Source organism: Paraburkholderia sp. RL18-101-BIB-B (assembly GCF_046026985.1).
In the GTDB taxonomy this organism is placed as follows: Bacteria; Pseudomonadota; Gammaproteobacteria; order Burkholderiales; family Burkholderiaceae; genus Paraburkholderia.
The window spans coordinates 1-57671 of sequence record NZ_JARESV010000039.1 but is presented as its reverse complement, the minus strand read 5'-3'; the positions used below and the strand labels follow the sequence as shown (position 1 = coordinate 57671).

Genomic DNA, 57671 nt, shown 5'->3' with positions numbered 1-57671 from the left:
CTGTCGGCCTAAAAAGCGCATTTGCCCAGTTGCGAAACCCCAGCATGTTTCCCGGACGGATTGCCGACCGCCTGCTTACCCCGCTGCAATGTCTCATGGCGCACGAGTTCACGCGGTGGTTCATTTTCAATTGAAAGCTCGCCTCAGCAAGGAGAATGACAATGAACACGGTCACGACCAAAGACGGCATTCAGATCTTCTACAAGGACTGGGGAACAGGGCAGCCCATCGTTTTTTCACACGGATGGCCACTGAGCGCCGACGATTGGGATGCCCAGATGATGTTCTTCCTGAACCTCGGTTTCCGTGTCATCGCGCATGACCGTCGCGGTCACGGGCGGTCAACGCAGACGGCCGACGGTCATGATATGGATCACTACGCCGATGATCTCGCGGCCGTTACCGAGCATCTTGACCTTAAAAATGCAGTCCACGTGGGCCACTCGACGGGGGGCGGTGAGGTCGTCCGCTATCTCGCGCGTCATGGCGAGGGTCGAGTAACCAAGGCGGTGCTGATCAGTGCTGTGCCACCGCTGATGGTGAAGACCGCTAACAACCCGGAAGGTCTTCCCAAGGAGGTTTTTGATGGATTTCAGGCGCAGGTCGCCAACAACCGCTCACAGTTTTACCGTGATGTTGCTGCCGGGCCGTTCTACGGTTATAACCGGCCAGGGGCCAAGCCGTCCGAAGGCGTGATCCTGAACTGGTGGCGTCAGGGAATGGAGGGCGGAGCCAAGGCGCACTACGACGGGATCGTGGCCTTTTCCCAGACCGATTTCACCGAAGACCTGAAGAAGATCACAGTCCCGACGTTAGTGATGCACGGCGATGATGACCAAATCGTACCCTATGCCGACTCTGGGCCGTTGAGCGCGAAATTGCTGCCGAACGGCACCTTGAAAACCTATAAAGGCTTCCCGCACGGCATGCCTACGACGCAAGCCGATACGATCAATGCGGATCTTTTGGCGTTCATCAATTCCTGAATCGTCAGGCATCCTGGTGCACTTGGAGCGAGCAAACGACTGATCTACCGTAAGCGGCCATTGCCTTCATTCAGCTCGGCCGTCCGTTAGGGGGCGGCTACGGCCGATCGCTCGTAGGGCAGAGGTCGGCCCATGAAGCGACGTTCATCTAGACCGTCACCTGGACATTCGTGCGACTGCTCCGCTTTCTGAGCGGCCGTTTCGATCACAACGACGCGTGTCGCGTCGATGAACCTGGCTTCGATAAAATCACTCGCTCGGGCGGCGCCACCACCGACATGCTCCCAGCGCCGCGCCGCAACGGGTGGTTCATAGATGTTTGAGCACACTGCTCGCCAGCGTGCGCAGTTCGTCGAACTGCGTAACGAGTTCGAGGCACAGAATAAACGCCAGCATCGCTGAAGGTCCCGGGAAGCGTTCGATCCATCGCAGCGCCGAAGTCGCGTAGCGCACGCGGATCGCATCTCGCGTCATGACATAGGTAATTCCGATTCCCACAGCGGCGCCCACCAGCAAATCGGTTGGGTAGTGAAAGCCGAGATAGGCGCGCGGAACGCAAATGAACAGCACGGTATAGAGAATCGCCAGCACACCGATGCCGCGCCACACGAGGAAGATGCCGGTTGCGACCGCCATCCATAGCATCGCGTGATCGCTTGGAAAGGAGCTCCAGCTTGTCAGCAGTGCGTCCTTGATATCGCCACCTGCGAAGTGCAGATGCAGTTCGGCGCTATAGACGGGGCGCACTCTGAACGGCAACCAGTGAGTCAGCAGTCTTCCGACGAACAGCGCCACGAGGCCACTGAGAAGCGTCGCGAGAACCATTTCTCGCCGCCATTCGCGGCGCTCGTCCTGCTGAAACCACATCCACCACAGCATGGGAATGAGTACGAGGCCTTTGAAGGTGTAAAGGTCGGCGATGCCTTCTATGGATCGGGTCGCGAAATGACCGAAGTGTATGTTGGACAGATATGTTTCGATAGAGGAATCGAAGCTATTCATTATTTTGTAAGAAACTTGAGCTAGTCGCATCGAGGTTAGCATAGCCCAACGAATGCGCTGCATTTTTGGTGCTTACTTTCATTGACAACTTTCCCTGCGCAATTTCATCGCCAACTTTCACCGACGGCTTACTGCGCGAGTTTCCTCTTCGGGCGGCGTATGCCGACGAACACCGCGTCGGCCACGTCCATCGGAAAATCTCGGGTAGCTATGGCGACACCTGCTCGATACTCGTCGATCAGCGCGTCGATAGCCGCAGCGGAAATGCCGGCCGCTGTCCTTGGGTGACCCAATCGAGCTTCGACCGAGAATCCGCCAACGATCTCATTCCTCGAATGTCCGCTGCACTCCGAGACGCGCCGCACAGTTCGCCGGATGATGACAGTCTGTACCGGGTCATATTGGAACGTCGAGATAGAGCTGACATGCCGGGGTTAATGCCTGGACACCGACGACAGCTTGCAAAGAACGTCGCATGCCATGACCAAACCGAGCAAACCGTGCCGGTCAGTCGGTCGAAGCGCCGAAGCAGCGGCCGCACGAACGCGCCTTGCCCACTCGCAGGCGCCCGGCGCTCACTGTTGCCTCACCACCGCAGTCGCACCGGCAAACCCACAAACCATCGCCAGCGTACCGATCGGTCGTCAGCTGGCCAAACACCTCACCGCCCCGCAGCGCAGGTGAGCCTGGGCGGGACCGCCACACACGACGCTGCTCACGGCAGCCACAATCACGCGTTCTGCCGCCTTCTACCGCCTCCAACTCGGCAGTCACGTGGCCGCCGCAACGACAGCTCCAGAGCCACACATCGGCGCCGCGATATTGAAGCGCGACAAGGTAGCCGAAGGTGCGACCAGCGACATCGCGACGAGGCGGAAAAGGCCATTCAGGCGGCAAGGGGAGACGGATACGCTGATTCACAAAAGGTAAATGGGATTCGGCATCCTACTCTCAAGGCATAAGTGCTGCCCGTCGCTTCGCGGGCGTGGCTCAGGAAGGGGACAGAGTGGCCACGTAGAATCGATGAATCGGCACCTCGTTATAAGCGACGTATGCTCTCCGCACGTACCAAACGGAGAACGTCTTGGTATTCGCATTGCGATCTGTATCTTCGCCGTTTTACGGCATTTTTACGTGCCGAGGAATTCCTGACAATATAAAGTCAACCCGTTCAAGTTTTCTGTGTGCGACGCAATTACGGTGCGACATTATCCACAAGTGGTCCGTCAGCCTGACGCCTCGCAAGCGTGCGCCGACCAAGCCTTGGCTCACGCACTGTTTTTCTGTCAAATAACATGCGCGGATATCTCTGATCATGATGTGGTACGAAACTTAAAGGGAGTATTCATATCGTGAGAATTGAAGCACCAGCGAGCAATATGCCAGCGATCGACGATGGCCACGACCGGCAAACGGCATCAGCGTCAAAAGCGCTAAGCGGCTCGCAACCTCCAGCTTCCCCCGAGATGACGGGCCCATTGTCCGGTCTCAGGTCAGTCAAGGACCCCGGGCCGGCAGCGCGAGCTTCATCGTCCGTCCGGTGGGGTACGTCACCGTCAACAGCCGGAGGTCGAACGTTTTCGACGAGCGATTCGATCCCGTTGCAGCGGATGCCGCAACTGGGTCCGCAAGCACCCGCCAGCGCTGCATCTCACACGACGTCCGCGGACCCCGCCGGTAGCGGCGCCCAATCGTCTGGCATGGCGGCTTCTAAAGAAGGGAACGCACCTATAGCCTCTCGATATGCTGGAGGTATCGCGGGAGCACTCGAGTTAGGGGGCGCCATCGCTGCCGGCGTCGCGACAATCCCGAAACGCGAGGTGATAAGTACCGCCGCGTCTGGTGCTCTTTGGGCGGGCGGTGCAGCGGCGGGTATAGTCGGCAACACGGCCAGCCTGGTAGCGGGTATCGGCACGCAAAGCCAGCTATCAGTCGGTAGCCTAGCGGCCAGAATTGCATCTCACGCAGGGCAAATGATATCCGGCGTTGCCAATCTGGGTGCTGGCGTATCGGATGCGACAACGGCAAGTCGCCATGTCGTAGCCAAAGTCGCGGGCGGCTTTTCCGGTGGCGCATGGGGACTGAGTGCAGGGCTCAACATGGCCCAAGCCGGAACGGAGCTTTGGAACGGCTACAGCCACGCCTCCGCTTTAAAGTTCGCAAGTGGGGGATTCAATCTTGGCGCGGCCATAGCGGATACGGTTGCGGTATTCGATGCCACGGCATCGGTAGCTCCTAAGGTGGCTTCCGCACTATGGGCCGCGGGCGCCGCTGCGCAAGTGGGGGCTGCAATTGCGGAAAGGCCCGCGGAAAAGCCTGAGGATGTTGAGTCTGGGACGCAGGTGAGCCAATGACCGTTTAACGCGCGAAACCCTCCCGTATTGCCACATTGCGATAGACGCGGCAAAGCGCGCAAAGCAGCAGGTGCATTTGTATTGCATGGCGATTGGCCGCGACCGCATTATCACACTGACGCATCGTGAAAATGTGCAGGAAGCCAAAGACTTCGCAACTCACAAAATGAACGAAAAACGCTAGTGTCGCCTGCTTTCCGGTGACGCCCCGCGACACGAACTGTCTATGATGCGTTTCAATCCATGGATCCCATGATGGACTGCAACACTGGCTTTTTGCGATGCGGGCCGAAGATCAGGCAGCCAGACTGCGCGCCGGCAGGCTCACGGAACTGGCCGCGACAACGTCGCGGAGGGGCTGGACAGCCTTGCGGGTGCGTTACGGCGTGAATGGCTGAGGCAAACTGATGATTAGAGCCGACGCAGTGCAGATTCAGCAGGCGATGGTCAATCTTTGCGAAACGCCATCGAGGCGATGTCGGCGGGGACGGAGCATCAGAAGTCTCACACGCCGGCCGTATCTGGATCGTGCGCAATGAGATCCGTGGCGTGACGTTCAGCTTCAGCGTTCCGACCGAGCCGTCGGATGGAACGTGAAACCAGTGACCATACTTCACAAGGCCTATCTTTGCGGGCCGCCCATGATGATTGAAGCGGCGATCCGCACTCTCATGCAGGGCCAGTTGTTCGAGCGCGACATCTACACGGAGAAGTTTCTCACCAGCGCGGACCGCGCGGAGGCACTCGCGAAGAGTCCCCTGTTCAAGTCGATTTGAGCGATGCGGCCGGGTGCGGATCCTGATCTTTTACGAGCGCGAAACGAATTCTCTCAAACCCTCACGAGCAACTTGCCGATGTTGCCGCCTTCGAACAAGCTATTCAGCGCAGCAGGCAGTTGTTCGAATCCATCGACAAAAGTCTCCTTGAATACGATCTCACCGCTTTTAACCCAAGGCGCCACTTGCGCCACCATTTCGTCCATACGATTGGTGTAGTCTCTTGCCAGCACGCCCTGGATGGTGGCGCGCTGAAAGAGCATGTGCTGTAGAAATCGTGGTCCCACGTCCGGCGTGTCCAAACCACCGTCGTATTGACTGATCGCTCCGCAAATCACGATGCGGGCTCGGCGCTTGATAAGCGGGATCACGGCATCCGTGATCGGGCCGCCGACGTTGTCGAAATAAACGTCCACCCCTCCTGTGGCCTCGAGCAGCGCGCTCGTCAAGTCTTCGTGCGTCTTGTGTTCCCGATAATCGACCGCGCGATCCAGTTTCAGTTCGTCGAGCAGGAATCGGCACTTGTCTGGACCACCGGCAATGCCGACGACCTTGCAGCCCGTTTTTTTCCCAAACTGTGCAACCAGCGAGCCGACGGCCCCTGCCGCGCCGGAAACAACCAGGGTATCACCAGGGCGCGGCCGGCCGGCTTCCATGAGACCAAACCAGGCGATACGCCCCGGCATGCCGAGCACACCGAGTGCCGTGGAAACGGGCGCGCTTGCCGGATCGAGTTTGGTCAGTTCGCTGTGATGGCACCGTGCATATAACTGCCAACCCGAATAAGTCGACACCCAGTCGCCTTTGGCGAACAGCGGGCTGGCCGACTCGACCACTTCTCCCACTACACCGGAGCGTTGCACGATGCCGAGGGGATGAGGCACGTCATACGTATTGCGCTCGTGCTGCTGAATGCGAATATACGGATCCACGCTGATGTACCGTGCGCGAACGATGACTTCGTTCTCCGCCAACGGTCCCGAAATTTCGCTTTCACGAAGCTCGTAGTGTTCCGATCCAACGCGACTCGTGGGACGTTTTACATAGAACCATTGGCGATTCGAATAGGGTGCGTTCATGGATTGGATTTCCGGTGTGAATTGCGATGCGGTGGGAACGATTCACTTGAGTTGCGCGAAGCCTTTGCGATGTTGGTATGTCGGATTTAACGAGGCAAGACAGCGATCTCTGGCGGCTGGTTTCGTGCAGCGGTATTTTAGTTTTATGGACAGCCACCGTCGAATCATTATTTATTCAGCTTGGCAGTAGTTTTTCTACTGCCTTCTCGCGATCGCTTTGCTGTTGTCGCTGCTTTTAGTTCATATTGGGCCTGCGTGATCAGCCAGTCTCGCATTGCCCGAATAGTCTCCGAGTCGCGCCGGTCATCGGGATAGACGACGTAATAGCCCAGCGAGAGATGCAGCGCGAAATCGAAGAGGCGGCACAGGCGGCCGGCGGCGAGATCCCGTTCCACGAGTTGCTCGCTGGTCAGCGCGATGCCTTGGCCCGATATCGCGGCATCGATTGCAAGGGCGGACTGGCTGAATCGAGGCCCCTTACTCGGATCGACATGTTCTCCTCCGTTCAGCGCTTCGAGAAATTCAGGCCACAGGTCATGTGAATCATGCAGCAAAACGTGACGCTTCAGATCGGACGGCTTCCTCAGTGGTCGTCTCGATTCGGCCAATGAAGGGCTGCAGACGGCATAGATGTCGACCGGAAAGAGCGGATCGGCAGCAAGTCCTTTACCGAAAGGCGGCTTGCCGTGGCGGATTGCAATATCGACTCCATCGCCTTTGAAAGTCGAGAGTTGTTGATCTGCGATCACGCGCACTTCAATTGATGGATAAGCGTCCGTAAATGTTGCCAGCCGTGGGATGAGCCATTTCGACGCAAATGAAGGCGTCGTGCTGACCGTCAAACTCGATGCACGGTGTGTGAGCGCTTCCGTTGCGTTCGCGATGATCGTTAGCGCGCGCTGCACTGATGAGAAGTAGATCGAACCATGGGTAGTTAACGCGAGCCCGCGCGGCAGGCGATCGAACAACTGAAGTCCAAGAACATCTTCGAGATTGCGCACCTGCTGGGCAACTGCGCCTTGAGTTACGCCTATTTCCTCTGCGGCGACACGGAAGTTGAGATGACGCGCGGCGGCTTCGAATGCCCGCAGCGCGTTTAAAGGGGGAAGGCGTGGCACTTTGGTTGGGGACAGCATACGGTGGAAAAACTACAGCCTTGGAGTAAGCAATGATTCGACGCGGTTGGCGCCCGGACGCCCTAAGTTAGCATATCGTGGCGCGCGCAGGGAGCGTGCTCGCTTTACGGCCAGGCCAGGCACCTGCCTCTACCCCTTGAGTTTGCAGGCACTTCGATCAGTCGAACTTGGCCGGGTCCGCCACCCGCACCACTACTTTGCCGAAGTTGCGCCCTTCCAGCATGCCGAGAAATGCCTCCGGGGCCTTCTCGAGACCGTCGACGATATCTTCCTTGCAGCGAATCCGTCCTTCGCCAATACCGTTGGACACGATGCGCAGAAACTCGGGATAGTGTTCGTCGGCAAACTCGTAGTTGATGAAGCCTCGCACCAGAAGGCTTTTTGTCAGTATCTGGCGCATCGTGGCCGCAAGCTGGCCGTTGGCGTTTTCCTGATCGCCGCTGTATTGCGCGATGAGGCCGCAAACTGGCACACGCGCGAAGCGGTTGAGCAGAGGCAGCACCGCTTGCCATATCTTGCCGCCGACGTTCTCGAAGTACGCATCGATTCCATCCGGACAAGCCGCAGCCAGTTGTTCGGCCATGTCGGGCGCGCGATGGTCGATCGCGGCGTCGAAACCGAGTTCGTCCAACACGTAGCGGCACTTCTCAGAACCGCCCGCGATGCCGACTGCTCGCGCCCCGGCTATTCGCGCAAGCTGCCCGACGAGTGAGCCGACCGGACCGCTAGCCGCTGCAACGACGACCGTATCGCCGGGTTTGGGCTTGCCGATCAACATGAGGCCGGCATAAGCGGTGAATCCCGGCATGCCGAGCACGCCGAGCCGAGCCGACGGTGACGAGAGATCGGGGTCGACCTTGCGCAATCCAGTACCGTCGATCACCGCATAGTCGCACCATCCGGTTGGTGCGAGTACGAGTTCACCTGTGCGATAGTCCGGATGTCTGGATTCGATGACCTCGGCCACGGCTTCACCGACCATCTTGTGATCGATTGCGACCGAGGGCGCGTACGACTTGCGCGCATCCATTCGGCCCCGCATGTACGGGTCGAGCGACAGGTACAAAACACGAAGCAGCAGCCCATTCGGCGGCGTGTCCGGCAGCGTGGCTTGCTCAAGACGGAAATTGTCGACGGTTGGCTGTCCATCGGGACGAGAGGCAAGAACGATCTGTTTGAAAGTGTCTATTTTCATGGTGGATATCCGCTTCGTCAGGACGTTGGCCCGTCAGATCAGTACGTTGCTATTGCAATACCGAAGCACAAAGCTTCGCCAGCCGAGCGTCGAGCGAACGGCCTTGAACGTCGATTTGGGCGCTGTGGAACTGGCTGAGTTGGGTCGACGGCTTATCGTACTCGATCGTCGTGCCACCCTGTGCGTTCTCGTAGACCATGATACGCAATGGCGCGTACAGTCCCGCCGCCATATTGACGCTGGTCATTTCAGTCGCGGTGAGAACGTTGCCGGTGAAATACTCAGTACCGTTCCGGCGCTGTCCTTTCAGCACGAGCCAATCTCCATGCAGCCCAATGTAATGAATCACAAGACCATCGTTGCCGGCGGCTTTCTGAAGGGCGACGCGCAATTCGTCGACCTTGTCCTGCTTCAGCAGCGTGCGGATATGATCGTCAAGTCGGCCGAGACGGCTCTCCAGATCCTGTTTGACGGAAGCGTAGGGTTTGCTGGAAGAGACGGTCACGTGATCGATAATCGTCTTTGTTTCCGATACCTCGACGGTCGCCGCCATCGCGGACGCACAGAACATGTTCATGCTGATTGCAGCAACGGCGGCCGTAGACAATGCAACTCGTGAAGCGGCAGTACGTAAGTTAATCACTGTTGTCTCCTTGTTGGACAGGTCGGTAGAGCGCGCTCTCTCGGGTCAGTGTTCCGACGCGGCTTCCGCTCCAAGGCCGCTTAGCATTCGAAGTTGCTGAGCATCGAAGGAAGCGCCGCCGGCGTTCTGACGTGTCGTGACCGATCCGATCCAGCCCGCGATAAAGCCCACCGGAATGCTGAACAGACCGGGATTCGAGAGCCAGAAAGGCGGGGTGGAATCCTTGAAGATGATGCCTTTTGCTCCGATGACGGCCGGCCCCAGCAGCACGAGACCAATCGAGGAAAGGGTGCCGGCGAGCACTGCGGCCACGGCGCCTCGATCCGTAAAACGCCGCCAGTACATCGAGAAGAGAACCACGGGCAAGTTTGCGCTGGCCGCGATGGCGAACGCGAGCCCTACGAGAAACGCGACATTAAACGTCTTGACGAGCAGCGCGAGTCCCATCGCGGCCATACCGAAGACTATTGTTGCGATCTTTGCGATCACGACCTGCCGACGCTCCTTGTCGCCAGACGCCGAAAAGAGTTGGCCGAAGATGTCGTGAGATATGGTCGAGGCCGAGGAAATCATGATGCCCGAGACGACCGCAAGGATCGTCGCGAAGGCAATTGCCGAAACGCAAGCGAGAAGAAGTTCGCCGCCGGCAGAACCCGCACCGCCGCCGAGTGTCGTGGCGAGCAGGGTGATGGCGCTGTTTCCTGAACTGTGTGTGGCGAGAATCGCCGCCGGTCCCACGATCGCGGTGGCGGAAAATCCGAGCACGATCATCATTACCGCAAAAGACGTCATCACAATCAGACCGATTTTCGCGGACTTTCTCGCCGCGACGGCGGACGGCACCGTGTAAAACCTGGTCATGACGTGCGGCAGGCCTGCTGTGCCCAACGCGAGAGCGAGCGTGAGTGACAGCGTATCCAGCGGATCCTTGAAGTAGCCGCCCGGCACAAAGTACTGCGCCGGACGCAGCGATGAGAGGCGTGCCTTATTGAACAGTGCGCCCACGTCGAAGGAAAAATGCGCGAGAGCAAGCAGCACGAGCACCGCGCCGGCAGTCCAGACGAGGACGGCTTTGACGATCTGCACATAAGTCGCGGCCACCATTCCGCCGAACAGCACATACGCGATCATGAGTACGCCGATCAGCACGATCGCGGCGTTGGTGCCGATCGGCAATAGCAGACTGGCCAGTGCGCCGCCGCCAACGAGTTGCGCGAGTAGATAGGCTAACGAAATGATCAGCGAGGAAACCGATGTGGCCGCTCGAACTCCGCGGCTGCGCAAACGCAGTGCGACCACATCGGAGAGGGTGTATTTGCCGCAGTTTCTGACAGGCTCGGCGACGATCAGCATGATCATGATCCATCCGGCGATGAAGCCGACCTGATACACGATGCCGTCGAATCCGAACAGGGAAACGAGTCCCGTCACACCAAGAAACGAGCCGGCGGACATAAAGTCTCCCGCCAGCGCGAGGCCGTTCTGAAACGGCGACAGATTGCGTCCGGCCACGAAAAATCCGGAGGTTCCGCGCGACCGGCGAGCGCTCCATCCGGTCAGAATGAGGCTGAGTCCGATAAATCCTACGAAGGCGATGATTCTGAGCCCGCCATGACTGATCAGATTATTCATGTCGATCACCGTTCGATTGTGCAAACGCGCTGTGAAGCAACTCGGCCGCTTTCGGGTCGTAGACTCGCTCGGCCCACGCGCAGTAGCCCCAGAAGGTAGCGATCGTGAGCGCGAACTGAACGACTACCGCGAGCAGTCCAAGGTTGAGCTCGCCGTAGACGGATAGGGACATCGCGCCAGGAAACTCCAGCACTGCGATCAACAGGCCGAAATAGATTCCCAGTGAGGTGTAAAGCAATGACCATACGAAGCGGTTCCGGAAGTTTGCGAGCGCTCGCGTCTTCTCGACGAGGGACAAGCCGGATGATCTGACTTTCGTCGCGTTTTGCCTCTCGAACTCCGCGTTGATTGATTCCATGGATTGCATGTCGGGTCTCCTCGGTTATGGTGTTCATGACAGACATCTGAAGAGGCTTAATCACTAGAGTTTTGCTGGCAGGACTTCGCCGCGACTCTCTCCAAATCCGATTCGTGCAAAGCCTGCTTTCTCACAGTAGCCGCGCAGGATAATGGCGTCGCCATCCTCCACGTAGCTGCGCTTTTCACCCGTACCCAGCGTGACCGGCTCGCTTGCGTTGCGTGCTAGTTCCATCAGCGCGCCCGCTTCCGATTTCTCCGGGCCTGAGATGGTGCCGCTGCCAAGCAGGTCTCCAGCGCGCAGATTGCAGCCGCCCACGGCGTGATGCGTGACCATCTGTGCGATGCTCCAGTACTGATGCTTGAAACTCGTCAGTGAGAGTCGCGTCGCCGGGAGATTCCCGGCTCTATGGCGAGAAGTCTCCATCCAGACTTCCAGTTGGATATCGACGGCGCCCGTCGTGCTATTCCGGCCGGAGTCCAGATAAGGCAGCGGCTTCCAATCTGTGTCCGGGCGCGGCAGGGGAAGCCTGAACGGCGCCAGTGCCTCCATGGTCACGATCCACGGCGAGATCGTGGTGGCAAAATTCTTTGCCAGAAACGGCCCTAGTGGCTGCATCTCCCATGCCTGAATGTCGCGAGCGGACCAGTCGTTGAGCAGACATAGCCCGAAAACATGGCTGTCGGCCTGATCCAGATCGATAGGCTCGCCGGCCGCATTGCCTTGTCCAATGTAGATGCCGAGTTCGAGCTCGTAGTCCAGCTTGCGCGACGGCGAGAAGATCGGTGCATCTTCGCCCGGAAGTATGATTTGACCCGCCGGGCGTCGGAACCGCTGACCGCTTAGCCCGATGCTCGAAACCCGGCCGTGGTAAGCAATGGGTATCGATTTGAAGTTGGCGCCCACGGCGCTCAGGCCGAGTAGCTTGCTGATGTTGGTCGCGTGATGAATCGAGGTGTAGAAATCCGTGTAATCGCCGATCTGCGCTGGCAGGTTGTATTCCACTTCCGCTAGCGGGACCAGACATGCCTCGATCGCCGCGCGATCGTCCGAAGGGGCGCGCTCATGAAGCGCCGCGAATAGCGCGTGTCGCAATTCGCGCCATGCGGACGGACCCATTGAGAAGAACCCGTTGAGCACGGGCTGCGCGCATGCCCGCGCGGCCTCGCCCGCGATTCCATTCAGACCGGCACGAGACGCCCAGGCGGCGATGTCGATGACCTGATCGCCGATTGCGACCGCGCCCCGAAACGCCTCATCGGAATTCCTTCTGCGGATAACCGAGAATGGCAGGTTCTGGATGGGGAAGTCGCCCGCCGGTGCATTGGCGGACTCGACCCAACTGCGCGCAGCGGGATCATGCGTCTGATTCAGAGTGTGTTGCATGTTCGTCTCGATTCATTCGGGGTAAGGCGCGAGCCGCTCGCGTAATGGCACCTACGTTCAGTCGAACGGGCGCGTGGGGCTGTGCCTGCTGAGAAGGATTCCGCGCTCCTGCAAATCCCGAATGAACGCCGCGCTGAGCTTGCGTTCGGAGAGCACCTCGGCGTTATGCTCGCCCTGGAATGCAGGGCTGCCCGGCTGCGGTAACTCAGACTGGCTGAAATGCCACGGCGCGCCGGGCATGCGTGTCGTGCCGCCTGATCTGTCGTCGACATCGACTAGCGCACCCCATTCCTGCACCCACTCGGAATCGGCGAACTCGTTGACGCTCCGGACCACGCCAATGGCCAATCCCGCTTCGCTGACCTGGGTCTGAAGCTGATCCAGGTCGTTGAAGGTGAGAAGCCACGCGCGCACTTCGGCCAGCAAATCAGCAATGTTTTGCCGCCGCAAAAGCGCCGTGCCGAAGCGGGAGTCGCTCAGCAAATCGTTGCGGCGCATCATCGCGCAGTAACGCGAAAACATTGGCGTGTAGATCGGGCTGCCAGCGATGGTGAGTTGGCGTCCATCGGGCAAATCGAAGATGTGCGAATCTGGCGCCGAGAGAATGATCGGTTCGCCATCCGTATCGATTTCCGACAGTTGTGCGCCCACGCGTTCGTTCACCGATAGCATGGTGGCGGCCATCGAGATGTCGACGTGCTGCCCCTCGCCGGTTCGCGCGCGATGCTGAAGCGCGGCCAGAATGCCGATGACGCCGTGAAGTCCGGTGTACATGTCGGCGTGGCTGCATGCGTCGTTACGGACTTCGGTGAGCGCATCGCCGAAATGGTGCTGGACGATGTCGGTCAGTCCCGACTCGGCTTGCACGGTCGGCGCGAACGCCGGACGGTTGCGCCAGGACGTCGATTGTCCATAGCCACTCAAAGAGGCATAAATCACGGACGGGTTGAAAGCGCGCACCTGCTCATAGCCGAGTCCAAACCGGTTCAGCGTCCCGGGGCGAAAATTCTCGACGATGATGTCCGCGTCCCGGCACATGTCGACCATGATCGAGCGTGCCTCCGGGAAGTTGAGATCGAGGCTCACGTTGCGCTTGCCGGCGTTCTGCTGCACGTAATACAGCGACATGTCGCCGATATGCGGCATGCTCACGCGGCCGATATCGCCGGAAGGCGGCTCGATCTTGGTCACGGTAGCGCCGAGGTCGAGGAGCGTTTTGGTGCAATGCGGTCCGGCCAGCACTCGCGTGAAATCGATCACGCGAATGCCCTGCAGCGGTGCTGACATGATCAATCTCCCTTGAATTCGGCGGTGGCGGGTCCGGTCGAAAAGAACGAAGCGAAACCTCGCTCGCGATCGCCCGTCTTCCAGATCATGTTGTTGAGGTTGATCTGTTCGAGGTCTGCGCTGCGCACGCCGCCGTTGGCAGCGAGATTGGCCTGCTGCTTGATGCCGTGGAGGACTTGGGTCGGGCCTGCCGCCAGTTGCCGGGCGAACGACATGGCGGCGCTCTGGAGTTCGGCTTCGGGCACGACGTGATTGATGATGCCCCAGCGTTCGAATGCTTCCGCCGGGTGCCTCCGTCCGATCAACGCGATTTCCTTGGCCCGCACGACGCCCGCTCGCTGAACGAGTCGTTGCGTGCCGCCAAGCAGCGGAATCAGGCCCACGATGTTCTCGACCTGGCCGAAGTAGGCCGTGTCCGCGGCGACGATCATGTCGCAGGTGAGCGCCAGTTCGAGGCCGCCGCCGAGCGCGGCGCCGTGAACGGCCGCGACTGTCGGAACCGGTGCGTTTTCCAGCACGTCGAGAAACTCGAGGAATTGATCGGCGTTGTGCTGGATCACCGTCTTGCCATCGGTAAATGAGCTCATTTCCGCACCGGCGGAAAAGTGCCGCATGTCGCTTTTGAGCACGATCGCGCGGGCACCTTCGGCGACTATGCTGCGATACGCGGCGAGCAGATCCGCGATCATCGCGTCGTCGATCAGGTTGTGGGGTGGCTTGGCTAGTGAAACGATTCCGACGGCGCCATCCATTTCAATCTTTACTGTGGTCATGGTTCTCTCTGCAAGGTGCGATAGGCGAGGCAAAGGCCACTGGCTTCAAAGCAGCATTTGAGGCGCGGCCTGCGTGTGGGAGGGTCGACGGACGAGTCCGTGACCGGTGCGTCAAACCGATGCCGCGATAGCTCGCATCGACGGAGCGTGTTGCGTCGCCGCATGGACGGGACCGATTGCGCCATCCACGGTTTCAGGATGAGCGCCGATCAGGGTTGTCACTAGTGCCGGAGCAGGGTGGGCTGAGGGCTTCATGGCTTGTCTCCATCTGTTTTTCGGCGTGCGCCGTTGATGGTTACTATCTCAGCGAGCTCATTGAGCGGCAATGTCCAACGCTGCCAATTGCCGTGTCAAACTGTGCCAAACGTGCTCGATGAAGATCGGAAAAATGTGCGAGTATGTCCGCAACTGGAGTGAGACAAATCGTGCGACCACCGAAAATCGTCACGCCATTGCATCCGGACCTCGATGCGCCGACGCAGAGTCTTCTGGGCTTGGCCGCGCTCGCCGCCGAACTGGCCGCGGAGGGCGTTTCCGTCAACAAACTGTTCGCGAATACGGGCGTCCATGCGAACCAGTTGGAGGATTCGCAGGCGAGAATTTCGCATCGTCAACGCCTCGCCATTTATCGAAACGCCCAACGGCTTGCAACAAGAGCCGATGTTGGATTGCTCGCGGGTGCGCGTCAGAGGATCAGTGACTTCGGCATATATGGCTATGCCATGGTCAGCAGTACGACCTTTGGAGACGCCCTGAAATTCAGCGTCGAAAATGTCAGGATGGCCGGCGCGGTTTTGCAGATCCGCTATTCCACCGAGGGCAATACCGGTATTCTGAGCAGTCACGGGCTCGCATCGCTCGGCGACATGTTGCCGTTTGTCGCCGAATTCTGGCGAAGCTCAATGACGGTGTTATTCAGCCGGGTGCTGGAAGCGCCTTTTCCGTCGAAGCGCATGGTCATGGCGTATCCGGCGCCGCCACATTGGCGGAATTACGAGAGGATGTTCGACTGTCCCGTGGAATTCGGCGCCGATACGATGGAGTGGCATTTCGACGTGCATGTACTGGACCGTCCGTGTCCGAATGCGAATCCGATTACCGCGCAAATCTGCCAGCAACTGTGTGATCGTATTCTCGAAGAACGCGATGGCATTCCCGAACTGGCGAGGCAGATCCGCATGGCTTGCCTGAACGCACCGGGCGTGTTCCCATCCGCCGAGAAGATGGCCGCCCAACTCGGCATGTCACTGCGAACCTTGCATCGACGGCTGGCCGACGATAACTACTCGTATCAAACCTTGTTGAACGATGTGCGCCGGTCGCTCGCCATCGAATTTCTCGAGAACACGCGGCTTCCTATCGATCAGGTCGCCGAGCGCATTGGATTCTCGGATGCGGCGAGCTTTCGCCGGTCTTTCAGGAAGTGGACCGGAAATTCACCCAGTCTGTATCGGAAGGGAATGGGCCAGGATGGGTGAGGGGAGCGTTGTCACTTGATGCCGTACGGATTTACCCGAATGCAATAAAGTATTAGTTCGCGGTCTTATTTTCAGTGGCGAGATGTCCGCGGCGGGGCTAACTTTCTGTTATAGCGGACGCAATGCGACATATGCGACTGTCAAAAGCAGAATGGGCTCAGGAGGAAGACAGATGCAGACGACGCTGGGTGTCACGGCGCGTACCGATGCCCGCCACGCCGAAATCGCTCAGCCGGATCTGGAACTGGTCGCCGTGCCGCGCGACGAGTCGTTCAAGATCTGGTCCCACGGGTATCCCTATCGCACGGTGCGCTGGCATTTCCATCCTGAATACGAAATTCAGCTGGTTACGTCGACGACGGGCAAATACTTCGTAGGCGATTACATCGGCAATTTCGCGCCTGGCAATCTCGTGATGGTGGGATCGAATCTGCCGCACAACTGGGTCAGCAATGTGCCGCAGGGCGACCGTGTGGATGAACGCTGTCTTATTCTGCAATTCGATGCAGAGTTCGTTACGCGCGCAATCAAGCTTTTCCCGGAGTTTAAACGCGTCGAGTTGTTACTCGATGCATCGCGTTGGGGTGTACTGTTCACACCGGAAACGGGCGCGGCAGCTGAACCGATCATGCGCGAGATGCTGGGCGCGAAAGGCATGCGGCGCATCACGTTGTTTCTTGCTTTGCTTGACTTGCTCGTGCAAAGCGTCGCGCCGGTGAAACTGGCGAGTGCTGCTTATTGTGCGGACCCGGCGCGCTATGCGCAGGCGCGCATCAATCACGTGCTTTCCTACATTGGCAAGAACCTGTCGCAAGAGTTGCGCGAAACGGAGTTGGCCGAACTTGTGGGACAGAGCGTCAGTGCCTTCTCGCGATACTTCCGTCGGCACACCGGCGTGCCTTTCGTGCATTATGTGAACCGGCTGCGCATTAATCTCGCGTGTCAATTATTGATGTCGGGTGAACTGAACATCACCGATATCTGCTATCAGGTCGGCTTTAATAACCTCTCGAATTTTAACCGCCAGTTCCTTTCCCTTAAGGACATGTCGCCTTCGCGATGGCGCGCCTACCAACAACTTAACGCTGCCAGTGGTGCTGAATCGCCTGATGCCGCAGTTGTGCAAGACCGGCGATGACTACACGATAAATAAAGGCGCAACACTTTCAGCCCGTGGAACGGAGACATCGCGCAGTACATGGGATATGAAACACGACGCGGCAACTTTCCCATAATCGGGCCAACGCAAGTGAGGCAGGTAATGGGCATTGGTCTGGAAGCCGCTAGCAACGACGAAAAACTACAACAAGGAGTTCACTCGCGACGCAGACACGGCAGCAGCTACGCCGGAATTTTTCTAATAATGGAGACATTCGATGACCCGACTTTCGAACCAACTAATCGGCGCTAGCGCCCTGAGCCTGAGCTTGTTGAGCAACACGGCGGCGCTGGCCGCCCCCAGTGGCACGGTCGCCTTTCTGATGCCCGACCAGGCGTCGACCCGCTACGAACAGCATGACTTCCCCGGCTTCAAAGCCGAAATGAGCAAGCTCTGCCCCGACTGCAAGGTCCTCTACCAGAATGCCAATGCCGATGTCTCGACGCAGCAGCAGCAGTTCAACTCGGTGATCGCGCAAGGCGCCAAGGTGATCGTCCTCGACCCGGTCGACTCGACGGCCGCCGCGTCGTTGGTCCACATGGCGCAGGGCCAGGGTATCAAGGTTATCGCTTATGACCGGCCCGTGCCCTCGACGCCGGCCAACTACTACGTTTCGTTCGACAACGAAGGCATCGGCAAGGCCATCGCGCAGTCACTCGTCCAGCACCTGAAGGAAACCGGCGTGCCGACCACCAAGGGCGGCGTGCTCGAAGTCAACGGTTCGCCGACCGACGCGGCCGCCGGACTGATCAAGAAGGGTATCCACGCCGGACTGCAGGGGAGCGGCTACAAGACGCTGGCCGAGTACGACACACCGGACTGGGCGCCCCCGAAGGCCCAGCAGTGGGTCAGCGGGCAGATCACGCGCTTCGGCTCGCAGATTGTCGGTGTCGTGGCCGCTAACGATGGCACGGGCGGCGGGGCTGTCGCGGCCTTCAAGGCAGCCGGCGTCAACCCGGTGCCCCCCGTGACCGGCAACGACGCGACGCTCGCGGGATTGCAGTTGATCATCGCGGGCGACGAGTACAACACAATCCTGAAGCCGAGCGAGATCGTCGCCGCCGCAGCGGCGAAGGTGGCCGTCGGCTTCCTTTCCGGGCAGACGCCGAAGGCTGAAACGACGCTCTTCAATACGCCGTCCCAGCTCTTCAAGCCGGCGGTCATCACGGCGAAGAACCTCAAGGCGGAAGTTGTCGACAAGGGGTTCGCGAGCGGCAAGGACCTGTGTACTGATCGGTATGCCGAAGGATGCAAGAAGCTGGGAATCACTTACTGATCTGGCGCATAGCTGACGCAAATGCGGCACAAACGCCCGACGGACCCGGCTCGTGCCGGGTCCGTCTACTCTCAATGAGGTATCCGTCCCATGACTGACAACTCCACGACACGATCCAGGCGCGGCGAACTGGTGCTGAGCCTGCGCGGCGTCTCGAAGCACTTCGGAGCGGTCTCGGCTTTGACGGACATCGAGCTCGACGTGCATGCCGGCGAAGTGGTCGCCCTGGTGGGCGACAACGGGGCCGGCAAATCGACGCTGGTGAAAGTTCTAGCCGGGGTCCATCAACCCAGCACCGGCACCATTACCTTCGGCGGCAAGGAGGTCACGCTGTCCAATCCGGGCGCGGCGCTCGATCTCGGCATCGCCACAGTGTTCCAGGACCTGGCGTTGTGCGAAAACCTCGACGTCGTCGCGAACATCTACCTCGGGCGCGAGCTGAATCCGCTGCGCCTCGACGAGGTCGCGATGGAGGTGAAGGCCTGGACGCTGCTGAACGAGTTGTCGGCGCGTATTCCGAGCGTGCGCGATGTGGTCGCGTCGCTCTCGGGCGGCCAGCGCCAGACCGTCGCAATTGCGCGCTCGCTGCTGCTGGACCCGAAGCTGATCATGCTCGACGAGCCGACGGCAGCGCTGGGCGTGGCCCAGACCGCCGAGGTGCTGAATCTGATCGAGCGGGTGCGCGACCGCGGTCACGCGGTGATCATGATCAGCCACAACATGGAGGACGTTCGCGCCGTGGCGGACCGGATCGTGGTGCTGCGACTGGGCCGCAACAATGGCGTCTTCTATCCCGACTCCTCGAATCAGGAACTGGTGGCCGCGATCACCGGCGCCACGGAGAACGCCGTGTCGCGTCGCGCCGGCCGACGCCAGGCCGAACAGGGCACCCAGACTAAGGAGCCGTCATGAGCAACGATATTCAAGGCGGCTCGCAGCCTGAACCGCAAGGCGCGCCACAGCCGTCCACGCTGCTCGACCGCAGCGATGTCCGCGTCAAGCACGCCACCGGAGTCGGCGGTACCGTGGCCGCCTTCGTCGAGCGGGTGCGCTCGGGCGATCTGGGATCGCTGCCGGTCGTCGCGGGCCTGATCATCATCTGGACCGTGTTCACCAGCCTGAACCCGGTGTTCCTCTCGGCCGACAACCTGGTCAACCTGCTGTTCGACTGCTCGACGGTCGGCGTGATCTCGCTGGGGATCGTCTGCGTGCTGATGGTGGGGCAGATCGACCTGTCGGTGGGTTCGATGAGCGGCTTTGCCTCGGCCCTCGTCGGAATGCTCTGGGTCAACCACGGCTGGCCGGTGCTGCTGGCCATCGTCGCCGCGGTCGTCGTCGGTGCGGTGGTCGGCGCACTGTACGCGTTTCTGCTCAACCGGCTCGGCATGCCGAGCTTCGTCGCGACGCTGGCCGGGTTGCTCGCGATCCTCGGGATGCAGCTGTATGTGCTAGGTGCTACCGGGTCGATCAACCTCCCCTATGGTTCGACGATGGTGAACCTCGGGCAACTCATCATCATCCCGGCTGTCGTTTCGTACCTCTTTGCGCTGGTGCCCGGTGTCGTGATGCTGGTGATCGGGCTGCGCACGCGTGAGCGCCGCCGTGCATCCAATCTCTCGGCGCCCTCCGTGGGCAGTCTTTGTGTGCGCGCCCTGGCCATCACCGTACTTTTGGAGGCTGTGGTTGCCTACCTCAACCAGGGACGTGGCGTTCCACTGATGTTCGGCATCTTCCTCGGCCTCTCGGTCGCGATGGACTATGCGCTAACAAGGACGCGCTGGGGCCGGTCGATGAACGCGGTCGGCGGTAATCACGAGGCTGCGAGACGGGCAGGCATCAATGTCGGCGCCATCTACACCAGCGCCTTCGTACTGTGCGCCAGTCTCGCCGCACTCGGCGGCGTGCTGACCGCGGCACGGCTCGCCTCGGCCAGTCAGCAGGCCGGCACCGGCGACGTGAACCTGAACGCCATTGCAGCGGCCGTGATCGGCGGCACCAGCCTGTTCGGCGGCCGAGGCAGCGCGTATTCCGCAGTACTGGGCATTATCGTGATCCAGTCTATCGCCAGCGGCCTGACGCTGCTGAACCTGTCGTCCTCGCTGCGCTTCATGATCACCGGCGCGGTGCTGGCGATCGCGGTGATCGTCGACTCGCTTGCCCGGCAGTCCCGCGTCTCGCATGGTCGCGCGTAATTCGAGCAATCAGCAATCATCTTGCACGGGACCGCGGTTGCATGGGACCGGAATAGGCGCTAAAGCGCTAACTCCGGTCGACCGCCATCAAACCGCATGGGACCGGAATAAGCGCTAAAGCGCTAACTACGGTCGACACAGGAGAGCAGTCAATGAGTGAATCCATGAAAGGAAAAGTTGCCGCCATCACGGGCGCGGCATCGGGCATCGGCTTGGAGTGCGCGCGCACCCTGCTCGCGGAAGGCGCAAAGGTCGTTCTGATCGACCGTGCGAAAGACAGGCTCGTGCAACTGTGCGCAGAACTGGGGCCGAACGCACTGCCGCTGGCCGTGGATCTGTTGCAGCCGTCGGAGGTGTCCGCGATGCTGCCGAGAATCCTCGAGCTGGCCGGTGGCCTCGATATCTTCCATGCCAACGCCGGCGCCTACGTCGGCGGCGATGTCGTGGATGGAAATCCGGACGAGTGGGATCGCGTATTGAACCTGAATGTCAATGCCGCGTTCCGATCGGTCCACGCCGTGCTGCCGCACATGGTCGCGCAGAAATCGGGTGACATTATCTTTACCAGTTCCATCGCGGGCATCGTCCCGGTCGTGTGGGAGCCGATCTACACCGCGTCCAAATTTGCGGTGCAGGCCTTTGTCCACACGACCCGGCGCCAGCTCGCCAAGCATGGTGTGCGGGTCGGCGCGGTGGCCCCGGGCCCGGTCGTCACCGCACTGCTCGACGACTGGCCGAAGGCGAAGATGGACGAAGCGCTCGCTTCGGGCAGCCTGATGCAGGCCAGGGAGGTCGCCGATGCGGTGCTCTTCATGCTGACGCGGCCGCGCAACGTGACCATCCGCGATCTCGTGATTCTTCCAAACAACGTCGATCTCTGAAATGCGTGCCAGACGCGGGCGCGGTTGTGTGGCTCGCCGTCAACATGGAACGCCTCCCCCAAAAAGGCAATGAGCAGACAGTGACCAGGCAGCGAGCTATGACCTCAGAAAACTCGACCTCCGGCGCGACAGACAGCACGCGCGATGCGCTCCATGTCATCGGGGTGGATGTGGGCACGGGCAGCGCCCGGGCTGGAATCTTCGACCTTGCCGGTCGCATGGTGGCCTCGGCCAGGCGTGACATCACGCTGTTCCATGCAAGCGGCTCCATCGTCGAACAATCGAGCGGCGAAATCTGGACCGCCGTCTGCGCTTCCGTGAAGGATGCGCTGTCGCAGGCCGCCGTCTCGCCCGATCAGGTCGCCGGCATCGGCTTCGACGCCACCTGCTCGCTCGTCGTGCTGGGCGAGGGCGGCCAGCCCCTGCCCGTGGGCCCTTCCGAGCAAGCCGAGCGCGACATCATCGTCTGGATGGATCACCGCGCCGTGGCACAGGCGGAGCGCATCAATACGACGGGCCACGAGGTGCTGAAGTTTGTCGGCGGCAAGATCTCGCCGGAAATGGAAACACCGAAGCTGCTGTGGCTCCTCGAGAACAGGCCGGGCGTGTTCGAGGCGGCGTGGCAGTTTTTCGACCTGACCGACTTCCTGACCTGGCGCGCGACCGGGGATCTGTCGAGATCCACCTGCACGGTCACCTGCAAATGGACTTATCTGGCGCACGAGCGGCGCTGGGACGAGAGTTACTTTCGGAGCATCGGCCTCGGCGTGCTGGCGGACGAGGCTTTTGCGCGCATCGGCCAGACCGTCGTCGACCCGGGTACGCCGTTGGGCAGCGGACTGACCGAAGACGCCGCCGCGCAGCTCGGCCTGCGAACCGGAACGCCGGTCGCCACGGGCGTGATCGATGCCCATGCCGGGGGGATCGGCACGGTCGGCGCCGACGGCGAGCCCGAGTCCTGCCTCGCCTACGTCTTCGGCACCTCATCGTGCACGATGACCACGACCCGCAGTCCGGTCTTCGTGCCCGGCGTGTGGGGGCCTTATTTTTCGGCGATGGTGCCGGATGCATGGCTCAACGAGGGCGGCCAATCGGTAGCGGGCGCGGCGATCGAACGACTGCTTTCGATGCACCCCGCAGCCCCAGACGTCCGACGTCGCGCAGAGCACGAGGGCCACCCGCTGCCGGTGATGCTTGCCGGTCTCGCGGCGCAGGCGGCGGACAGCCTGTCGGGCGCGGCGTTGCTGGCCAACGGCCTGCATGTCGTCCCGGAGTTCCTGGGAAACCGTGCCCCGCTGGCCGACCCACACGCAAGAGCCGTGATTGCGGGCCTTGGAATGGAGGACGACCTGAACAGTCTGGTCGCCCTCTACATTGCCGGCATTTGCAGTATCGGTTACGGCCTTCGCCAGATCATCGAAGCACAGGCGATGGCCGGCGCACCGATCGAGCGGGTGGTCATCAGCGGTGGCGCGGGGCGACTCGATCTCGTTCGGCAACTGCTCGCCGATGCGACGGGAAAGCCCGTGCTTGCGACGCGGGCGGAAGAACCCGTGCTGCTGGGCGCGGCGATCCTGGGCGGCGTGGCTGGCGGCCTGTTCGACGACGTGCGCTCGGCGATGGCCAGAATGTCGCAGATCGGTAGGATCTACGAGTCGGACACGGGTGACATTGCGGCATTGCACGAGGCGCGGTATCGCGCCTTCAGGCAGTTGCAGACCGTGGCCAGGGAAATTCGCTAGGTCCGACGATCAGCCCGCGTTTGCCAGAGAGATCAATGATTGAATTCATGTCGCCGCTTCCTGATTGATCGTGAGGGTGGCTGTGGATGTCGGCGGACTAAACAGCGAAGATGTCGAAGGGCATCCAGTGTCTGTGTCAGGCGATCCGTCGAGCGGGAAGTTTTCGCTCCATCGCAATCGGCTGTTCTTCGAGAACCGAATGCACAATCGGGAAAAGATCGAGGTCGTGCCGCTGGCAGATCTCGAAAGTATCAACCTGCGCGGAACGTTCGATTTCCCGATCGGACGCATTAGGCATTATTTGCTGCCGGGCGTCGCTGACCTGGATGCGAAGCAACGGCGGTTAGCTTGAACGGCAATAATCTCCATCGGCTCGACACGACTAGAGTTCCGCCCGTCGAGCGCAGGGCAGGCGTCACTCCGGCATGCGAAAACTTCGGCGGAGTGAGCAAAACGGGAAGGGGGCAAAACGGAAAGGGGGCAAACGGCAGACAGGAAGCGCCTGATTTGGTGAGGTATTTTAGCGGGACCGTCTCGCAATCCCGCATCAAGCCAAGATCAACCTGCCGTCGCAAAATGCATTGAAATGAAGGGTGGGCCTGGCAGCGCGCCCGCCGCAAAATTCCGGTCAACTCCCGTTCAGGTCAAAGCGACACGATCTGTCGCAATAGTTCCAGCGCTTTCATTTCGTCAAGACGACCGGTTCGTGCCTTACCTGCGAGCGTCTTGATCAGCGCCTCTGCGATCGGTTCAATACCGATCAGATCGCCAAGACTGGTCACGGGAGCAGAACGGCGCGGCTCCGCGATGACCTCTGTGATGGAAGCCGGCGCGGGCTGCTGGTGGGAGGCGGACGGTGGGAAATCGCTGTCGACAGTTTGCCGGATTGCCAGATCGGAGGCATGCGGAAGTCCCGGATCCTGTTGCTCCACGACTGCCTTCGTAACGACGCTGCCGCTGGGGTGATCCGCCTCGGACGGTTGGGCGTGTCGGTCGCTCGCGGCTTTTGCCTGTCTTGTCGCGGATTTTCTTGCCACCACCGCTTCCGGCCTTTTCGCGGCAGGAAGCTCCTGCTGATCAGGTGCAGATCGACCCGACAGCGGATCAAGCAGAGCCGAGACAGACTCAGGAATGTCTGAGACTGAACGCGGAACGTCCAGCCAGGCAGTCGGCAACCCAAGGCGTTCGGTGAAACGGTTGGCTTCAGCGTCGTCCATGCGCTTCTGTCCATACAGACGATTGTCCAGGTTGGAGGCGCTGATATTCACTACTGCGCTCAGTCGCACCTTCGATCCTTTACGTGAGGTGAGTACGTGCAGGTTGGCGCGACGAATGTTTTGCAGAGCTGCCACGTCGGTCAACGGCAAGGATTGCTGGGCCCCGGACTTCATGGACGCTTTGGCCTTCGCTGATGCCGGTTTCGACGAGGGAGCCGTGGCAGTTCTTGCCGCTGCAGGGTTGCGCTTCGCGACGGCCTGTGGCGAGTCGCCATCGGTTCTCTTTGGCATTTCTGATTTCCTGGGCAAACGGTCAGTGGGGGTAGGGTGGTGATTCGCCAGTACTGCAGGAGCCGGTTCCACTGGCTGCCCGTCCGCCGATTCTGGCTCAGCATTCGCGCGAATAAAGTTGAGCGGCGCCCTCAAGCGACTGATCGTTTCGGATGTGAGCGCAGGATTGGGTTGATCGAAAAACCCGTCGGGTAGACCGAGCGTCGTTTCGATGTGGAAAGCCGTCTCGGGTGTGAATCTCTCTCCGTTGATCAACTCGGCCACGCGCGTCAGGTTGGATTCGAGTCCCAGTGCGATGTTCTCCGCGCCCACCGCGTCGACAAGCCATTTAAACGAACGCGTTTTGAAAATGGACGCCGTCTGGGCTGGGTCTCGCGCGGGCGGCGTTTTTACGTATGGCTTGTTCTGTCGGTGGGATGTCGTATTTGAGGGTTGGCGCGATTGACGCGGACCCTTGCCTCGCGATCCAGGATGTCGCCCATTTGGCTGACTCATAAAGTGGGGCTCTCCGCCGGTGAAATCACTGTCAATGCGGGGATTATAAGGGAGGGGAGACTGTCCTCGGAGTTGTCATCCATCATCCAATGAGCCGTTCTGACGACCCGGATGCTGACTGCCTTGTGCCCGGCGACCTTCATGGCCGATCAGGAACGTGCGGCCGTTGCAGGTCGCTTTGCCGACATTCGCGACCAGGTGTCGGCGAGTGTCAGCTTTCGTTATTGACGAATAAGCCTTCTCGACCCTCAAGTGCTGTTCGTCATCGCGACCGGCAACGGCCGCTTGCAAAAGTCCAACGGCCATTCGCTCGCGCGAGATCGCCTTTCGCTTGTCGGCCGTGGCAAACGTTCGTGGCGAGCGCGCGTTAGACGCCTGCGCTGGTCAACCGTGATGCCCGGTCACGACGATGCGCTATTTCGCCTTGCTGCTTCGATTGCGGGCGAGGGAGCCGATAGCACAGGCCTCCGGTTGCCCTGCCAGACCCGCCTGGCGATCGCAGGGCTGAGCAGCGACGACGGCGGCATCATCAGGTTGACAACCTTCAGAAACGCCGTCGCCAGCGTGCTGTCGCGCGTCGCGGCAAGGTGAAGCTTGCCAATGTACCAGTTGATGAAACGTAGCATCGGCGGGCGCGCGCCCTTGACCTGTGGATGGCGGAGGTCGTTGCCAACGGCGATGTCCCACGGAATATCGACGATCTTCGCGGCCGCCCGGAAGAATCGACGCGCAAGATCGTTCGAGCCCGCGCGCAGGCACCGCTGCAGCGTCAGCGCTTCCTCTGCCGCGACCGTCATACCCTGCCCGTAGACCGGATTGAAGCTGCAGATGGCGTCACCAAAAACCAGGTAGTTCCCGGGGAAGCGTGCAAGCTTCTCGTACCGCCGACGCAGGCTGGAGGCGTAGCGGTAGTGCTTGTAATCGGTTAGCGGTTCCGCTCTCGCGGCAACGTCGTGAATCTCCATGGTCGGCAGCGTCGCCAGATACGCGAGAAAGCCCTGGTCGTTGTCCGGTGCGTCGTCGCCAAGAAAACCTCCGGCACTGACGATCCAGCTGTCGTTGTCCTGCGCGAGCAGGACACCATTGCGCCAGTTCGGCGCACTACCGGCGACAACAATACCGTGCTTGCCGTCAAGATCAGTCGGCCGACGTCGATAGGTACGGGTCGTGTAGCAGATGCCGATCTCGACCTTCTCATTGGCGGGAGGTTGGTAGCCGAGTGCTTCAAGCCACGCCGCACTGGATGAGCCACGGCCAGTCGCATCAACGACAAGGTCCGCGTTGAGTGTCTCTTCCGGTTTGCCCTCGACACATATGCGCACACCGGTCACGCTCTTGCGAACGGGGTCGGTGGCAAGGCCACGCACAGCGCAACTTTCTATGGCGCGCACGTTCGGCAATCCGAGGAGCCGTCGGCGTAGATGGCCTTCGAGCACGGGACGGCTCGCAAGCAGACCGATCAGGTCGCTCGTGCCGTTAGCAAGCCTGACGTTGCGACCTATCCAGATCACATCGTTGGCGACATCACCGATCAAGCCGCCGCTTTGGGCGACGACCTCGGCGTTGTATCCCGGGAAGAATTCCTCGAGTACCGCGCTGCCGCGCGCAAGGAGCCCATGGGTATGACGACCCTGTGGCACGCCCTTGCGCGGCGTGTCTGCTGCCGGAAACGCATCGCGTTCGAGCAAGGTGACTGTGGTATAGAAATCCGACAGCACGCGGGCGGCCAGGAGCCCACCCATGCTGGCGCCGATCACGATCGCATGCTCGCCCAGGTTCTTCATGGCAATCCTCCAGTTCAATCCGTCGCAATGAGTCCAGTGACCATCGCTTGCAGGGAATGGTAGGATTGCTTCGTCCCCTGAGCGTCCCCCGGACGCCGTCATTGAGGGTCGCCTCGCCATGGCTCTGTTCAGCGTGCGGACGCTTGGATTTCCGGAGATCCGTCGGGACGGCCGGCTGTGTCAGCTGCCCCTGCGCAAGGGCATGGCCCTGCTGGTCTACCTGGCCGAAGCGAACGGCTCAGTCGGGCGTGACGTCTTCGCCACGATGTTGTGGCCGGAAGGCGGCGAAGAGGTTGTACGGGCGCGCCTGAGGCGTCTGTTGCATCGCCTCCAGCTCACGCTTGGCGACGACGTTCTCGCCACCGACCGGTCGACGGTTCGATGGTCATCAGCGATCGACTTGCAGTTGGATTCCCAGCTGTTCGAGCAAGCCTGCGACCGCGGCGAGTTCGAGCGGGCCTGCCGTCATTATCCCGGCGACTTTCTCGAAGGTTTTTCGCCCGGCGACTGCCCGCAGTTCGACGAGTGGGCTTTTTTTCGCCGGGAGGCCTTGCGGGGCCGGGCGATCCAGGCGCTCGAGCGAGTGGTGCACGACAAGAATGCGGCCGGTGACTACGCGACCGCCGCCGCCCATGCCGGCCGTCTTGTTGAGCTCGATCCGCTCAGCGAAGTGTACGGCCGGCACCTCATCCGCAACCTTCTGCTCGCCGGAGACCGAGCCACAGCCCAGCGGCACCTCGAGGCCCTGACGCAGCGCCTTCGCGACGAGCTCAATGTAGCCCCCGAATCCGAGACCCGCGCGCTGCTTGATGCGGGCGCGACGTTACCCATCGAGGACCCGCCGTCGACGCGTTACGTCAGCGGTGGCGGCGTCCATCTCGCGTTCCAGACCTATGGTGCCGGCCGCATTGATGTTCTGGTGCTGCCCGGTTTCGTGTCCCATGTCGAACGGGTCTGGGAGGAGCCCCGGTGCCGGGCGTTCCTGTCCGCGCTCACTGAGATGGGCCGTCTTGTCCTGCTCGATCGTCGCGGCATCGGGCTTTCCGACCGGGTCGGGTTCAATCCGAGCGTCGACGCGACCGCGCAGGACATCGGCACCGTGCTTGACGCCGCTGGCAGCCGCCGGGTCGTTCTGTTCGGCGCGTCCGAGGGCGGACCGGCATGCATCAAATTTGCTGCTGATCACCCCGACCGTGTCGCCGGCCTCGTTCTCTTCGGCTCGTTGGCGAAGGGGAGCGCGGCATCCGACTATCCGCACGCGCTGCAGGCTAGCCAGTACGACGCGTGGCTGCGGCAGCTCGTCGCCGTCTGGGGCGGTCCTGCCGGTATCGAAACATTCGCGCCGAGCCTCTCCTGCGATTCGCAGGCGAGAGCCTGGTGGGCAGGCTTGCTGCGGGCCGCGTCGAGCCCGGGAGCCATCAAGGGCGTGCTCGAGGCGTTGCGCGATATGGATGTGCGGCATCTCCTGGGCCGAATTTCCGTTCCGACTCTGGTGCTCCACCGCCACGGCGACCGCGCCGTTCGCATCGGCGCCGGCCGGCATCTCGCCAGCCACATCGCGCAGGCGCGATTCGTCGAACTCGATGGTGCCGATCACTGGGTCTTCGCGGGCGACCAGCAACCCGTCCTGGACAACATCAAGCAATTTGTCGGCAGTCTCGCGGCGTGACTGCGACCGAGAGATGAGAGATGAGAGATGCAGGCCAATATATCCGCTCGAGGCAAAGTGCGATTCAGATGAAACCTACCTATGCAGCGCCGCTGAATCGCAATATCCGACGATGTAACCGTTCGACTGCCGTGACAAGCGCGCGTTGAATGTCCGTCTTCTCGGAAGCGGCCTTTTGGGATTATTCTTGTTCGTTGAACGGCTCATCTCTCCCGAGGTTGTCAGATCGCCGGACTTGTGCCGACAGGGCCTGCGCTCCTGAGCATGGCTATCGCGACACGAACACGTTACTCCTTGATCGAACAGGTGCCGTGATGGATAAGAAAGATGCCGCTGGTTCGCGCGCTTTCCCCGGAGTCCAGCCGCGCTTCGAGGAAACGCTCGATCCGGACGATTGGACCGGGCTGCGGACACTTTCCCACCAGATCATCGACGATGCGGTTGACTACCTGCGCGATGTCCGCAGCCGGCCGGTGTGGCGAAACATGCCGGCGGATGTCACAGCCTTATTCGAGCAAGCGCTGCCACGGTCGGCGTCGCCGGTGGAAGGGATCTATCGCGAGCTTGCCGAGAACGTGTTGCCCTATCCGCTTGGCAACGTGCATCCGCGCTTTTGGTCCTGGTATATGGGGGCTAGCAACTTCACCGGTGCACTGGGAGATTTCCTGGCGGCAATCCAGGGCTCTAACCTTGGTGGCGGCAATCATGCTGCTGCCCTGATGGATCGGCAAGTGGTCAACTGGTGCAAGGAGATGATCGGTTTTCCAGTTTCGGCCAGCGGCACATTGGTGAGCGGTGGCTCAATGGCCAATATCATTGGTTTGACAGTGGCGCGCAACGCCAAGGCCGGCATCGACGTGCGCGAGCATGGTGTCGCCGCCATGGAGCGGCCCTTGCGTTTCTATGGCTCGGACCAGATCCACAGCTGCCACCGAAAGGCCATGGAGGCGCTAGGCATGGGAAACCGAGCGCTGCGATACATCCCGACAGATGTCGAACTACGGATCGATCTCGCCGCCCTGCGCGTTGCGATCGCAGAGGATCGGGCGGCGGGATTTCAGCCTGCCTGTGTGATAGCGACAGCGGGGACAGTTAACACCGGCGCGATCGACGATCTGATGGCGCTGGCGGATCTGGCCGCCGAAGAGAACCTCTGGTTGCACATTGACGGATGCATCGGCGCGCTGATTGCGATCGCTCCCGAAAATGCAAATCGCGTTGCAGGAATTGAGCGGGCGGATTCCATCGCGCTCGATCCTCACAAGTGGTTGCACGCACCGTTTGAAGTCGGCTGCGCCCTGGTTCGCGACGCCTCTGCCCATCGAGGCGCGTTCGCGGTGACACCGGAATATCTGGAGCCGACGCCGCGCGGAATCGCGTCGGCCCCTTGGCTGTATGAGTACGGACTGCAGACGACGAGAGGTTTCCGTGCGCTGAAGGTCTGGATGGCACTAAAAGAGCATGGAGTCGAGAAGTTTGGCCGCCTGATCGATCAGAACATCGCACAGGGTCGCTACCTCAGCGGCCTGATCAAGGCCGAGCCCCTTCTCGAACTGGTCGCGCCAACGAATATCAACATCGTATGCTTCCGATATCGTCCGGAGGGGGTGGAAGAGGGAGCATTGAAGGCGCTCAACATCGAGATCATGCTGCGGCTACAGGAAGCGGGCATCGCGGCCTTGTCCGACACGACGGTGCACGGAGTGCATTGCCTGCGGGTAGCGATATGCAACCACCGCACCCGCCGCGATGACCTGGATCTGCTGGTCAATGAAATCGTTCGGCTTGGGCACCAGATTGTGAGTGCAAGCCGCACCGCCTGACTTGTTTGTTCGAGTCTCGCTCCGCTTCGGCGTTGAAAGCAGAATCAATATGCGCCTCCGGAACCTCGGCATCGTTCGGCTATGGCCGATCAGGCAACGCTCGTCTTTCGGAGGCCAATGCCCGTTACGAGTAGTTCAGCGTTGACGTGGAAGCGGGTCGATGGGTGGCAAAGGGCGTGGCATTCGCGCTGAGTCGGTGGCTACAAAGGTGAGGGTAGCTTCCGTCACCTTGACGACGTCGGCCGCCATGCCCATGCGTTGAGCGAAGACCTCCACGTTGACGGTGATCGACGTACGTCCCTCGCGCACGATTTCTGCGTAGAAGCTCAACAGGTCGCCGATAAAAACGGGCTGTCTGAACGTGAACGAATTGACGGCGATGGTGACGACACGGCCGTTCGCGCGCCGGCTGGCGGGAATCGATCCGGCGATGTCGACGTGTGACATGATCCAGCCGCCGAAGACATCGCCGTGTACGTTGGCGCTCGACGGTTGGGGCACGACGCGCAGCACGGGCATCGCGTGGGCGGGAAGGCGTTCCGAGGATGAGGAGGCGGGCATGGCGGTCTCGTGTCGTAAGTGAGCGGGAGCTGCACGATAGCGCCCGGCTCCTGGCAAATATCGCGTTCAGCGGACCACGTGCGTCAGCCAGTGTGCGTAGCGTTCCGATTTGCCGGCGACCGCGGCGAAGAACGTGTCCTGCAGCTTTGCGGTGACCGGTCCACGCTCTCCGTTGCCGATCACGCGATCGTCGAGTTCACGAATGGGCGTCAGCTCGGCTGCCGTGCCCGTAAAAAAGGCTTCGTCGGCGCAGTACATTTCGTCGCGCGTAATGCGTTTTTCGACGACCTGAAGGCCCTGATCCCGCGCGATTTCAATGACCGACGCGCGTGTGATGCCGTCGAGGCACGAGGCCAGGTCCGGCGTATACAGCACAGCATTTCGCACGATGAAAACGTTTTCACCCGCGCCCTCGGACACATAGCCTTCCGTGTCGAGCAGCAGCGCCTCGTCGTAACCGTTACGGGTGACTTCGCGATTGGCCAGAATCGAGTTGATGTAGTAGCCGCTCGCCTTGGCGCGAACCAGCGACACATTCACATGGTGACGCGATAGCGACGATGTCTTGACACGAATGCCGCGCACGAGTCCCTCCTCGCCGAGATAGCTGCCCCAAGGCCACGCGGCGATCCCGACGTGAACCGTGTTGCCGCGCGCACCGAGGCCCATCTGTTCGCTGCCGAGCCATACGAGAGGCCGCAGATAGCACGCGGTCAGCTGATTGCGGCGCACCACTTCCAGTTGCGCCTCGCGAATCGTCTCTGCGCTGAAAGGCACAGCCATTTCAAAGATCTTTGCGGAATTGAACAGTCTTTTCGTGTGGTCGTCGAGCCGGAAGATCGCGGGACCCGCGGCGGTCTCGTATGCCCTGACGCCTTCGAATACCGCCATGCCATAGTGGAGCGAATGAGTCAGAAAGTGGAGTTGCGCGTCCCGCCACTGCACCAGTTCGCCATCTAGCCAGATCACGCCGTCACGGTCATGCATAGTCGTTTTCATAACGCTTTTTAGAAAGATTGAGAGGATGAAACGGGCGGCGTGCTGTCCGCATCGGCCCGGTACTCGGCAAGCCAGCGTTCGCGCTTCGGTGCCGCGGCGAGCACGTTGCGCTCCTTGACGTGACCGAAGCCGCGAATCTCGCCCGGCAGATCGGCGAGCTTCAGCGCCGCATCGAATCGGGCGACGTCGAGCGTTGCGCAGAACTCGTCGACCAGCGCGAAGTACTGTTCGATCAGCTCACGTTCATTGCGCCGTTCCTCCGTCTTGCCGAATACGTCGAACGCAGTGCCACGCAGGAACCTGAGTTTTTCGAGCACGCGAAATACCGTGAGCATCCATTGCCCGAATCGTTGCTTTTTCAGGCGGCCGTGTTCGTCGCGTTTGGCGAGCAATGGCGGCGCGAGATGGAACGCGAGCTTGTAATCGCGACCCGGCTCGCCTTCGAACTGCGCGCGCAGCTTGTCCATGTAGGCCGGGTCCGCATACAGACGGGCCACTTCGTACTCGTCCTTATAGGTCATCAGTTTCGCGAGATTGCGCGCGACCACCGGCGTGAGCCGGGGCTTCGACCCAGGCACAACAGCCGCTTCCTTCTCGCGCAGCCGTTCGACGGCTGCAACATAGCGCGCCGCATAACGCGGGTTCTGATAGACACTCAGCCGCTCGACGTTGCGCTCGATCAGCCGGTCCAGCGATTCGGGCATCTGCACGACGATGGCCTGCTGCTTGCCGGCGAGCGGCGTAAAAGCCTCCACGGCGGCTTCACCGTGCTGCGCGACGTAGCGGCCCCATTCGAACGCCAGACGATTCTTTTCGACGGCCACGCCATTCAGTTCGATCGCGCGATCGAGACTTGCGTAGCTGAGCGGCAGCCAGCCGCGTTGCCAGGCAAAGCCGAGCAACAGAGGATTCGCATAGAGTGTGTCACCTAACAGTGCGAGCGCGAGACGATTGGCGTCGATGAAGTCGCAGTCGTCGCCGATGCTCGCGCGCAGATCCTGTCGTGTCTGATCGGCCGGAAAACTCCAGTGCGGATCCCGCACGAACTGTGCGGTCGGCGTGGCACCGCTGTTGATCGCCGCTTTCGTCACGCCGCGTTGCGTGCGTGCCAGCACTTCAGCGGAAGCGGAAACAATCGCATCGCAGCCGAGAATCAGGCGCGCTTCACCGGCCGCGATCCGCGTGGCGTGCAATTGGTCGGGTGCCGCGGCGATCTGCACATGGCTGAGCACAGCGCCGCCTTTCTGCGCGAGCCCAGCCATATCGAGCACGGTGACACCCTTGTGTTCGAGGTGAGCCGCCATGCCAAGCAAGCCGCCGATCGTCACGACGCCGGTTCCACCGACACCGGTCACCAGCACGCCATACGGCTTGGATAACGAAGCAATCGCGGGCCGCGGCAGTGCCGCGAAATCGGGCAACGCGGCTGCGGATGCGTGCTTAGCGGGCTTTTTCACCTGTGCGCCTTCAGCCGTAACGAAACTCGGACAGAAGCCGTTCACGCACGAAAAGTCTTTATTGCACGACGATTGATTGATCTTGCGCTTGGTGCCGAGCGACGTTTGCAGCGGCTCGACCGACAGGCAGTTCGATTGCACCGAGCAATCGCCACAGCCTTCGCACACTGCGTCATTGATGAAGGCGCGCTTCGCTGGATCGGGATACGTACCGCGTTTGCGGCGCCGGCGTTTTTCGGTCGCACAGGTCTGGTCGTAGATCAGAATCGATGTACCGGCCACTTCGCGCAACTCGCGCTGCAACCGGTCGAGTTCGTCGCGGTGATAGACCGTCACTCCTTCGGGAAGACGAATGTTCGCGTCGTATTTCTCCGGCTCGTCGGTCACGATCAGCACGTGCTTCGCGCCCTCGGCAACGACCTGAAACGCGATCTGCGGGACTGTGAGCACACCGTCTACCGGTTGGCCGCCGGTCATCGCGACCGCGTCGTTGTAGAGCACCTTGTAGGTGACGTTCGCGCCTGCCGCAATGGAGGCGCGAATCGCTAGCAGACCCGAATGGAAATAGGTGCCGTCGCCCAGATTGACGAACACGTGGCGCTCATCCGTGAAATGCATCTGGCCGGTCCACGCGACACCTTCGCCGCCCATCTGGCTGAAGGTCTCCGTCTTGCGGTCCATCCACATCGACATGTAGTGACAGCCAATGCCGGCCAGTGCGCGCGAGCCATCCGGCACGCGTGTCGACGTGTTGTGCGGGCAGCCCGAACAGAACCACGGCTGCCGCTCCGGCACGGAACGCGGCGTGGCAGCCTCACGCTCCTTGGCTTCGATCACGGCCACGCGCGCATCGATTCGCACTCGCAGATCGGCAGGCAGATCGGCTTTGGCGAGGCGCCGGGCGATCGCTTTCGCGATCAAGGCGGGCGACAGTTCGTAGTGCGCGGGCAGTAAAGTCTGTCCGCGCGGCACGGACCATTCGCCGCCTTCGTCCTCACGCTGATCGAACTTGCCGAACACCTTTGGGCGCACGTCGTCGCGCCAGTTATAGAGTTCCTCTTTGAGCGCATATTCGAGAATCTGGCGTTTTTCTTCGACCACCAGAATCTCGTCGAGCCCGGTTGCGAAGTCGCGCGCGTTCTGCGCATCGAGCGGCCATACGCAACCCACCTTCAGCACGCGAATGCCGATGCGCGCGCAGGTTTCGTCGTCGAGCGAGAGGTCGGCGAGCGCCTGCCGCACGTCGAGATACGCCTTGCCCGCGGTCATGATGCCAAGGCGCGGAGTGGGGCTGTCGATCACCACGCGGTTGAGCTTGTTCGCGCGAATGTAGGCGAGCGCCGCGTACCACTTGTAGTTGAGCAGACGCGCCTCCTGTGCCAGCGGCGGGTCGGGCCAGCAGATATTCAGGCCGCCTTCGGGCATGTCGAAGTCGTCGGGCAGGACGATCTGCAAACGGTCCGGGTCGATGTCGATCGACGCGCTTGACTCGACCACGTCCGTCACGCATTTCATCGCAACCCACAGACCTGCGTAGCGGCTCATAGCCCAGCCGTGCAGACCATAGTCGAGATACTCCTGCACGCTTGCCGGATAGAGCACCGGAATGCCGCTTGCCACGAACATGTGCTCGGATTGATGCGCGACCGACGACGACTTCGCCGCATGGTCGTCGCCCGCCAGCACCAGCACGCCGCCGTTCGGATCGGTGCCGGCCGAATTCGCGTGCTTGAAGACGTCGCCGGTGCGATCTACACCCGGCCCCTTGCCGTACCACATGCCGAAGACACCGTCGACCTTCGCGCCCGGCCAGAGGTTGAGCTGCTGCGTGCCCCACACGGCAGTCGCCGCAAGGTCCTCATTAACCCCCGGTTGAAACACGACGTCGTGTTCCTTCAGATGCTTCTTCGCTTTCCATAGGCCCTGATCGAGCGCGCCGAGCGGCGAGCCGCGATAGCCGGACACATAGCCCGCCGTGTTGAGGCCGGCGCGGCGGTCGCGCGCCTTCTGCAGCATAGGCAGCCGCACCAGCGCCTGAGTGCCGCTCATATAAACGCGGCCCTTTTCGAGCGTGTATTTGTCGTCGAGCGATAGGTCGGCAAGCGCGTCACGTAGCGGGGACGTTAGCGGGGCGTTCATGGTGAGGTCTCCGGCGGCTTTATTGGAAGCGGAGTATAGGAAGCGGAATTTCCAACGTAAAATCACGAATACCGAATCCTGCTATTCGAAAAACACATGTCAAAAGACGTTACCCTGCGGCAGATGCGTTACTTCGTGGCGGCCGCCCAGAGCGGGCAGTTTTCGATGGCGGCGACGGCCGAGCATGTGTCGCAATCGGCGATCACCAATGCCGTGCTGGCATTGGAGGAAACCCTGGGTACGCGGCTATTCGAACGCCTGCCCCAAGGCGTCACATTGACGCCGGACGGGCACGATTTTCTGAACCACGCGAGACACATACTCGATTCGGTGCGCGACGCGGTCTACAAGGCGCCGTTCCGCTCGCACGATCTGAAAGGGACCGTGCGCATTGCGGCATCGTATACGGTGCTGGGCTATTTCCTGCCCGAGTTGATGGCGCGTTTTCGCGCGACGTATCCCGACATCGTGATCGATCTGCACGACCTGGACCGCGAATCGATCGAGCAGGCCGTGCTCTCCGGCGACGTCGATCTCGGCATCGTTCTGCTCTCCAACGTCGAAAATATCAGGCGTTTCGGGCACCATGTACTGATTCGCTCGCGCCGGCAGTTGTGGACCGCGCCCACCCATCCTCTTGCGCAACTCAATGCGCCTTCGCTCGCGGATATCGCGAGCTATCCATATATTTTGATTACGGTAGACGAAGGCGAGCAGTCCACGCTGCGTTACTGGAAGCAGAACGATGTCGAACCGAATATCGCCTTTCGCACCAGTTCAATGGAAGCGCTGCGAGGTCTGGTCGCGCATGGTTTCGGCGTCACGATTCTGTCCGACATGGTGTTTCGACCGTGGTCGCTGGAAGGCAAGCGGATCGACGCGCGGCCCATTTTCAACGCGATTCCGCAGATGGATGCGGGCATGTTGTGGCGCAAAGGCGCAACGCTGGATACGCCGGCCGTTGCGTTCCAGCAGTTCCTGATTCATGCATGCTGGAGTTGAAAGGAAGGTGTGAGCGGCTCGGTGAGAATGACATGCACCGCCCGAATTGACGCTGGCAATCCAGACGTATCTGTTTTTCGCATGGCCTGACGACTGTTTTCCTTGTGCACGGACGACTGCCGGCCCGCGCCGTAAGGCCGCGCTGACATGAGCTAGAGCCGGGACGCATTATAATCGGCCCGATGCATCGATTCATTGAGAATCGATCGACCACTGTTCCGCCTTCCGTCATGCCCAAAGAGAGAGCCAGCAAACCCGTTAAGCCTGCGTTGCGCAGCCGCAAATCTCCGCAGGGCTCGCCCACCGTGCAGGACGTCGCGCGTCTCGCGAAGGTGTCGGTCGGTTCGGTGTCGCGTGTGCTGAACGGCCGCGAGAATGTGGCGCCGGCCATTCAGGAGGCGGTGCGTGCCGCGGTGGCCGAGTTGAATTTCGTGCCGAACGTGGTGGCACGCAGCATGCGCAAAGGCAGTTCGAGCGCGATTGGCTGTCTGATTTCCGACATCACGCAGCACACCGCCGCACAGATGGTGAGCGCCGCCGAAGAGCGCCTGCGGGCAAGGGGTTTCGAGATTCTGATCGCCAATTCACATTACGATCTCGAGCGCGAGCGGGCCATTCTGTCGAGCCTGAAGCAACGCCGCATCGACGGATTCATCGGCGCGATTTCCGACGACGAGACGCCTTCCTATTTCAACTTCCTGCATACCCTGAATATGCCGGTCGTGCTGTGGGAGCGCGATGCCCAGGGCGAATTCAATTCGGTACTGACCGATCACGCCGACGGCTGTCGTCAGGCTGTGCGCTATCTCACGTCGCTCGGGCATCGCGCGATTGCGCTCGTGGCCGGCCACGAAAACACGTGGGTAGGCCGCGAGATGGTACGTGGTTATCTGGCCGCGTGCGAGGCCGCCGGCATCGCGCTCGATCCGGCGCTCGTGCTGCGCACCAGCGCCTTCAACAAGGACGTCTGCCGGGCGCTGCTCAGCGCTCCGCAGCCGCCTTCCGCGATCATCGCCACGCTGAACGACGTGGCCATCGTGCTTGAAGTCGTGCGGGAAACCGGGCTGTCGATCCCGGCAGACCTGTCGGTGATTTCCATCGGCGAGCACGAGTATTCCGGAATCGCGTCGCCGGCATTGACCGTGGTGACGCAAAACCCGCGCGACGTCGGCCGCGAAGCAGCGGACATGATGTTGCAACTGATCGACGGCAGCGCGCCGTCCGGCATCCGCCGCTCCAAACATCCCATGCGGATGATCGTGCGCGAGTCGTGCGGCGCGCCACGCAGTCCTGCCCGCCGCAAAAAGCGCTAGCCGGATCGATTCCCAGGGTTTGCCCGACCGCAAAGTTGCTTGACAGCGGATTTTTCGCCGCCGACATTGCGCAGAGACGGTAAATGAATCGATTCACCAAAAAACTCAGGGTGCGATATGAGCGACAGGAAAAACGGCTTACGGTCGGGGCAGGGCGAGAACGAGGAAGGCGGCCGTGCGGGCCGTCGGCGGTTTATGAAAACGGCGGGCGCGCTGGCCGGCGCGGTGGCGACGGGACTCGGTCTTGATGGCTGTGGAGATGGCGCGATCAGCGCCGCGTCCGCGCAAAGCGTGGGTGCGCAGATACCGGCGATCGTGCCGGCACAAACGACGCTTGTTGTGATGCATTATCAGACCGACATCCTGGGGCTCTTTCCATCTGTCGCGCCTACGCTGCTCGCCAACACGCGCAAGTTGTGCGATGCCGCGCGGGCCAAAGGCGTCAGCGTCTATTTCGCCAAGATCCAGTTCAGTCCAGGCTATCCGGAAGTCAGCCCGTTGAACAAGAACGGGCAAGGGCTCAAGCAACTCGGCCTTTTCATCAACGACAAAATCGCGCCGGAACTCGGCCAGCAGGCCAACGAACCGCTCATCATCGGGCATCGTGTCAGCGTGTTTTTCGGTACTGATCTGCAGGCACGGCTTTCCGCACAGGGTATCGATACGTTGATCATGGTCGGGATTGCGTCGACCGGCGTCATGCTGTCGTCGGTCGCCTATGCGAGCGACGCGGACTTCCGCCTGTACACCGTCAAGGATTGCTGTTACGACCCGGACCAGGTCGTGCATGATCATCTTTTTTCCACGGCATTCGATTCGCGCACCACGGTGCTGTCGCTCGCAGATGCCGCGTCGCTGCTCGCCTAGGTCCGCCGCAAAGCGCTCTGAACGCGCCAGCCAGGGTTTCCGATATTTTTAAAAAGTTGACTCGTCGCGCCAACCTGACTATTGTCTGTGAATCGATTCACTAAAACGCGTTGAGTTGCGCGGCATTGAAAAAGCAGAGGATTTCATGACTTTCAGCAACAGTCGACGACAACTGCTGCGCGCAGGCGCCGCAGGTATCGCGGGGCTTTCACTGCCGTTCGCATTCGAAGGCCGCGTCTTCGCGGCGCAAGCAGGGGTGCTCTCGGTCGCCATTCCGAGCAATCCGCAAACGCTCGATCCGATCAACCAGCCGAATCACGACGTGATGGCGATCAACCAGTTGATCTTCGAGAATCTGGTCGGCATCGACGCGCGCGGTCAGCGGGTGCCGCAACTGGCGCGCGCGTGGACGATTTCGCCGGACAAACTGACCTACACATTCGATCTGCAGCGCGGCGTGAACTTTCAGAACGGCCAGCCCTTCACTTCCGCCGACGTGAAATATAGCTTCGATTACGTGCTGAATCCCGCGAACAAGGCGTTCCGCCGTCCGTTCTGGACTGTGATCGAGTCGGTGAGCGCACCGGACGCGCACACCGCTGTGATCCGCCTCAAGCGTCCCTACCGGCCGTTGCTCGACTACATGTCGAAGTACATGGGTATTTTTCCGGCAGGCAGCCGCGAGCAGCACCCGGATGGCTACTTCAAGCAGACGCCGGTCGGTGTCGGCACTGGCCCGGCGATTTTCGTGCAGTCGAAAGCGAACGACTTCGTCGAGTTGAAGCGCAATCCGGCTTACTGGGGCAAAGGCGAGCCGCATTGGGACAAGATCGTGTTCCGCATCATTCCGGAAGAGTCGTCGCGGCTCGCGTCGCTGATGTCGGACCAGACGCAGATCATTAGTGCGCCGCCGGCCCAGACCTTTGCGCAGATCCGCACGTCGGCGGGCCTCGCGGGCGATAGCCGCGCATCGCCGACCAGCCCGCTGATGATGTGCCTGAACAACCGCAAGGCGCCGTTCGACGACCCGGCGTTTCGCCGTGCGGTTTCGCTTGTGCTGGACCGTGCCAAGATCTGCCGCGATCTGTGCTACGGCGCAGTGAAAGCGAGCAGCATGCCATTTGCGCCGGAGTCGTCGTGGTACGACGCTGGCTCGGCCGGAAGCCTGGCGTTCAATCTGGATCATGCGCGAGCGGCGTTGAAAAGCTCGAAGTACGCGAGTGGCGCGTCGTTCGATCTGCTGTACGTGCAGCCTGCGTATCTGATCGATACATCGTCGACAGCGCTTTTCATTCAGGCGCAACTGGCGTCGCTGGGTGTGCGCGTCAATCTGCGTCCGCTCGATTTCGGGCAGATGATCTCGCAGGTGCTGGTCGGTAACCACGCTGCGGCCTTGACCGGTTTCATCGCACCGCCGGAGCCGACGTATCTGCTCAATGCGCTGTTCCGGCCAACCGAAAGTCTCTGGAAAGCGAGCGGCTACGAGAGTGCCGAACTGCTGAAGCTGATCGACGACAGCTATCTGGTCGACGATCCGGCAGCGCTGAAGCCGATCCTCGCGAAGCTTCAGCAGGTGTTGGCGCGCGACTGTCCGGCCGTCTGGATCGGCGCGCTGGAAGTGCAGAACCTGTGGCGCAGCAACGTCAAGGATTTCCAGGTGAACACCGGCTTCTCGCTGATGCTCGACAACGTTTATCTCGCGAAGGCGTGAGGTGGATATGAAAGCCGTTTCAAGGCTGTTTTCGTCTGTGCTGGTGCTACTGGTGGTGAGCGCGTTGCTGTTCGCGATGTGTCGCGCGACACCCGTGTCGCCCGCGCGTCTGACGTTGGGCAGCGACGCAAGTGTCGAACAGATTGCCGCGTTCAATCATCAATATGGACTCGACCGGCCTGTCGCCGCGCAATACGGCACGTGGCTGAACGGTGCGCTCGCGCTCGATTTCGGCAAGTCGTACGTGACCGGCAACCCGATCGGGCCGCAGATCGCCGATACGTTGCCGAATACCGTCGAGCTCGTCACGCTGTCGTTCATCTTCACGATCGTCGTGTCGATCGTGCTCGGCACCGTGGCGGCACTGAAAGAGAACAGCGGCATGGACCATCTGCTGCGAGCTGTGGCGATCGTCGGTTTATCCGTACCGTCGTTCTGGCTGGGGCTGCTGCTGATCCGCTATGTCGCGCTCAAAACCGGGTGGTTTCCGGTGGGCGGCCTCACGCCCTGGTCGGATGGATCGGCGGCGCATCTGCTCGCGCTGGTGTTGCCCGTCCTGACGATGTCGGTGTACTACATCTCCGTGCTGAGCCGTCTGGTGCGGGCGAACATGGTTGACGCGCTCTCGCAGGATTATGTGCGAACCGCCAGAGCGCTCGGTTTGTCGCCGTCGCGTATTCGCCTGTATGCACTCAAGAACGCGTTGCCGTCGCTCGTGAGCACGGCCGCGATGAGTTACGGCTACATGTTCGGCTGGGCGTTGATCGTGGAACAGATTTTCAATCTGCCGGGCGTCTCGCGTGCGTTGCTCACGGCGATCTTCCAGCGCGACTATCCAACGGTGCAGGCCATCGTGCTCGTGATCACGACGATTTTCATCGCGTCGAACACGTGCGCCGACGTACTGCATGGTTATCTCGACCCGAAGGCGAACAGAACATGATGGCTGATTCATCGCTACCCAACGTGCACCGCAAGCCACCTGTGCTCGGCGCATGGCTCGCATCGGCCGGCCGGTTGCTGCGCGCGCTGATGCATGAACCGGCTGGTGCTATCGGTCTCGTAACGATCGTGCTGCTGGGCGTGATTGCATTGTGCGCGCCGTGGCTGCCCTTGAAGGATCCGCTGCAGCTCTATATCGAACATCGTCTGGAAGCGCCGAGCGCGGCATTCTGGCTCGGTACCGATCAGGTGGGCCGTGACATTCTGAGCCGCACGATATGGGGCGCTCGCGCGTCGCTGTCCATCGGACTGTGCGCAGTCGCGATCGGCCTCGTGCTCGGCACGGGCATCGGCCTCGTGGCCGGCTACAAATCCGGCTCATGGCTCGACGAAACGCTGATGAAAGTGATGGAAGTGCTCGCGTCGATTCCGCTCTTGATCTGGGCGATCGCGCTCGTCGGCATTACCGGCACTGATACGCTGCGTGTCGGATTACTCGCCATTTCGAATGAAACCAAGCTCGTGCTGCTGATCGGCGTGCTGTACGCGCCGGGTCTTGCGCGGCTCACCCATAGTCTCGCGAAGGCGGAGTCGCAAGCGGAGTATGTCGCCGCACGGGTTCTGCAAGGCGCGAGCGAGGCGCGCATCATGTTCTCCGACGTTTTGCCCAACATCATCTCGCCGGTGCTGATCCAGGCGTCGCTGCTGCTCGGCGTGACGATCATCGTGGAAGCGTCGCTCAGTTTCATCGGACTCGGTGTGCAACCGCCGACGCCGAGTTGGGGCGCGATGCTCTCCGACGCGCGCGCACTGATTTTCACCGACAACTGGTGGGTGTCGGTGTTTCCGGGCGCGGCGGTGTTCGTCAGCGTGCTCGCCTTCAATCTGTTCGGCGACTCGATGCGCACCATTCTCGATCCGCGGCGGCGCAATGCGCATGCGGCGAATGTGCCGGGAGCGTCGCTATGAGCGAAGCGCTTCTGTCGATCGAAAACCTGCGCGTCACTTTCGGTTCGGGCAAGACGCAGACCGAAGTGTTGCATGGACTCGATTTGCACGTGGGACGTGGCGAGGCGGTCGGTCTCGTCGGCGAATCGGGTTCGGGCAAGAGTGTCGCGTCGCTGGCGGTGCTCGGGTTGCTTGGCAACGCGGGGCGTATCAGCGGCGGCCGGATCGTGCTCGACGGCGAAGACCTGGGCCGTGCTTCGGAGGCGCGTATGCGGGCATTGCGTGGACGGCGCGTCTCCATGATCTTCCAGGATCCGGCGACAGCGCTCAACCCTGCCTTCACGATCGGCGCGCAACTCGCCGACGTGATCCGCGCCCACCGTCCGCTGCGCGGCCGCGCGATCCGCGACGAAGTGCATGGCGTGCTCGAACGCGTCGGTTTCAAAGACCCGCGCACCACGGAGTGCGCGTATCCGCACGAACTGAGCGGCGGCATGAAACAACGCGCGATGATTGCCGCCGCGATTGTCTGTGAACCGGCGCTGCTGCTCGCGGACGAGCCCACCACCGCGCTCGACGTGACCGTGCAGGCGCAGATCGTCGAGTTACTGCGAACGCTGGTGGACGAGATGGATCTCGGCCTCGTGTTCATCACGCACAACCTCGACCTGATGGCGGAACTGTGTTCACGCGCCGTCGTGCTGAAGCAGGGGTGCGTGGTCGAAGCCGGCTCGGTGGAGGATATCTTTCTGCGGCCTTCGCACGACTACACGCGGCATCTGATCGCGAGCATTCCGCGTTTGCCGGTTACGCGTGCTACGGGCCGTCATCAACCTGAGGAGACGCGCGATGTCCGTTAGTGTGCCGAACGCCGCTCTCGCCACGCAGCCGATCTTCGCGCTGCAGGCGGTCGGCAAATCCTATGCGCTGGCGCGTTCGCCGCTCGAGCGCATGTTCAACCGGCGCCGCTTTCATGCGGTGTCGGGCGTGAGTCTCGAGGTGGCGAAGGGCGACGCGCTCGCTATCGTCGGCGAAAGCGGCAGCGGCAAATCGACTGTCGCGCGCATGATGGTCGGCCTCACCGCGCCGACTTCCGGCTCGATCTGTTTCAGAGGCGACGCGTTGAACACGATGACGCGAGCGCAGAACGCGACGTTTCGCCAGCGTGTCCAGATGGTGTTCCAAAGCACGACGAACTCGCTGAACCCGCGCAAGACGATTGCCACGACGCTGGCGGAAGCGATCGGCAACGACGGCGTGCCGGTGCGCCAGTTGCTCGACATGGTGCGGCTGCCGGCATTCGTGCTGGCGCGCTATCCGCATCAGTTATCGGGCGGCCAGCGCCAACGCGTGGGCATCGCACGGGCGCTCGCGCGCCGTCCGGAACTGGTCGTTGCCGATGAACCCACTTCCGCGCTCGACGTATCGATCCAGGCGGAGATCATCCGGCTGCTGCGCGATCTCCACCAGAGCGCCGGTGTCTCGCTGGTCGTGATCAGCCACGATCTGGCGCTGGTCGGCGAGTTGTGCCAGCGGGTGGTGGTGATGCGAGAAGGGCGCGTCGTCGAAGCGGGAGCCGTGGATCAGGTGCTGTTCGAACCACGCGAGCGCTACACGACGGAGTTGCTGGCGGCGATCCCGAAAGGCATTGGCCGGCTGCAAGAAAGGCGATCTGAGCAGTAAAGAAGAAGATCCGGGTCAAGCAGTGAGCGGGCCCACCTTGGGATTTTTTTAACCTATGGTGAATCGATTCATTTGCTATCATCAATCGATCGCTAGCCGACCGGGGCGTCGCGATTTCTTGTTTGGAGAAGAGCGGTGAAGGAAAAGTTATTCATCATGGCGGCTCTGCTGGGCGGGAGCGGTTTCGTTCATGCGCAGAGTTCCGTCACGCTGTACGGGATCATCAACGAGGCCATCACCTACTCGTCGAACCAGGGCGGCCATAGCGCCGTGCAGTTGACCGGCAACGGCGAGTACGGCAGCCGCTGGGGGCTGCGAGGCGCCGAAGACCTCGGCGGCGGCACCAAGGCGATCTTCACGCTGGAGAACGGCTTTAACCCGGTCAACGGCGCGCTCGGTCAGAACAACCGCATGTTCGGCCGCCAGGCGTTCGTGGGTTTTTCGAATCCTGACTACGGCACGCTGACGTTCGGCCGCCAGTACGACGCGATTGTCGGCACCTTGCAGACGATGACGTCCAACGGCGCGTGGGGCGGCGTGATGTTTTCGCATCCGTACGACAACGACAATACCGACGACTATCTGCGCGTCAATAACTCGATCAAATACGTCTCGCCGAACTTCAAGGGCTTCACCGGCACCGCGATGTACGCCTTCAGCAACGCGCCCGGCGCCTTTGCGAACAATCGCATGTGGTCGGTAGGCGGCATCTATTCGCTGGGCGCATTTTCGATTGCGGCCGCCTATTCGCTCTATGACGAACCCGGCGTGAACACCACTGCGAACGTGAACACCAACGGTGCCATCACCTGCTGTGATGCGCCGATTACGTCCAAACGGGAGCAGATTGCGGGCATCGGTGCCTCGTATGTGATCGGACCGGCCAAGCTGAGTCTGATGTACAGCAACGCGATCTACAACGACGTGGGCACGACGTTGACGAGCGGCATCAACTACCGCTTCAACAACTATGAAGCGAATGCGCGCTTCACCCTCGATCCGACGCTGTTTTTCGGCATGGCCTACACGTACACGAGCGACAACATCACCGGCGGTCCGGGCGGACCCACGCAGGTGCACTGGCACCAGGTCAATCTGCTGGTCGACAAGTTTCTCTCCAAGCGGACCTCCATCTACACGGAAGTGATCTATCTGCGCGCGGCTGGTGGCGGCTTCCCGCGACCTACGGGCGGTCCATTGCCGGCGACTTCTAACGGCATGCTGGCCTCGCAGATTCAGACCATGCTGCCCTCGTCGGGACAGAACCAGGCGGTGGTCAGCGTCGGACTCGTGCACAAGTTCTAGCAGCACTGCTTTTACCGGCGCAAACCGGCAACGCGTTTGCGCCGCATCGACTAACAAGTAAGGTGTGTAATGACTGAAAGACTTTACCGGGCCGGTGTCGATATCGGTGGGACCTTCACTGATATCGTCGTGATCGGCGATGACGGCGTGATTCATACGAGGAAGGTTTCGTCCACGCCTCAGGACTATGGCATCGCGATCGTCGCGGGCTTGCAGGCATTGCTGGCCTCGCTCGACGCACAACCGCGCCAGATAACCGAACTGATTCATGCAACCACTGTCGCCACGAATACCGTGCTTGAAGGCAAAGGCGCGCGCACCGCGCTGATCACCACGCGCGGTTTTCGCGACGTGGTCGAGATTGGCCGCCTGCGTGTGCCGATGCTCTACAACCTCGCGTATCAGAAACCGGAGCCGCTCGCGAAACGCCGGCACCGCTACGAGGTCGACGAGCGGCTATTGGCCGACGGTTCGATCGACACGCGGCTCGACGATGCGCAGGTGCTGGACATCGCGCAACGTATCGCCGACGAGAAAATCGAAGCGGTAGCAATCAGTCTGATTCATGCGTATGCGAATCCCGATCACGAGATCCGTATTCGCGATCTGCTGCGCAACGTGTTGGGGGACGCCGTCTACCTGACCTGCTCACATGAAATCCTGCCGGAGATCCGCGAGTACGAACGCACCAGCACGACCGTCGTCAATGCGTATCTCGGACCGGTGGTAGTCAGCTATCTGCATTCGCTGATCGACAAGCTACGCGGCATCGGCATGACCGGTCCCGTGCAGATCATGCATTCGAACGGCGGCGTGATGAGCGCGGCCATGGTCATGCAGAAGCCGGCGACGATCATCGAGTCCGGTCCGGCGGCCGGTGTGATCGCGGGTGCCTCGGTGGCGGCCGCGTCGGGTTACGCCGATTGCATTACGGTGGACATGGGTGGCACCACGGCGAAGGCGGCCATCATCGAGAAGGGTGAGCCGGCGCGCACGACAGAGTACGAGGTTGGTGCGGGCATCAACGTCAGCAGCAAGCTCGTGAAGGGCGGCGGCCACGCGGTGAAGCTCCCGTTCATCGACGTCTCGGAGATCGGCGCCGGCGGCGGCAGTCTGGTGCGTATCGACGCGGGCGGCCTCGTCAAGGTCGGCCCGGATTCGGCGGGCTCGGTGCCCGGGCCTGTGTGCTACGACGCGGGCGGCACTATTCCGACGCTCACGGACGCCGTGCTGACGCTCGGCTATCTGAATCCGGAGTTCCTTGCCGGCGGGGAGTTGCGCATCAACCAGCAGAGGTCGCTCGAAGCAATGCGCACGCAGATCGCCGAGCCTACGCACACGGATCTGTACGAAGCCGCCTATGGCGTCTTCTCGATTGCGGCTTCCACGATGACGCGCGCAGTGAAAGCCGTGTCGACGTATCGTGGCCGCGACCCGCGCGAGTTCGCCTTGTTCGCCTTCGGCGGCAACGGGCCGGTCATTGTCCACGCGATCGCCGAATTGCTCGACATGAAGACGGTGATCGTGCCGCCGAGCCCTGGCGTGTTCAGCGCGCTCGGCCTGCTGTTCTCGTCGACGCAACATGAATTCATGCAGACGATGTTCTGCCGCCTCGATCACTCCGCCGCGATGGAGTTGGGTAATGTTCTCGAAGACCTGGTGGCACGCGCCACTGCGGATATGACGGCCGAGGGCAATGCCTTCGACGATATCGCTGTGACATGTGCGCTGGATTTGCGCTACACGGGTCAGGCTTACGAGTTGACTGTGCCGATCGAATGGCGTGCCGGTCAGCCGCTCGACATCCCGCCGATTGCTGCCGCGTTTCATGCGGAACACGAACGCACCTACGGGCACGCGTCCGCGGACGAGGTTATCGAGCTCGTCAATCTGCGCGCGGTCGGTTCGCTGCGCTCGCAGAAAGACCGCGCCTACGACGCGCAACGCGCCGGTGGCAGCCGGGCGAGCTCGCCAGGCACGCGCGTGCCGGTGCTGCGCCGGGCGTATTTTGGCAAGACCCACGGTTTTATCGACACCCCGGTGATCTCGCGCGCCGATTTGCGCGCCGCGCCGATGAGCGGCCCGTTGATTGTCGAAGAGTACGACTCGACCTGCGTCGTGCCGCCGAATGCCGGCGCGCGCGTCGATGCCCACGAAAACATTGTCATCACGTTTCTGGAGCAATCCGCATGAATACCCAGCAGGCCGCTTCAGCGGGCACCGACGCCATCACACTCGAAATCGTCAAGAACGCGCTCGGCTCGATCGCTGACGAAATGGCGCTTGTCGTGCTACGCACTGCCTATTCGCCGATCGTGCGCGATTCGATGGACTTCTCCACCGCGGTGTTCGACTGCGCCGGCCGCGTGATCGCGCAGGGCCTGACCTTGCCGATTCACCTCGGCGCGTTTCCGGCCGCGATGGATAACGTAGTGAGCCGCTTCGGCACGGCCGGCAAGCCCGGCGACATCTACATCATGAACGACCCCTACACGTCGGGCGGCATGCATCTGCCGGACGTGTATCTGATTCAGCCCGTGTTTTACGAGTCGCGTATCGAAGGCTATGTTGCGACCATCGTCCACCACGCCGATATCGGCGGCATGGCGCCGGGCAGCATGGCGATCGGCGCGACGGAAATCTATCAGGAAGGTCTGCGGATTCCGTTGATGAAGCTGTGCGATGCAGGCGCTGTCAACGACGCGCTCGTCACGCTGCTGGAGACGAACTCGCGCATGCCGGGTCAATTGCGCGGCGATCTGCGCGCGCAGGTGGCCTCGTGCAAGGCCGGTGAGCGGGGGCTCGTGCAGTTGCTCGACAAATACGGCGCGGACGGTTTCGGACGGCTGGTCGAAGCGCTGCACGATTACGCGGAGCGCCTGACGCGCCAGGCTATCAGCACGATGCCGAACGGTGAATACCGTTACGAGGATTTCATCGACGGCCTGGGCGATATGCCCGTGCCGATCGCGTTTCGCGTCAAGGTCACCGTGGCGGACGACACGGTCAGCATCGACTGGACTGGGACTGACGCGCAGGTGCAGGGCGCGATCAACGGTCCGTTCGCGACCACGCAATCGGTCGCGTACGCGGCGGTGCGTTGTGCGATTGGTGTCGATGTGCCGAACTGTGAGGGGTTTTCGCGGCCCGTGCACGTGTACGCGGAAAGCGGCTCGATTGTGAATCCGGTGGAACCGGCGGCATGCGCGGCGCGCGGGATCATCGCTTACCGCATGTTCGATGTGTTGCAAGGCGCGTTCGCGCAGATCGTGCCGGATACGATTCCGGCGCTCGGTGAGGGCGGTCCGTCGGTCGTGTCGATTTCGGGCCGTAGCTCGGATGGCAAGGGCGGCGGGCGCGGCAACTGGTTGATTACCGACGGCGTTCTCGGCAGTTGGGGCGGTGGTCGTACCGACGGCTGCGAAGGCATTGCGAATCCACTCGGCAATCTGTCGAACCAGCCGGTCGAATTGATCGAGGCGCGTCTGCCGCTCAAGATCACCGAGTATGGATTCGTTACCAACTCCGGCGGCGCGGGCCGGCATCGCGGCGGCCTTGCAATGCGCCGCGCTTATGAATTGCGCAGCGACCACGCGTTGCTCGGACTGCGCTCGGACCGGCGCGCACATCGGCCGTCGGGCTCGCACGGCGGCCTGAGCGGATCGCCGTCGCTCAATCTGCTGACCCGCGACGGTCAAAGCACGTTGCTGCCGACCATGCCGAGCACGGTGACCGCACTTCGCAAGGGCGATCGTTTCTGCCATATCGCGGCGGGCGGCGCAGGTCATGGAGATCCGTTGACACGTTCGCCGCAGGCCGTGCGCGAGGACGTGCTTGACGATCGCATCACGGAGCAGCTGGCGCGTGAAGTGTATGGCGTCGTGCTCGAAGGCGCGGGGCGCGGCGTCGACGAGCACCGCACCGCCGAGATGCGGGGGCTTCTCCAGACGCTTTCCTGGCAGGAGCGCGTCGCGAGGCAGGAGGCGCTGTTTCTGCAATCGACCGGCGCCGATGCTACGGCTATCGGCAAACTACTCTGACCACGACAGGGGCTTTGACTATGTCCGCTTCAATCCCTGAGTCAGTCCTCGATACTCAACGTGTGCGCTTGCTGCGTCCCAGTTGGGCCGAGCTCGACTATGGCGCCATCGCGGCGAATCTGGCCGTCGCGCGTGAGCAGGTGGGACGAACCACCAAAATCTACTTCGTTTGCAAGGGCGACGGATTCGGGTTCGGTGCCGCGAAGGTTGCGCAGTTGGCGGCGCAAGCGGGTGTCGATGGCTTTTGCGTCGGTAGCCCGGAAGAGGGCGTCGCGATTCGCAACGCGGGCATCGATCGCGACATTCTGCTGTTTGCCTCGACCTTGCCGGAGGATGCGGCGCAGGTTGCCGCGTTGGGACTGACGGTGACGATCCAGAGTCACGAAAGTCTGCGCGCGTTTGTCGATGCCGGCGTAGCGGTCGATGCATTCCTCGAGATCGACCCGGGCTTCGGGCGCTTCGGTTTTCTGCCGTCGCAATGGCAAGCCGCGTTCGACGCACTGCGCGCTCAGTCGACAGTGCGGCTCAAAGGCGTGTACACGCATCTGAGTTCGCCGGAGAGCGATGACGTGACGCGTAATCAGGCCGGCGTGTTCGATGCCGCGCTGGCCGACGCACGCGCCGCGGGATTCGATAACGTCATGACGATGCTGGCGAGTTCACGGGTGATGCTCGCGCATCCGCATCTGGCGTATCAGGCGGTCGACCCTGGTCGGCTTCTCTACGGAGCGCTCGACGCGGACTGGATGGCGCGTGCGCCGCTGCGGCCGATGTTGCGCGCGGTACGTGGGCGCATCATTCACGTTCAGGAGCATCCGGCTGGATCGGTCTTGGGGATTGGCTATGCGGAACCGATCCGGCTAGAACGCCGTGTGCGGATCGGTGTCGTGCCGATCGGTTTCTGGGATGGACTGAATCACGTGCCGCCGCTTGGCCGCGTGATAGTGCACGGACAGGAGGCTTGTATTCTTGGGCGCCGTTCGTTCCAGCATACCGTGGTCGACATCACGGAGAATGAGCAGGCCCGGACTGGAAGTGTCGTGACGTTGCTGGGACAGGACGGCGACCAGACGATAACGATCGACGAACTGGCAGCATCGCTGCGGCTGCCCGTCATGGAACTGATTCCGCGGTTAGTGAGGAGCTTGCCTCACCTTGACACCGAAGTGACGGATGTGCCGGGCAATGACGGATGTGTCTGTCGCTCATCCAACTGAATCGAATGGCCGTTGTGCATTAGAACTTGCGGGCGAAGGCGCGTTGACTCGAATGACGGCATTGGCCGATGACCGGGCAGCAGGTCCAAAGGCGAATGACCGCTGCGCCTCCGGACGAAACGAAAGGCGGCCCTGGAGCCACGTGGCGAGGCAAGGGGCGACACGGGTCGGTCGGGCGCGTCGATATTGCCAATGCCGTGATAACCCGCCGTGTCACCGCAACCGCTTCTTGGCATTAGCTGTGGAATCGGCAGGGCCGGGCAGCGTCCCCGGATTCTCGGCAATTCCGGTCGTTCATGCCTTGCTCGACGCAGTTGTTTCGCAGCGACCGTTTTCGTGCAGTTTCGAATCGTCAATGGCGATCCGCACTCGAAATAGAGCGGGGTGATTGCTCCACGCTCGCACCGACATCAAGAACGAACCGTTCCGGCCGAGCCAACCTTCGAGGCAACAAGGAAACCTGTTGCGACGACAGTCCTTGTTTCGGAGAAGGCGCTGACGCTGACCTTGCTGCGCGGTCGCCCAACTGCGGTTTTCTGAATCTTGTCGTGGTCGAACGCGACCCACACGCCTGAGTAATGGCTGATCAAGGTTGGACCAGGCGACTTCCACCACGTTGATGTCAGCCATCTTGCCATTGCTTTCTGACAGTTCCTTCTGGGTGACCAGGCGTCAGTGGACGTATGGTCAGCCATTGGCCACTTTGCGCTCGCCACAAGGCGCCTTGTTCCTGCGGCGCAGTTCATCTGTGGTTTCGCCGCCGCCGTCCGGCAGCCAGCCAGGCGGCTGGAGAATGTGATTGATCGCCGTCCACACGTTCTTTGCCTTCACTACGTCCCGCACCAGTGTCGCCCAGTGCTCGAACTCGACGACGAACGGATTGCGCGAGGTGGTCGGCGTGACGAGACCGTAACGGCAAGGTTCGTCGGCGCGCTCCTCAACGTAGGTGCCGAACAGCCGGTCGAAGATAATCAATACGCCGCCGTAGTTCGCATCCAGATAATCGACATTCGATGCATGGTGCACGCGGTGCGAGGATGGCGTATTGAAAACATACTCAAGCCAGCCGAGCTTCGGAATCCACGTGGTATGCAGCCAGAATTGATACATGAGGTTGATGAAGAGCGTCAGCAGTACGACTTCAGGACGCACGCCGAGCCATACGAGCGGCGCGAAGAAGATCGCCGAGCCCGACAGCTTGCCCGTCACGCCGAGCCGGTACGCGGTGGAAAGGGTCAACTGGTTAGGCGAGTGGTGCACAGCGTGCGTCGCCCAGAAGAACCGGATGCGATGCGATGCCCGGTGATACCAGTAGTAGCAGAATTCCTGGCCGATGAAGAGCGTGAGCACCATCAGAGCGCTGTTCAGTTCTACGGTGAAGATGCGATGCTCCCATGCCAGGGCAAATATGGGGGTTGCGAGCGAGAGCGGCAGCAGCGCGAGCAGCTTGCGCCCGACAACATCGGCGAGCGAAAGCCACACTTCGTGCCATGCGAATGGCGTGTCGGTTATGCGATTTTTCCGGCTAAGCCAGACAGCTTCGACCAGCGACACGGCGATGACGAAAGCTGTGACGTAAAGCGTGAATTTTCCAAGTGATTCCATGACGATGCCCTAACGGTAGTGGCGGAAGCTATCGTCTGCGGTGAAAGGGTGTGTCAGTGCATCGCATCCGATACCGACACATTAGCCATGGGTGCCATAACAGTCTATGTGGAAGTTATTTCACCGTATGTCGTGGGACGTGGAGCCTTGCCACGCGATGAAAGTCGGGCCCAGACACATGGAGCCTGGTCCTTTGACACGGTAGTGACAATCACAGGACCGCACGGTGTCTAGGGCAGGTCAAACTGTGCTGTCGGAACCGTAGCTACCAAGATGCTCAGTCCCGCTAGCAGGCGTAACCGGAGCCGCTTGTCCAGGCCGTTTTTTATCTACGCGCCCTCGTTCGAGATGACAACCTTCAAGGCCCGCGAATGCACCGCATCGGAGAACGTAGTGTAGGCATCCATGATCCGGTCCAGCGTGAAGCGGTGCGTGACCAGCTTCTTCGGTTCAAGGCGTTTCGACGCCACAGTTGAAAGCAGCATGGGCGTGGTGTACGTATTCACCAGGCCGGTTGTCAACGTGATGTTGTGTGACCAGAGCCGCTCCAGGTGCAGGTCCACCTTCGTGCCATGCACGCCTATATTCGCGATCGTTCCGCCCGCGCCGACGATGGACTCGCAGATGGCAAATGTCGCCGGAAGACCGACTGCCTCGATGGACACATCCACACCGCGGTTGATCGTCAGCGCCATGACCTGTTCGACGGAATTTCCTGCGGCGCTGTTGACGAGGTCTGTCGCACCGAACTGCTTCGCGACTTCCAGCCGGTTGTCGTCGAGATCGATGACGATGATCTGGGCGGGCGCGTAGAACTGAGCTGTCATTAGTGCGGCAAGACCGACTGGCCCCGCCCCCACGATGGCAACGCTCTGACCCGGCTTGAGCTTGCCGTTGAGGATCCCGCATTCAAAGCCCGTCGGCAGGATGTCGCTGAGCATCACGAGAGCCTCCTCATCGGCGCCGGCGGGCATGTGATAAAGGCTCGAGTCGGCATGTGGGATGAGGACCTTCTCGGCCTGCGTACCGTCAATGAGATGCCCGAGAAGCCACCCACCTGTCGTGCAATGGGAATACATCTGCCGTCGGCAGAATTCACATTTTCCGCAAGAACTGATGCATGAGATCAACACCAGGTCGCCGATCATGAAGTTGGACACGGCGTTGCCGACGGCTTCGATGACGCCGACGCCCTCATGACCGAGCGTCGTGCCGGGCCGCACTTTCGGGACGTCGCCTTTCAGAATGTGCAGGTCTGTGCCACAGATCGTCGTCTTCGTGATGCGCACAATCGCATCCGTCGGCTTCGCGATTGTCGGTTCCGGCCTGTCTTCGAGCGCCTTCTGGCCCGGACCATGGAATACCAATGCTTTCATGACCACCTCCATTGCGATGCATCCTCGGACATCGGCGGGCGCCTGGTCTGCGCGGCTTTAGCCATGCGACGCGGCAAGGTAACTATGAATCTGATACACCACAGCCGCGCCTTCACCGACGGCGGCCGCGACACGCTTAATCGAGCCCGAGCGAACGTCACCGATCGCGAACACGCCGTCGACGCTAGTCCGTAATGGTGACGCCGCAAGGCCCGCTTCGGGAAGGTCAGTGCCAGTTAAGACGAACCCTTTGTCGTCCAACGACACGCCGCATGTCTCCAACCAGCTTGAATTCGGTTCGGCGCCCACGAACACGAACAGATGATGTGCTGTCATCGTCCCCTCGATGCCGCCCGCACCGCGGAAATGCACGCGCTCAAGGCGTTCGCCCCCTTCAAGCGCTGTCAGTTCGGTGCGCCTATGAACCGTCACGTTCTCCAGCGCGGCAACGCGCTCGATCAGATAGCGCGACATGCTCTTTTCGAGGCTCGATCCGCGGATGAACATATGGACGTGCTCCGCGTGCGACGCGAGAAACACGACCGCCTGTCCCGCGGAGTTGCCGCCGCCCACGAGCAGCACCGGTTCTTTGCGGCAAAGCCTCGCCTCGATCGGCGAGGCCCAGAAATAGACGCCGCGGGATTCGAAGCGCGCGAGCCCTTCGACACCGAAACGCCGGTACTCCGCGCCGCTCGCGATCACGACGGTACGGGTGGTGATGCGCCGCGCGTCGGCAAGCTCCAGGACGAGCGGGTGCCGGTCGCAGTACAGCCTCTTGACCTCACATGGAATACCGAGATGCGCGCCGAACTTTTGCGCCTGGGCGAACGCGCGGCTCGCCAGCGCATGTCCGGAGATCCCGGTGGGAAACCCCAGGTAATTCTCAATGCGCGAACTCGTACCGGCCTGACCGCCAGGCGCCCGGCCGTCGAAAGTCGCCACCGATAGTCCTTCGGATGCGGCATAGACAGCCGTCGCCAGCCCCGCCGGTCCGGCACCGACGATCGCGACATCGTAGACGTGAGTTGGATCGAACTCGGGAATGAGTGCGAGGCACGACGCCAGTTGGCCCTCGTCGGGGTTTCTTAGCATCGTGCCGTTGGGGCACAGGACGAGCGGGAAATCGTCGGGCTGCGTCGTCAGCCGCTTGAGTAGCGCGATGGCTTCGGCATCGCTGTCGGCATCGATCGTCGTCTGCGGACAGCCATTGCGGAGAAGGAAATCCTGCAAGGCGACGAGCCGCGCGTTACCGGGCGGTCCGACGAAAACGACGCCCTGCCCGCGTTCGATGATCAAGGCACGCCTCAAGATCAACGCACGCATGATTTTTTCGCCGAGTTCGGCTTCGCTCATCATCATCGCGGTGAGTCCGTCGGGCCGCAGCAAAAGCGCTTCGACATCCTCGATGACGTGCGCGTCGAGCAAGGCGGGCTTGCGCGAGAGCTGTGCGACATCGGAGGTGAACTCGCCATACCCCGTATGAGTCCGTACTACGCGCTCGCGGCCCAGGCCGTCGCGTCCGACGATCCGAACCTTACCTGAAAGCAGGACGAACACACCCGGGCTGATGCTTCCGGCGCGATAGAGCAATTCACCCACTGCGTGGTGACAACGGTTGCCAAAACGCCGCAGCCTGTCGACCTCGACCTGGGTCAGGACCGGAAACATCTGCTGGAAACGCGGATGGTCGCGCACACTCGGATCGTCGGTCAGCTCGCCCTCCTGCGCGCGCTGCGCGTCGTCCAGTGGCTCGCAAACGAGCGCGCTGCCTGGCGACACTGACTCGTTGTCCATCTGAGATTTACCTCGCAACACCCTACACTCATGGATCACTGCACGGAAGCCGTGGACGCCGGCTTCGTCACGGCATCGGCCATCGCTCATAGTTGCCATGCTCAAAACGCAGCGTTCGGCGCACACTCCAGGCGATTTCCAGCATCAACGAAGTCATGGCTGACTGGGTCGCCCCTATGCGTGAGGCCGGCAAGGTTATATTCCCGCAGCGGCTTCGTACGAAGCAGATCGTGAAGAATGCACTGCCTGCTCGCATCGATAACAGCCTCAGGATGGCGTTCGACGCGGCATGTATCTTATGCCGGTCCAAGGCGGCGCACACTACCGCCCGATATCGCTTCGTCGCTCATCGCTACTTCTCCTCCAGCGAGGGCGGTGGCGCCGCCACCTGGCCGACCGTCGGCTCTACAAGCGTGGCGAGAGACCTTATAGCGTGCCGGCTTGGCCTGCAAGCTGGCCAATGTAGTAACCGAGCCGATTTTCGACATCTCCCGGCTTGTGGAATCCACGCGCCAGCAGTGCCTTGATGTTCTTCTGCGCGGCGGGGCGCCCCAGCGACGCCATGCACGCGTCCCACCCTGCGCCGAGTTCGACGTCTGGCGGCAGGCTGGTGTTGACAAGGCGCTTGGTGTTGGCGATGGCCCACTTGTCAAACCTGGAAATGCGAGTCGCTAGCGCGTCCACGAATGCGTCGAGATCGGCATCAGGCAGTGAACGGTTCACGTAGCCATACGCCTCGGCCTGAGCACCACTGATGTCCTCCGAGCCCAGCAGCACTTCAAGCGCGCGGTTACGGCCGATAAGCTGGGGCAGTCGGGCCATAGGGCCGCCGCCAGCGACCATCCCCACACCCACCTCCCATTGCGAAAGGATAGTCTTTTCGCGACTGGCGAAACTCATGTCGCAGGCGAGCGTGATCTCGCTGCCGTTGCCCGTCGCCCGGCCGCGGATGAGGGCGATGGAGACGACGGGCGCGCGCGTCAGGCGTACAAGGAAGTCGGGCCACTGCGGCAGGCCTGTAGGCCCGGGCGGCATGGCCGTCAGGTCCGCGAGCCCGGCGGCGAAATCCGCGTGATTCAGAAAATAGCCGTCTACCGCACTTTCGAAGACCACCACTCTGACATGCTCGTCGGCTTCTAGCGCGTTGATGAGTTCGTGGAATTGCCCGACCATCGGCGGGCCCATCACGTTGATCGGCGGGTGGTCGATCGTGACACGCCAACAGGCCGGGGAGTGCCGTGCAACCTTAAGTTGAGTTGGGGTTGTCGTCGCATTCATGATGGGACTCCTGTCACCGACAGATGCGCGCGGGCGCCTTGGCCGCGCCGGAACAGAACTAGGCCTGCAGAACCTTGAGCAGTTCCCTGGCGGTCGGACCGGATGAGGCCGGGTTCTGACCGGTGATCAGCCGTCCGTCGACAATAGTGAACACGCCCCAGTTTTCCACCTTTTCAAAGTGGCCGCCCAGGCGCTTGAGTTCATCTTCGACGAGAAAGGGCATCACCTTGGTCAGGCCGACGGCTTCTTCCTCATCATTGGTAAAGCAGGTGACGCGCTTTCCCTTGACGAGAGGCTGTCCCTCGTAGGTCGCCTTGAGCAGGACACAAGGGTCATGACAGACGGCGGCGACCGGCTTGCCGGCGTTGTAGAAATCCTCGATCAAGGCGATCGAGTTTTTGTCATTGGTCAGATCCCACATCGGGCCATGGCCACCGGCGTAGAAAATCGTATCGTAGTCGGCGGCCTTGACGTCGGCGAGCTTGACGCTGTTGGCCAACACCTTCTGGGTCGCAGGATCTTTCTTGAAGCGGAGCATCGAGTCGGTCTGATTGTCGGGGTCGTCGCTTCTGGGATCGATCGGTGGATGGCCACCCTTGGGTGAGGTCACGGTGACCTCCACATCGGCATCCGTGAACGCATAGTAGGGCGCCGTGAATTCTTCGAGCCAGAAGCCGGTCGGCTTGCCGGTATCTCCAAGCACGTTGTGCGAAGTCAAAACCAACAGGATTTTCATTGCAGTCTCCGTTCATTGAGGCCAGTGTCTAAACGCGGCTTCGCCGCAGGGCATGCTTGAGATGAAAGTCGTTGCTCGGAGCAG

The 57671-nt window shown here is 61.3% G+C and carries 43 protein-coding genes and 1 pseudogene; 24 read left to right on the top strand and 20 right to left on the bottom strand.

All coding sequences use genetic code 11. The features are described from left to right. Positions 1-161 precede the first annotated feature (161 nt). The gene (locus tag P0D73_RS34945; RefSeq protein WP_408180902.1) at positions 162-986 is read left to right on the top strand and encodes an alpha/beta fold hydrolase; all 825 of its coding nucleotides are present in this window, start codon (positions 162-164) and stop codon (positions 984-986) included. Between the two features lie 309 nt (positions 987-1295). Here P0D73_RS34945 and P0D73_RS34940 read toward each other — a convergent pair whose 3' ends face one another. Beyond that, entirely contained in the window at positions 1296-1988 is a 693-nt protein-coding gene (locus tag P0D73_RS34940; protein WP_408315667.1) for a phosphatase PAP2 family protein, read from the bottom strand. Between the two features lie 2968 nt (positions 1989-4956). On the opposite strand from P0D73_RS34940, the pseudogene P0D73_RS34935 reads away from it, so the two are divergent. Next, positions 4957-5118: pseudogene (locus P0D73_RS34935) on the top strand (phenol hydroxylase); the annotation flags it as partial. 53 nt (positions 5119-5171) lie between these two features. Here the strand turns inward: P0D73_RS34935 and P0D73_RS34930 are convergent. From P0D73_RS34930 to P0D73_RS34890, 9 genes are all read right to left on the bottom strand, one after another. Next, the gene (locus P0D73_RS34930) at positions 5172-6197 is read right to left on the bottom strand and encodes an NADP-dependent oxidoreductase (protein WP_408315532.1); all 1026 of its coding nucleotides are present in this window, start codon (positions 6195-6197) and stop codon (positions 5172-5174) included. Positions 6198-6364: 167 nt separating this feature from the next. Further along, a complete protein-coding gene (gcvA, locus tag P0D73_RS34925; RefSeq protein WP_408315530.1) occupies positions 6365-7333 on the bottom strand; it encodes a transcriptional regulator GcvA in 969 nt (322 codons plus the stop codon). Positions 7334-7490: 157 nt separating this feature from the next. Next, a complete protein-coding gene (gene curA / locus P0D73_RS34920; protein WP_408315528.1) occupies positions 7491-8528 on the bottom strand; it encodes an NADPH-dependent curcumin/dihydrocurcumin reductase in 1038 nt (345 codons plus the stop codon). A 49-nt stretch (positions 8529-8577) separates the two neighbouring features. Then, positions 8578-9171 carry a DUF302 domain-containing protein gene (locus tag P0D73_RS34915; protein WP_408434920.1) on the bottom strand — a complete coding sequence of 198 codons (594 nt, stop codon included), beginning with the start codon at positions 9169-9171 and terminating at the stop codon, positions 8578-8580. 45 nt (positions 9172-9216) lie between these two features. Beyond that, positions 9217-10803, bottom strand: coding sequence for a solute symporter family protein (locus P0D73_RS34910; RefSeq protein ID WP_408315524.1), 1587 nt, complete (start codon positions 10801-10803; stop codon positions 9217-9219). Further along, complete coding sequence (locus P0D73_RS34905) at positions 10796-11170, bottom strand: DUF485 domain-containing protein (RefSeq protein ID WP_408315523.1); 375 nt, start codon at positions 11168-11170, stop codon at positions 10796-10798. Before P0D73_RS34905 ends, P0D73_RS34910 begins: the two co-directional genes overlap by 8 nt. 54 nt (positions 11171-11224) lie before the next feature. Continuing rightward, entirely contained in the window at positions 11225-12547 is a 1323-nt protein-coding gene (gene fahA, locus P0D73_RS34900) for a fumarylacetoacetase (RefSeq protein ID WP_408434918.1), read from the bottom strand. Positions 12548-12604: 57 nt separating this feature from the next. Continuing rightward, positions 12605-13834, bottom strand: coding sequence for a CaiB/BaiF CoA transferase family protein (locus P0D73_RS34895; RefSeq protein ID WP_408315519.1), 1230 nt, complete (start codon positions 13832-13834; stop codon positions 12605-12607). Between the two features lie 2 nt (positions 13835-13836). After that, positions 13837-14607 (bottom strand): enoyl-CoA hydratase/isomerase family protein, encoded by a 771-nt coding sequence (locus P0D73_RS34890; protein WP_408290595.1) that lies wholly within the window; start codon positions 14605-14607, stop codon positions 13837-13839. A gap of 425 nt (positions 14608-15032) precedes the next feature. Here P0D73_RS34890 and P0D73_RS34885 point away from each other — a divergent pair, with 425 nt between their 5' ends. The 8 genes from P0D73_RS34885 to P0D73_RS34850 all read left to right on the top strand — a co-directional run bounded on the left by P0D73_RS34885 (position 15033) and on the right by P0D73_RS34850 (position 23687). After that, positions 15033-16085: an AraC family transcriptional regulator gene (locus P0D73_RS34885; protein ID WP_408434916.1), complete on the top strand. Its 1053-nt coding sequence runs from the start codon at positions 15033-15035 to the stop codon at positions 16083-16085. Between the two features lie 172 nt (positions 16086-16257). Then, complete coding sequence (locus P0D73_RS34880; protein WP_408315515.1) at positions 16258-17223, top strand: helix-turn-helix domain-containing protein; 966 nt, start codon at positions 16258-16260, stop codon at positions 17221-17223. A gap of 292 nt (positions 17224-17515) precedes the next feature. Further along, positions 17516-18520 (top strand): ABC transporter substrate-binding protein, encoded by a 1005-nt coding sequence (locus P0D73_RS34875; RefSeq protein WP_408315513.1) that lies wholly within the window; start codon positions 17516-17518, stop codon positions 18518-18520. Between the two features lie 90 nt (positions 18521-18610). Then, entirely contained in the window at positions 18611-19432 is an 822-nt protein-coding gene (locus tag P0D73_RS34870; protein ID WP_408180917.1) for an ATP-binding cassette domain-containing protein, read from the top strand. Beyond that, a complete protein-coding gene (locus P0D73_RS34865; RefSeq protein WP_165923991.1) occupies positions 19429-20712 on the top strand; it encodes a sugar ABC transporter permease in 1284 nt (427 codons plus the stop codon). The genes P0D73_RS34870 and P0D73_RS34865 overlap by 4 nt, the downstream gene beginning before the upstream one ends. Positions 20713-20864: 152 nt before the next feature. After that, a complete protein-coding gene (locus P0D73_RS34860; RefSeq protein ID WP_132380975.1) occupies positions 20865-21593 on the top strand; it encodes an SDR family oxidoreductase in 729 nt (242 codons plus the stop codon). A gap of 98 nt (positions 21594-21691) precedes the next feature. Beyond that, positions 21692-23335, top strand: a complete 1644-nt coding sequence (locus P0D73_RS34855) for an FGGY-family carbohydrate kinase (protein WP_408315510.1) — start codon at positions 21692-21694, stop codon at positions 23333-23335. 76 nt (positions 23336-23411) lie between these two features. Further along, positions 23412-23687 carry a hypothetical protein gene (locus tag P0D73_RS34850; RefSeq protein ID WP_408315508.1) on the top strand — a complete coding sequence of 92 codons (276 nt, stop codon included), beginning with the start codon at positions 23412-23414 and terminating at the stop codon, positions 23685-23687. Positions 23688-23979: 292 nt separating this feature from the next. On the opposite strand, the gene P0D73_RS34845 is transcribed toward P0D73_RS34850, so the two are convergent. Together P0D73_RS34845 and P0D73_RS34840 are read right to left on the bottom strand one after the other, a co-directional pair. Then, positions 23980-25338, bottom strand: coding sequence for a hypothetical protein (locus tag P0D73_RS34845; RefSeq protein WP_408434913.1), 1359 nt, complete (start codon positions 25336-25338; stop codon positions 23980-23982). 401 nt (positions 25339-25739) lie between these two features. Continuing rightward, the gene (locus P0D73_RS34840) at positions 25740-27122 is read right to left on the bottom strand and encodes an FAD-dependent oxidoreductase (protein WP_408320244.1); all 1383 of its coding nucleotides are present in this window, start codon (positions 27120-27122) and stop codon (positions 25740-25742) included. Between the two features lie 118 nt (positions 27123-27240). Here P0D73_RS34840 and P0D73_RS34835 point away from each other — a divergent pair, with 118 nt between their 5' ends. Both P0D73_RS34835 and P0D73_RS34830 read left to right on the top strand, forming a co-directional pair. Then, positions 27241-28791: a bifunctional AfsR/SARP family transcriptional regulator/alpha/beta hydrolase gene (locus P0D73_RS34835; RefSeq protein WP_408320246.1), complete on the top strand. Its 1551-nt coding sequence runs from the start codon at positions 27241-27243 to the stop codon at positions 28789-28791. A 314-nt stretch (positions 28792-29105) separates the two neighbouring features. Further along, a complete protein-coding gene (locus tag P0D73_RS34830) occupies positions 29106-30614 on the top strand; it encodes a pyridoxal phosphate-dependent decarboxylase family protein (protein ID WP_408434911.1) in 1509 nt (502 codons plus the stop codon). Between the two features lie 135 nt (positions 30615-30749). On the opposite strand, the gene P0D73_RS34825 is transcribed toward P0D73_RS34830, so the two are convergent. The 3 genes from P0D73_RS34825 to P0D73_RS34815 form a co-directional block, all read right to left on the bottom strand. After that, on the bottom strand, positions 30750-31175 hold the full coding sequence (locus P0D73_RS34825; protein ID WP_408290576.1) for an acyl-CoA thioesterase: 426 nt from the start codon (positions 31173-31175) through the stop codon (positions 30750-30752). A 66-nt stretch (positions 31176-31241) separates the two neighbouring features. After that, positions 31242-32174, bottom strand: coding sequence for a branched-chain amino acid transaminase (locus P0D73_RS34820; protein ID WP_408320250.1), 933 nt, complete (start codon positions 32172-32174; stop codon positions 31242-31244). Between the two features lie 8 nt (positions 32175-32182). Next, positions 32183-35770: an indolepyruvate ferredoxin oxidoreductase family protein gene (locus tag P0D73_RS34815; protein ID WP_408320252.1), complete on the bottom strand. Its 3588-nt coding sequence runs from the start codon at positions 35768-35770 to the stop codon at positions 32183-32185. A gap of 96 nt (positions 35771-35866) precedes the next feature. On the opposite strand from P0D73_RS34815, the gene P0D73_RS34810 reads away from it, so the two are divergent. The 12 genes from P0D73_RS34810 (at position 35867) to alr (ending at position 50798) form a co-directional block, all read left to right on the top strand. Next, positions 35867-36772 carry a LysR family transcriptional regulator gene (locus P0D73_RS34810; RefSeq protein WP_408320254.1) on the top strand — a complete coding sequence of 302 codons (906 nt, stop codon included), beginning with the start codon at positions 35867-35869 and terminating at the stop codon, positions 36770-36772. Between the two features lie 230 nt (positions 36773-37002). Continuing rightward, positions 37003-38085 carry a LacI family DNA-binding transcriptional regulator gene (locus P0D73_RS34805; protein ID WP_132380955.1) on the top strand — a complete coding sequence of 361 codons (1083 nt, stop codon included), beginning with the start codon at positions 37003-37005 and terminating at the stop codon, positions 38083-38085. 195 nt (positions 38086-38280) lie between these two features. Then, positions 38281-38952, top strand: a complete 672-nt coding sequence (locus P0D73_RS34800) for a cysteine hydrolase family protein (RefSeq protein ID WP_408320274.1) — start codon at positions 38281-38283, stop codon at positions 38950-38952. 145 nt (positions 38953-39097) lie between these two features. Next, positions 39098-40663 carry an ABC transporter substrate-binding protein gene (locus P0D73_RS34795; RefSeq protein WP_408320256.1) on the top strand — a complete coding sequence of 522 codons (1566 nt, stop codon included), beginning with the start codon at positions 39098-39100 and terminating at the stop codon, positions 40661-40663. Between the two features lie 7 nt (positions 40664-40670). Further along, positions 40671-41606: an ABC transporter permease gene (locus tag P0D73_RS34790; protein WP_408320258.1), complete on the top strand. Its 936-nt coding sequence runs from the start codon at positions 40671-40673 to the stop codon at positions 41604-41606. Next, on the top strand, positions 41603-42574 hold the full coding sequence (locus P0D73_RS34785) for an ABC transporter permease (RefSeq protein ID WP_408320260.1): 972 nt from the start codon (positions 41603-41605) through the stop codon (positions 42572-42574). The genes P0D73_RS34790 and P0D73_RS34785 overlap by 4 nt, the downstream gene beginning before the upstream one ends. Next, positions 42571-43413 (top strand): ATP-binding cassette domain-containing protein, encoded by an 843-nt coding sequence (locus P0D73_RS34780; RefSeq protein WP_408320262.1) that lies wholly within the window; start codon positions 42571-42573, stop codon positions 43411-43413. The genes P0D73_RS34785 and P0D73_RS34780 overlap by 4 nt, the downstream gene beginning before the upstream one ends. Continuing rightward, entirely contained in the window at positions 43403-44236 is an 834-nt protein-coding gene (locus P0D73_RS34775; RefSeq protein ID WP_408320264.1) for an ABC transporter ATP-binding protein, read from the top strand. Before P0D73_RS34780 ends, P0D73_RS34775 begins: the two co-directional genes overlap by 11 nt. Positions 44237-44371: 135 nt before the next feature. Beyond that, positions 44372-45541 carry a porin gene (locus P0D73_RS34770; RefSeq protein WP_408320266.1) on the top strand — a complete coding sequence of 390 codons (1170 nt, stop codon included), beginning with the start codon at positions 44372-44374 and terminating at the stop codon, positions 45539-45541. A gap of 69 nt (positions 45542-45610) precedes the next feature. Continuing rightward, the gene (locus P0D73_RS34765; RefSeq protein ID WP_408320268.1) at positions 45611-47734 is read left to right on the top strand and encodes a hydantoinase/oxoprolinase family protein; all 2124 of its coding nucleotides are present in this window, start codon (positions 45611-45613) and stop codon (positions 47732-47734) included. Further along, positions 47731-49581, top strand: a complete 1851-nt coding sequence (locus tag P0D73_RS34760; RefSeq protein WP_408320270.1) for a hydantoinase B/oxoprolinase family protein — start codon at positions 47731-47733, stop codon at positions 49579-49581. Before P0D73_RS34765 ends, P0D73_RS34760 begins: the two co-directional genes overlap by 4 nt. Before the next feature lie 20 nt (positions 49582-49601). Then, complete coding sequence (alr, locus tag P0D73_RS34755; protein WP_408320272.1) at positions 49602-50798, top strand: alanine racemase; 1197 nt, start codon at positions 49602-49604, stop codon at positions 50796-50798. 687 nt (positions 50799-51485) lie between these two features. On the opposite strand, the gene P0D73_RS34750 is transcribed toward alr, so the two are convergent. The 5 genes from P0D73_RS34750 to P0D73_RS34730 form a co-directional block, all read right to left on the bottom strand. Next, the gene (locus tag P0D73_RS34750) at positions 51486-52403 is read right to left on the bottom strand and encodes a sterol desaturase family protein (RefSeq protein ID WP_132380034.1); all 918 of its coding nucleotides are present in this window, start codon (positions 52401-52403) and stop codon (positions 51486-51488) included. A 329-nt stretch (positions 52404-52732) separates the two neighbouring features. Further along, positions 52733-53779, bottom strand: a complete 1047-nt coding sequence (locus tag P0D73_RS34745; RefSeq protein WP_408290571.1) for a zinc-dependent alcohol dehydrogenase family protein — start codon at positions 53777-53779, stop codon at positions 52733-52735. Positions 53780-53836: 57 nt separating this feature from the next. After that, positions 53837-55573: an FAD-dependent oxidoreductase gene (locus P0D73_RS34740; RefSeq protein WP_408290569.1), complete on the bottom strand. Its 1737-nt coding sequence runs from the start codon at positions 55571-55573 to the stop codon at positions 53837-53839. Between the two features lie 426 nt (positions 55574-55999). Then, a complete protein-coding gene (locus P0D73_RS34735) occupies positions 56000-56851 on the bottom strand; it encodes an enoyl-CoA hydratase/isomerase family protein (RefSeq protein WP_408290565.1) in 852 nt (283 codons plus the stop codon). Between the two features lie 58 nt (positions 56852-56909). Then, positions 56910-57587 (bottom strand): type 1 glutamine amidotransferase domain-containing protein, encoded by a 678-nt coding sequence (locus P0D73_RS34730; RefSeq protein WP_408434909.1) that lies wholly within the window; start codon positions 57585-57587, stop codon positions 56910-56912. Positions 57588-57671: the final 84 nt, after the last annotated feature.

Excerpts from the sequence above, each read along its gene's own strand:
- P0D73_RS34945 (WP_408180902.1), top strand. The coding sequence starts at position 162 with ATGAACACGGTCACGACCAAAGACGGCATTCAGATCTTCTACAAGGAC.
- P0D73_RS34940 (WP_408315667.1), bottom strand. The coding sequence starts at position 1,988 with ATGAATAGCTTCGATTCCTCTATCGAAACATATCTGTCCAACATACAC.
- P0D73_RS34930 (WP_408315532.1), bottom strand. The coding sequence starts at position 6,197 with ATGAACGCACCCTATTCGAATCGCCAATGGTTCTATGTAAAACGTCCC.
- gcvA (WP_408315530.1), bottom strand. The coding sequence starts at position 7,333 with ATGCTGTCCCCAACCAAAGTGCCACGCCTTCCCCCTTTAAACGCGCTG.
- curA (WP_408315528.1), bottom strand. The coding sequence starts at position 8,528 with ATGAAAATAGACACTTTCAAACAGATCGTTCTTGCCTCTCGTCCCGAT.
- P0D73_RS34910 (WP_408315524.1), bottom strand. The coding sequence starts at position 10,803 with ATGAATAATCTGATCAGTCATGGCGGGCTCAGAATCATCGCCTTCGTA.
- P0D73_RS34905 (WP_408315523.1), bottom strand. The coding sequence starts at position 11,170 with ATGCAATCCATGGAATCAATCAACGCGGAGTTCGAGAGGCAAAACGCG.
- fahA (WP_408434918.1), bottom strand. The coding sequence starts at position 12,547 with ATGCAACACACTCTGAATCAGACGCATGATCCCGCTGCGCGCAGTTGG.
- P0D73_RS34895 (WP_408315519.1), bottom strand. The coding sequence starts at position 13,834 with ATGTCAGCACCGCTGCAGGGCATTCGCGTGATCGATTTCACGCGAGTG.
- P0D73_RS34890 (WP_408290595.1), bottom strand. The coding sequence starts at position 14,607 with ATGACCACAGTAAAGATTGAAATGGATGGCGCCGTCGGAATCGTTTCA.
- P0D73_RS34880 (WP_408315515.1), top strand. The coding sequence starts at position 16,258 with ATGCAGACGACGCTGGGTGTCACGGCGCGTACCGATGCCCGCCACGCC.
- P0D73_RS34870 (WP_408180917.1), top strand. The coding sequence starts at position 18,611 with ATGACTGACAACTCCACGACACGATCCAGGCGCGGCGAACTGGTGCTG.
- P0D73_RS34865 (WP_165923991.1), top strand. The coding sequence starts at position 19,429 with ATGAGCAACGATATTCAAGGCGGCTCGCAGCCTGAACCGCAAGGCGCG.
- P0D73_RS34860 (WP_132380975.1), top strand. The coding sequence starts at position 20,865 with ATGAGTGAATCCATGAAAGGAAAAGTTGCCGCCATCACGGGCGCGGCA.
- P0D73_RS34855 (WP_408315510.1), top strand. The coding sequence starts at position 21,692 with ATGACCTCAGAAAACTCGACCTCCGGCGCGACAGACAGCACGCGCGAT.
- P0D73_RS34845 (WP_408434913.1), bottom strand. The coding sequence starts at position 25,338 with ATGAGTCAGCCAAATGGGCGACATCCTGGATCGCGAGGCAAGGGTCCG.
- P0D73_RS34840 (WP_408320244.1), bottom strand. The coding sequence starts at position 27,122 with ATGAAGAACCTGGGCGAGCATGCGATCGTGATCGGCGCCAGCATGGGT.
- P0D73_RS34835 (WP_408320246.1), top strand. The coding sequence starts at position 27,241 with ATGGCTCTGTTCAGCGTGCGGACGCTTGGATTTCCGGAGATCCGTCGG.
- P0D73_RS34830 (WP_408434911.1), top strand. The coding sequence starts at position 29,106 with ATGGATAAGAAAGATGCCGCTGGTTCGCGCGCTTTCCCCGGAGTCCAG.
- P0D73_RS34825 (WP_408290576.1), bottom strand. The coding sequence starts at position 31,175 with ATGCCCGCCTCCTCATCCTCGGAACGCCTTCCCGCCCACGCGATGCCC.
- P0D73_RS34820 (WP_408320250.1), bottom strand. The coding sequence starts at position 32,174 with ATGAAAACGACTATGCATGACCGTGACGGCGTGATCTGGCTAGATGGC.
- P0D73_RS34815 (WP_408320252.1), bottom strand. The coding sequence starts at position 35,770 with ATGAACGCCCCGCTAACGTCCCCGCTACGTGACGCGCTTGCCGACCTA.
- P0D73_RS34810 (WP_408320254.1), top strand. The coding sequence starts at position 35,867 with ATGTCAAAAGACGTTACCCTGCGGCAGATGCGTTACTTCGTGGCGGCC.
- P0D73_RS34805 (WP_132380955.1), top strand. The coding sequence starts at position 37,003 with ATGCCCAAAGAGAGAGCCAGCAAACCCGTTAAGCCTGCGTTGCGCAGC.
- P0D73_RS34800 (WP_408320274.1), top strand. The coding sequence starts at position 38,281 with ATGAAAACGGCGGGCGCGCTGGCCGGCGCGGTGGCGACGGGACTCGGT.
- P0D73_RS34795 (WP_408320256.1), top strand. The coding sequence starts at position 39,098 with ATGACTTTCAGCAACAGTCGACGACAACTGCTGCGCGCAGGCGCCGCA.
- P0D73_RS34790 (WP_408320258.1), top strand. The coding sequence starts at position 40,671 with ATGAAAGCCGTTTCAAGGCTGTTTTCGTCTGTGCTGGTGCTACTGGTG.
- P0D73_RS34785 (WP_408320260.1), top strand. The coding sequence starts at position 41,603 with ATGATGGCTGATTCATCGCTACCCAACGTGCACCGCAAGCCACCTGTG.
- P0D73_RS34780 (WP_408320262.1), top strand. The coding sequence starts at position 42,571 with ATGAGCGAAGCGCTTCTGTCGATCGAAAACCTGCGCGTCACTTTCGGT.
- P0D73_RS34775 (WP_408320264.1), top strand. The coding sequence starts at position 43,403 with ATGTCCGTTAGTGTGCCGAACGCCGCTCTCGCCACGCAGCCGATCTTC.
- P0D73_RS34765 (WP_408320268.1), top strand. The coding sequence starts at position 45,611 with ATGACTGAAAGACTTTACCGGGCCGGTGTCGATATCGGTGGGACCTTC.
- P0D73_RS34760 (WP_408320270.1), top strand. The coding sequence starts at position 47,731 with ATGAATACCCAGCAGGCCGCTTCAGCGGGCACCGACGCCATCACACTC.
- alr (WP_408320272.1), top strand. The coding sequence starts at position 49,602 with ATGTCCGCTTCAATCCCTGAGTCAGTCCTCGATACTCAACGTGTGCGC.
- P0D73_RS34750 (WP_132380034.1), bottom strand. The coding sequence starts at position 52,403 with ATGGAATCACTTGGAAAATTCACGCTTTACGTCACAGCTTTCGTCATC.
- P0D73_RS34745 (WP_408290571.1), bottom strand. The coding sequence starts at position 53,779 with ATGAAAGCATTGGTATTCCATGGTCCGGGCCAGAAGGCGCTCGAAGAC.
- P0D73_RS34740 (WP_408290569.1), bottom strand. The coding sequence starts at position 55,573 with ATGGACAACGAGTCAGTGTCGCCAGGCAGCGCGCTCGTTTGCGAGCCA.
- P0D73_RS34735 (WP_408290565.1), bottom strand. The coding sequence starts at position 56,851 with ATGAATGCGACGACAACCCCAACTCAACTTAAGGTTGCACGGCACTCC.
- P0D73_RS34730 (WP_408434909.1), bottom strand. The coding sequence starts at position 57,587 with ATGAAAATCCTGTTGGTTTTGACTTCGCACAACGTGCTTGGAGATACC.